The 57,671-nt window shown below is 64.2% G+C and carries 47 protein-coding genes, 3 tRNA genes and 1 pseudogene (2 of these 51 running past the window's edge); 15 read left to right on the forward strand and 36 right to left on the reverse strand.

Translation table 11 applies throughout. The features are described 5' to 3' along the window. From KH389_RS18875 to KH389_RS18900, 6 genes are all read left to right on the forward strand, one after another. A protein-coding gene (locus tag KH389_RS18875) for a vWA domain-containing protein (protein ID WP_054916214.1) crosses the window boundary here: on the forward strand, positions 1-800 show its 3' portion. Its footprint begins 277 nt before the window's first position; the window shows 800 of its 1,077 coding nt (coding positions 278-1,077); its start codon lies off the left edge, out of view; its stop codon occupies positions 798-800. Then, entirely contained in the window at positions 797-2,515 is a 1,719-nt protein-coding gene (locus KH389_RS18880; RefSeq protein WP_078479579.1) for a vWA domain-containing protein, read from the forward strand. The genes KH389_RS18875 and KH389_RS18880 overlap by 4 nt, the downstream gene beginning before the upstream one ends. Further along, positions 2,512-4,134, forward strand: a complete 1,623-nt coding sequence (locus KH389_RS18885; protein WP_088514246.1) for a BatD family protein — start codon at positions 2,512-2,514, stop codon at positions 4,132-4,134. The genes KH389_RS18880 and KH389_RS18885 overlap by 4 nt, the downstream gene beginning before the upstream one ends. A gap of 92 nt (positions 4,135-4,226) precedes the next feature. After that, positions 4,227-5,468, forward strand: coding sequence for an exonuclease SbcCD subunit D C-terminal domain-containing protein (locus KH389_RS18890; RefSeq protein WP_078479577.1), 1,242 nt, complete (start codon positions 4,227-4,229; stop codon positions 5,466-5,468). Then, a complete protein-coding gene (locus KH389_RS18895) occupies positions 5,465-9,112 on the forward strand; it encodes an AAA family ATPase (RefSeq protein WP_213606022.1) in 3,648 nt (1,215 codons plus the stop codon). Before KH389_RS18890 ends, KH389_RS18895 begins: the two co-directional genes overlap by 4 nt. Continuing rightward, positions 9,109-9,702 carry a glutathione S-transferase gene (locus KH389_RS18900; RefSeq protein ID WP_058541345.1) on the forward strand — a complete coding sequence of 198 codons (594 nt, stop codon included), beginning with the start codon at positions 9,109-9,111 and terminating at the stop codon, positions 9,700-9,702. Before KH389_RS18895 ends, KH389_RS18900 begins: the two co-directional genes overlap by 4 nt. A gap of 48 nt (positions 9,703-9,750) precedes the next feature. On the opposite strand, the gene KH389_RS18905 is transcribed toward KH389_RS18900, so the two are convergent. From KH389_RS18905 to KH389_RS18955, 11 genes are all read right to left on the reverse strand, one after another. Beyond that, entirely contained in the window at positions 9,751-9,930 is a 180-nt protein-coding gene (locus tag KH389_RS18905; protein ID WP_043864631.1) for a hypothetical protein, read from the reverse strand. A gap of 121 nt (positions 9,931-10,051) precedes the next feature. Then, positions 10,052-11,170 (reverse strand): lactonase family protein, encoded by a 1,119-nt coding sequence (locus tag KH389_RS18910; RefSeq protein ID WP_213606023.1) that lies wholly within the window; start codon positions 11,168-11,170, stop codon positions 10,052-10,054. Next, the gene (locus tag KH389_RS18915; protein WP_058541348.1) at positions 11,136-11,426 is read right to left on the reverse strand and encodes a DUF5629 family protein; all 291 of its coding nucleotides are present in this window, start codon (positions 11,424-11,426) and stop codon (positions 11,136-11,138) included. The genes KH389_RS18910 and KH389_RS18915 overlap by 35 nt, the downstream gene beginning before the upstream one ends. Before the next feature lie 132 nt (positions 11,427-11,558). Continuing rightward, on the reverse strand, positions 11,559-13,955 hold the full coding sequence (locus KH389_RS18920; protein ID WP_043864634.1) for an efflux RND transporter permease subunit: 2,397 nt from the start codon (positions 13,953-13,955) through the stop codon (positions 11,559-11,561). Next, on the reverse strand, positions 13,952-14,959 hold the full coding sequence (locus KH389_RS18925; protein WP_229590342.1) for a WD40/YVTN/BNR-like repeat-containing protein: 1,008 nt from the start codon (positions 14,957-14,959) through the stop codon (positions 13,952-13,954). The genes KH389_RS18920 and KH389_RS18925 overlap by 4 nt, the downstream gene beginning before the upstream one ends. A gap of 241 nt (positions 14,960-15,200) precedes the next feature. Next, positions 15,201-17,858, reverse strand: coding sequence for an aminopeptidase N (gene pepN, locus KH389_RS18930; RefSeq protein WP_054916680.1), 2,658 nt, complete (start codon positions 17,856-17,858; stop codon positions 15,201-15,203). A 12-nt stretch (positions 17,859-17,870) separates the two neighbouring features. After that, the gene (locus KH389_RS18935; RefSeq protein WP_043864637.1) at positions 17,871-18,701 is read right to left on the reverse strand and encodes a DUF2797 domain-containing protein; all 831 of its coding nucleotides are present in this window, start codon (positions 18,699-18,701) and stop codon (positions 17,871-17,873) included. Continuing rightward, positions 18,698-18,958 (reverse strand): YeaC family protein, encoded by a 261-nt coding sequence (locus KH389_RS18940; protein WP_054916681.1) that lies wholly within the window; start codon positions 18,956-18,958, stop codon positions 18,698-18,700. The genes KH389_RS18935 and KH389_RS18940 overlap by 4 nt, the downstream gene beginning before the upstream one ends. A 14-nt stretch (positions 18,959-18,972) precedes the next feature. Beyond that, entirely contained in the window at positions 18,973-19,845 is an 873-nt protein-coding gene (locus tag KH389_RS18945) for a rhomboid family intramembrane serine protease (RefSeq protein WP_123752325.1), read from the reverse strand. Next, the gene (locus KH389_RS18950; protein WP_173925093.1) at positions 19,842-20,816 is read right to left on the reverse strand and encodes a metallophosphoesterase; all 975 of its coding nucleotides are present in this window, start codon (positions 20,814-20,816) and stop codon (positions 19,842-19,844) included. The genes KH389_RS18945 and KH389_RS18950 overlap by 4 nt, the downstream gene beginning before the upstream one ends. After that, the gene (locus KH389_RS18955; RefSeq protein ID WP_043864641.1) at positions 20,813-21,703 is read right to left on the reverse strand and encodes an NAD(+) kinase; all 891 of its coding nucleotides are present in this window, start codon (positions 21,701-21,703) and stop codon (positions 20,813-20,815) included. Before KH389_RS18955 ends, KH389_RS18950 begins: the two co-directional genes overlap by 4 nt. Before the next feature lie 134 nt (positions 21,704-21,837). Here KH389_RS18955 and KH389_RS18960 point away from each other — a divergent pair, with 134 nt between their 5' ends. From KH389_RS18960 to cybB, 3 genes are all read left to right on the forward strand, one after another. Continuing rightward, complete coding sequence (locus KH389_RS18960; RefSeq protein WP_100633405.1) at positions 21,838-22,782, forward strand: DUF1853 family protein; 945 nt, start codon at positions 21,838-21,840, stop codon at positions 22,780-22,782. 136 nt (positions 22,783-22,918) lie between these two features. Further along, on the forward strand, positions 22,919-23,782 hold the full coding sequence (locus KH389_RS18965; RefSeq protein ID WP_213606024.1) for a hypothetical protein: 864 nt from the start codon (positions 22,919-22,921) through the stop codon (positions 23,780-23,782). Positions 23,783-23,895: 113 nt separating this feature from the next. Then, positions 23,896-24,447: a cytochrome b561 gene (gene cybB / locus KH389_RS18970; RefSeq protein ID WP_054916684.1), complete on the forward strand. Its 552-nt coding sequence runs from the start codon at positions 23,896-23,898 to the stop codon at positions 24,445-24,447. On the opposite strand, the gene KH389_RS18975 is transcribed toward cybB, so the two are convergent. From KH389_RS18975 to KH389_RS18990, 4 genes are all read right to left on the reverse strand, one after another. Then, positions 24,448-25,344 (reverse strand): 1-aminocyclopropane-1-carboxylate deaminase/D-cysteine desulfhydrase, encoded by an 897-nt coding sequence (locus KH389_RS18975; RefSeq protein WP_058541354.1) that lies wholly within the window; start codon positions 25,342-25,344, stop codon positions 24,448-24,450. A gap of 57 nt (positions 25,345-25,401) precedes the next feature. After that, positions 25,402-27,438, reverse strand: a complete 2,037-nt coding sequence (locus tag KH389_RS18980; RefSeq protein WP_213606025.1) for an NADPH-dependent 2,4-dienoyl-CoA reductase — start codon at positions 27,436-27,438, stop codon at positions 25,402-25,404. A 165-nt stretch (positions 27,439-27,603) separates the two neighbouring features. Then, positions 27,604-28,104, reverse strand: coding sequence for a DUF2199 domain-containing protein (locus KH389_RS18985; protein WP_213606027.1), 501 nt, complete (start codon positions 28,102-28,104; stop codon positions 27,604-27,606). A gap of 64 nt (positions 28,105-28,168) precedes the next feature. Then, positions 28,169-28,942, reverse strand: coding sequence for an alpha/beta fold hydrolase (locus KH389_RS18990; protein WP_213606029.1), 774 nt, complete (start codon positions 28,940-28,942; stop codon positions 28,169-28,171). Positions 28,943-29,185: 243 nt separating this feature from the next. Between KH389_RS18990 and KH389_RS18995 the strand changes: the two genes are divergently transcribed. Continuing rightward, positions 29,186-29,350, forward strand: a complete 165-nt coding sequence (locus tag KH389_RS18995) for a hypothetical protein (protein ID WP_213606031.1) — start codon at positions 29,186-29,188, stop codon at positions 29,348-29,350. 77 nt (positions 29,351-29,427) lie between these two features. Here the strand turns inward: KH389_RS18995 and KH389_RS19000 are convergent, their stop codons facing one another. The 7 genes from KH389_RS19000 to KH389_RS19030 all read right to left on the reverse strand — a co-directional run bounded on the left by KH389_RS19000 (position 29,428) and on the right by KH389_RS19030 (position 40,559). Beyond that, positions 29,428-29,712, reverse strand: a complete 285-nt coding sequence (locus KH389_RS19000; RefSeq protein WP_152644152.1) for a hypothetical protein — start codon at positions 29,710-29,712, stop codon at positions 29,428-29,430. Positions 29,713-29,936: 224 nt separating this feature from the next. Continuing rightward, on the reverse strand, positions 29,937-30,236 hold the full coding sequence (locus tag KH389_RS19005; RefSeq protein ID WP_146095027.1) for a hypothetical protein: 300 nt from the start codon (positions 30,234-30,236) through the stop codon (positions 29,937-29,939). A gap of 475 nt (positions 30,237-30,711) precedes the next feature. Beyond that, positions 30,712-31,197, reverse strand: a complete 486-nt coding sequence (locus KH389_RS19010) for a DUF6714 family protein (RefSeq protein ID WP_152644153.1) — start codon at positions 31,195-31,197, stop codon at positions 30,712-30,714. Between the two features lie 703 nt (positions 31,198-31,900). Next, a complete protein-coding gene (locus KH389_RS19015) occupies positions 31,901-32,200 on the reverse strand; it encodes a hypothetical protein (RefSeq protein ID WP_147303887.1) in 300 nt (99 codons plus the stop codon). Positions 32,201-32,207: 7 nt separating this feature from the next. Then, positions 32,208-36,971 carry an RHS repeat-associated core domain-containing protein gene (locus KH389_RS19020; protein WP_213606033.1) on the reverse strand — a complete coding sequence of 1,588 codons (4,764 nt, stop codon included), beginning with the start codon at positions 36,969-36,971 and terminating at the stop codon, positions 32,208-32,210. Then, entirely contained in the window at positions 36,968-39,925 is a 2,958-nt protein-coding gene (locus KH389_RS19025; protein ID WP_213606035.1) for a type VI secretion system Vgr family protein, read from the reverse strand. Before KH389_RS19025 ends, KH389_RS19020 begins: the two co-directional genes overlap by 4 nt. Before the next feature lie 115 nt (positions 39,926-40,040). After that, positions 40,041-40,559 carry an Hcp family type VI secretion system effector gene (locus KH389_RS19030; RefSeq protein ID WP_043859617.1) on the reverse strand — a complete coding sequence of 173 codons (519 nt, stop codon included), beginning with the start codon at positions 40,557-40,559 and terminating at the stop codon, positions 40,041-40,043. A gap of 468 nt (positions 40,560-41,027) precedes the next feature. Here KH389_RS19030 and KH389_RS19035 point away from each other — a divergent pair, with 468 nt between their 5' ends. Next, entirely contained in the window at positions 41,028-41,408 is a 381-nt protein-coding gene (locus KH389_RS19035) for a RidA family protein (protein ID WP_043862834.1), read from the forward strand. Positions 41,409-41,433: 25 nt separating this feature from the next. On the opposite strand, the gene KH389_RS19040 is transcribed toward KH389_RS19035, so the two are convergent. Together KH389_RS19040 and KH389_RS19045 are read right to left on the reverse strand one after the other, a co-directional pair. Further along, positions 41,434-42,486 (reverse strand): hypothetical protein, encoded by a 1,053-nt coding sequence (locus KH389_RS19040; RefSeq protein WP_213606036.1) that lies wholly within the window; start codon positions 42,484-42,486, stop codon positions 41,434-41,436. Positions 42,487-42,503: 17 nt separating this feature from the next. After that, the gene (locus tag KH389_RS19045) at positions 42,504-43,640 is read right to left on the reverse strand and encodes a hypothetical protein (protein ID WP_213606037.1); all 1,137 of its coding nucleotides are present in this window, start codon (positions 43,638-43,640) and stop codon (positions 42,504-42,506) included. A gap of 188 nt (positions 43,641-43,828) precedes the next feature. On the opposite strand from KH389_RS19045, the gene KH389_RS19050 reads away from it, so the two are divergent. Both KH389_RS19050 and KH389_RS19055 read left to right on the forward strand, forming a co-directional pair. Next, positions 43,829-44,950 (forward strand): carbon-nitrogen hydrolase family protein, encoded by a 1,122-nt coding sequence (locus KH389_RS19050; protein ID WP_213606038.1) that lies wholly within the window; start codon positions 43,829-43,831, stop codon positions 44,948-44,950. Positions 44,951-44,953: 3 nt separating this feature from the next. Beyond that, positions 44,954-45,994, forward strand: coding sequence for an AraC family transcriptional regulator (locus KH389_RS19055; protein WP_043862838.1), 1,041 nt, complete (start codon positions 44,954-44,956; stop codon positions 45,992-45,994). Positions 45,995-46,281: 287 nt separating this feature from the next. On the opposite strand, the gene KH389_RS19060 is transcribed toward KH389_RS19055, so the two are convergent. Further along, on the reverse strand, positions 46,282-47,160 hold the full coding sequence (locus KH389_RS19060) for a DUF2242 domain-containing protein (protein ID WP_058541085.1): 879 nt from the start codon (positions 47,158-47,160) through the stop codon (positions 46,282-46,284). Positions 47,161-47,523: 363 nt separating this feature from the next. Between KH389_RS19060 and KH389_RS27865 the strand changes: the two are divergent. Together KH389_RS27865 and KH389_RS27870 are read left to right on the forward strand one after the other, a co-directional pair. After that, positions 47,524-48,435 (forward strand): annotated as a pseudogene (locus tag KH389_RS27865) (methyl-accepting chemotaxis protein); the annotation flags it as partial. Positions 48,436-48,636: 201 nt separating this feature from the next. After that, positions 48,637-49,341, forward strand: a complete 705-nt coding sequence (locus KH389_RS27870; protein WP_420831974.1) for a methyl-accepting chemotaxis protein — start codon at positions 48,637-48,639, stop codon at positions 49,339-49,341. 158 nt (positions 49,342-49,499) lie between these two features. Here the strand turns inward: KH389_RS27870 and KH389_RS19070 are convergent. The 11 genes from KH389_RS19070 to KH389_RS19120 all read right to left on the reverse strand — a co-directional run. Beyond that, positions 49,500-49,576 (reverse strand) — tRNA-Asp (locus KH389_RS19070). Positions 49,577-49,671: 95 nt separating this feature from the next. Beyond that, positions 49,672-49,748: transfer RNA gene (locus KH389_RS19075), tRNA-Asp, on the reverse strand. Positions 49,749-49,825: 77 nt separating this feature from the next. After that, a tRNA-Val gene (locus tag KH389_RS19080) sits at positions 49,826-49,901 on the reverse strand. A gap of 181 nt (positions 49,902-50,082) precedes the next feature. Beyond that, positions 50,083-50,841 carry an SDR family oxidoreductase gene (locus KH389_RS19085; protein WP_167400232.1) on the reverse strand — a complete coding sequence of 253 codons (759 nt, stop codon included), beginning with the start codon at positions 50,839-50,841 and terminating at the stop codon, positions 50,083-50,085. A gap of 11 nt (positions 50,842-50,852) precedes the next feature. Next, positions 50,853-52,064 (reverse strand): O-succinylhomoserine sulfhydrylase, encoded by a 1,212-nt coding sequence (locus tag KH389_RS19090; protein WP_043862841.1) that lies wholly within the window; start codon positions 52,062-52,064, stop codon positions 50,853-50,855. A 16-nt stretch (positions 52,065-52,080) separates the two neighbouring features. Next, positions 52,081-53,586 (reverse strand): amidophosphoribosyltransferase, encoded by a 1,506-nt coding sequence (gene purF / locus KH389_RS19095; RefSeq protein WP_043862842.1) that lies wholly within the window; start codon positions 53,584-53,586, stop codon positions 52,081-52,083. A 41-nt stretch (positions 53,587-53,627) separates the two neighbouring features. Next, complete coding sequence (locus tag KH389_RS19100) at positions 53,628-54,182, reverse strand: CvpA family protein (protein ID WP_043862843.1); 555 nt, start codon at positions 54,180-54,182, stop codon at positions 53,628-53,630. 101 nt (positions 54,183-54,283) lie between these two features. After that, the gene (locus KH389_RS19105) at positions 54,284-54,928 is read right to left on the reverse strand and encodes an SPOR domain-containing protein (RefSeq protein ID WP_058541082.1); all 645 of its coding nucleotides are present in this window, start codon (positions 54,926-54,928) and stop codon (positions 54,284-54,286) included. Continuing rightward, the gene (folC, locus tag KH389_RS19110) at positions 54,912-56,219 is read right to left on the reverse strand and encodes a bifunctional tetrahydrofolate synthase/dihydrofolate synthase (RefSeq protein ID WP_213606041.1); all 1,308 of its coding nucleotides are present in this window, start codon (positions 56,217-56,219) and stop codon (positions 54,912-54,914) included. The genes KH389_RS19105 and folC overlap by 17 nt, the downstream gene beginning before the upstream one ends. Further along, entirely contained in the window at positions 56,216-57,136 is a 921-nt protein-coding gene (gene accD / locus KH389_RS19115; protein WP_043862846.1) for an acetyl-CoA carboxylase, carboxyltransferase subunit beta, read from the reverse strand. The genes folC and accD overlap by 4 nt, the downstream gene beginning before the upstream one ends. Before the next feature lie 283 nt (positions 57,137-57,419). Next, a protein-coding gene (locus KH389_RS19120; RefSeq protein WP_054916652.1) for a phosphoribosylanthranilate isomerase crosses the window boundary here: on the reverse strand, positions 57,420-57,671 show its end. Its footprint extends 369 nt past the window's final position; the window shows 252 of its 621 coding nt (coding positions 370-621); the start codon falls outside the window, past its right edge; it ends in the stop codon at positions 57,420-57,422.

The raw sequence follows: 57,671 nt of genomic DNA on the forward strand, positions 1-57,671 counted from the left end.
TGGTGGCGGTGGATGTATCCGGCTCGATGGACTTCCCCGACATGCGCTGGGACGACGAGGACGTCAGCCGCCTGACCCTGGTCAAGCAACTGATGGGCGACTTTCTGCAAGCGCGTGAAGGCGACCGCGTGGGGCTCATCCTGTTCGGCAGCCAGGCCTACCTGCAGGCCCCGCTGACGTTCGACCGACGAACCGTGCGCAGCTTTCTCGACGAGGCGCAGATCGGTATCGCCGGCAAGAACACCGCCATTGGCGATGCCATCGGCCTGGCGGTCAAGCGCCTGCGCATGCGCCCTGCGCAAAGCCGCGTGCTGATTCTGCTGACCGATGGCGCCAACAACGGCGGGCAGATCCATCCGCTGACCGCCGCGCGCCTGGCCGCCCAGGAAAGCATCAGGATCTACACCATCGGCATCGGCGCCGACCCGGACGAAACCGGCACCGCCGGCATGCTCGGGCTCAACCCGAGCCTGGACCTGGACGAAGCCTCGCTCAGGGAGATCGCCGAGGTCACCCACGGCGCCTACTTCCGCGCCCGCGACGGCAACGAACTCAACGCCATCGGCCAGACCCTCGACCGCCTCGAGCCGGTAGCCCAGCAACCGACCCAGGCGCGTACCGCGCATGCCCTGTACAGCTGGCCGCTGGCCCTGGCGCTGGGCCTGAGCGTACTGCTGGTGGTGCGCGATCGCTGGCCCGACAACCTGCTGCAACGCCTGCTGCGCCGGCCGCACTTTCTGCAGCCGCACCCCGAATGGCGCGAGCGCCTCAAGCGCCTGCGCCTGCGGAGGCGTCGATGATCGAGCTCTGGCCCCAATGGTTGCGCCCGGCCTGGCTGTTGCTGCTGCCGCTGCTCGGCTGGCTGCTGTGGAAGCTGTGGCACCGACAAAAGCGCGCCGGACGCTGGCAGATGATCCTGCCCGCGGCGTTCCATGCCGTGCTGCTGGGCGGCGGCAATGGCCGCGACAGCAAGCTGCCGTGGATCGCCCTGGGCCTGGCCTGGCTGCTGGCCGTGCTGGCCCTGGTCGGCCCCAGCTGGGAGCGCCTGGAAGAGACCCGCCAGCGCGCCGCCGACCCGCTGGTGGTCATGCTCGAACTGACCCCGCAGATGCTCGCCGACGACACCCCGCCCAACCGCCTGCAGCAGGCCAGGCGCAAGCTGCTCGACCTGCTCGAACACCGCCGCGACAGCCAGACCGCGATCATCGTGTATGCCGGCAGCGCACACACCCTGGTGCCGCTGTCCGACGACCTGGCCACCAGCCGCAACCTGCTCGACGCCCTGGACCCCGCCATCATGCCGCAACCTGGTCAGCGCGCCGACCTGGCGGTACGCAAGGCGCTGGCACTGCTGGCCCAGGGCGCGCTGGGCCAGGGGCGCCTGCTGCTGATCGGCTCCTCGCTCAGCCCGCAGGAACGTCAGGGCATCACCCAGGCACTGGGGCGTCATGGTCCCAAGCTGCTGATGCTGGGCGTGGGCACCCCCGAAGGCGCGCCGGTCAGGCAGACCAACGGCGAATACCTCAAGGACGTGGACGGGGCAATCCTGGTTCCGCGCCTGGACAGCGCCGAGCTCAAGGCCTTCATCAACAGTACCGGCGGGCGTTACCGCAAGGCGCGCATCGACGACCTCGACCTGCGCGGCCTGGGCCTGTTCGACAATCCCCAGGCGCTGCGCGCCGACGGCCAGACCCTGCAACTGGACAGCTGGGCCGACCAGGGCTACTGGCTGCTGATCCCGCTACTGCTGCTGGCCGCGTGCGCTGGCCGGCGTGGCTGGCTGTTCTGCCTGCCGCTGCTGCTCGGCCTGCTGCCGCAACCGAGCTACGCCTTCACCTTCAACGACCTGTGGCTGCGTCCCGACCAGCAGGGCCAGCGCCTGCTCGAACAGCAGCGTCCGGCCGAGGCCGCCCGCCACTTCGAAGACCCTCAATGGAAAGGCATGGCGCTGTACCAGGCTGGCGACTATGCTGGCGCCGCCCGTGAATTCGCACGGGCCAGCAGCGCCAGCGCCCATTACAATCGCGGCAATGCCCTGGCCCGCAGCGGCGAACTGGAGGCGGCCGTGGATGCCTGGGAGCAGGCCCTGGAGCTGGAGCCCGAGCTGGAAGCGGCCCAGGCCAACAAGGATCTGGTCGAGCAACTGCTGCGCCGCCAGCCCGAACAGCCCCAGCAACCGCCGGCCACCGAAGACCCGCCTCAGGGCCGGCCCGACCTGCCGACCGATTCGGCCAGCAACGGCCAGCAATCGAACAGCAGCGACAGCAGCCAGGGCGATGCCAAGGCCGGCGCCGGCGAAGACACCGCCACCGCGCCAGAGCACGCGCACAACGCCAGCGAGCCGCCGGACGAAGACACCACCCGGCCACCGCAGCGCCCCGTCGACAGCAGCCTGGATGCCGAGCAGCGCCAGGCCCTGGAACAATGGCTGCGCCAGATCCCGGACAACCCGTCCGAGCTGTTGCGCCGCAAGTTCTGGTACGAACAGCAACTGCATCAGGAAAGCCCCAAATGATCCGCGTCTGCGCCCTGGTTTTCAGCTTCTTGTTCGCCCTGCAGGTGCAGGCGGCGACGCTGCTCGCCAGCGTCGACCGCAGCCGCCTGATCGCGGGCGAAACCCTGGAGCTGACCCTGGAAATCGAAGACGTGACCCAGTTCGGCAAGCCCGACCTGACCCCGCTGCAGGCCGACTTCGAAGTGCGCGACACGCGCCAGGTCAACAGCCTCAAGAGCCTCGACGGCCAGACCCAGGCCAATACCCGCTGGATCATCACCCTGCGCCCGCGCCAGAGCGGCACGGTCCAGGTGCCGGTGCTGCACCTGGGCGAGGCGCAGAGCCAGCCGGTGACGTTGCAGGTACTGCCGGCCGAGGCGGCCAGCGACATCAGCCAGGCGCCGGTGAGCATCGATGCCAGCCTGGACGCAGACAGCGTGTACGTGCAGGCCCAGGCCGTACTGACCCTGCGCATCTACCACTCGGTGTCGCTTTACGATGACAGCAGCCTCAGCCCGCTGGTGATCGCCAATGCCCGGGTCGAACCGCTGGGCGAGTCGCGCACCTATGAAAAACTGATCAACGGCGTGCGCTTTGGCGTGATCGAGATGCGCTACGCGATCTTCCCCCAGCAAAGCGGCGCACTGAGCATACCCGCCCTGACCTTCAGCGCCACCAGCGCCGACGAGCCGGCCCAGGGCGACAGCGGCGCGGCACGTGGCAAGCAGGTACGGGTCAGTTCCACGCCGCTGCCCTTGCAGGTGCTGCCGATACCGGCCGAGTACCCCGCCGACCAGCCGTGGCTGCCGGCACGCAGCCTGAGCCTTGAGGAACGCTGGAGCCCGGACCCGGCGCAGACCCCGACCCAGATCGGCGACTCGCTGACGCGCAGCGTGATCCTCAGCGCCGACGGGCTGTCCAGTGCGCAACTGCCACCGCTGCCCGCCACCGAAGTCAACGGCCTGCGCCGTTACCCGGATCAGCCGCAACTGCGTGAAGAGGTCAGCGAACGCGGGCTGGTAGGCCTGCGCGAGGAACGCGAGGCGCTGGTGCCGACCCACAGTGGCGCACTGGAACTGCCGAGCCTCGAGGTGGTGTGGTGGAACACCCGCGAACAGCACGTGGAGCGCACCAGCCTGCCGGCGCGCGGGTTGAAGATCGAAGACAACCCCGCCCTCACGGCAGACACCCCGGCCAGCGTCGTCAACCTCGAGAACCGGCCGCTATGGCCGTGGCAACTGAGCACGCTGCTGCTGGCCCTGACCACCCTGCTCGGCTTCGCCCTGTGGTGGCGCGCACGCTCGCAGCCGGCGGTAATGCGTGCGGCGCAGAGCGGGCCGAGCCCGCGCACCCTGCTCGACGACCTCAAGCGTGCCTGTCAGGCCAACGACCCGCAGGCCACCCGCCAGGCGCTGGATGCCTGGGCCCGCCAGCAGCCCGAGACCCTGGCCGAGATGGCGGCGCGCTTCGTGCCGCTGTCGGATGCGCTGGACGGGCTCAACGGCGCGCTGTACAGCGAGAGCGGGCAATACTGGCAGGGCGATGAACTGTGGCGGGCGATCGGCACCATTCCCGCAGCCGAGCAGGCGCAGCCGAGCGCCGCCGAGAACGGCAGCCTGCCGCCGCTCTATCCCAAATAACGCGGCGCCTGCGCAGGGGCTATCGCAGCCCCCAAAACCTGCCACCCGCGTTACCATAGCCGGCTACCGGCTCGACCTTCACGGGACTTCCAATGCGTCTGTTTCACACCTCCGACTGGCACCTGGGGCAAACCCTGCATGGCCAGGAGCGCGACTTCGAACATGCCTGCTTTCTCGACTGGCTGCTCGGCCAGCTCAAGCTGCGCCAGCCTGACGCGCTGCTGATTGCCGGCGACATCTTCGACACCGTCAACCCGCCGGTCAAAGCCCAGGAGCGCCTCTACGACTTCATCGTCCAGGCCCACGAACAGCAGCCCAGGCTGAACATCGTGATGATCGCCGGCAACCACGACTCCGGCTCGCGCATCGAATTGCCCGCACCGCTGATGCGCCGTCTCAGGACCTACGCCCTGGGTCGCGTGCACTGGCTCGACGACGGCCAGCTCGACAGCGAGCGCCTGCTGGTGCCGCTGACCAACGCCAAGGGCAAGGTGACCGCCTGGTGCCTGGCCCTGCCCTTCCTGCGCCCGGCCGAAGTCACCGGCGCGCACCTGGGTGACGACTACCTGCGCGGCATCGGCCAGGTGCACGAATGGCTGATCGAGGCCGCCCTCAAGCAACGCAAGCCTGGCCAGGCGCTGATCGCCGTGAGCCACGCACACATGGCCGGCGGCTCGGTATCGGAAGACTCCGAGCGCAGCCTGATCATCGGCAATGCCGAGGCCCTGCCCGCCAGCCTGTTCGGCAGCCAGATCAGCTACGTTGCCCTGGGCCACCTGCACAAGCCGCAGAAGGTCAACCGCGAAGACCGCATCCGCTACAGCGGCTCGCCGATTCCGCTGTCGTTCTCCGAAATCGGCTATCAGCACCAGATCCTCGAAGTCGAACTCGACGGCGCCACCCTGACCAGTGTCGAACCACGCCTGATACCGCGTGCCGTGCCCCTGCAACGCCTGGGCCCGGCGCCGCTGGTGGAGATTCTCGAACAACTCGGGCAACTGCCCCAGGTCGACCTGCTCGACGACCCGCAGCGCCAGCCCTGGCTGGAGGTGCGGGTGCGCCTGGACGAACCGCAGCCCGACCTGCGCCAGCAGCTCGAAGCCTGCCTGCAAGGCAAGGCCGTGCGCCTGGTACGCATCGCCGCCGAATACGCCGGCACCGGCGCCAGCGACGGCGAGGATGACACCCGCCTGATCGAGCTGGGCCAGCTCAGCCCCCACGACCTGTTCAGCCGTGCCTGGGAACAGGCCTACGGCACCAGCGTCGACGAACAGACCCTGGCCGACTTCGCCCTGCTGTTGCAGGACGTGCAGCAGGAGGAGGAACAGCCATGAAGATTCTTGCCATTCGCCTGAAGAACCTCGCCTCCCTGGCCGGCCCGTTCGAGATCGACTTCACCTGCGAGCCGCTGGCCAGCGCCGGCCTGTTCGCCATCACCGGGCCGACCGGGGCCGGCAAGAGCACCCTGCTCGACGCCTTGTGCCTGGCGCTGTTCGGCGCGGTGCCGCGGCTGAACAACATCGGCCGCGAGACCAAGCTGCCCGAGGTCGACAGCGAAATACTCACCAGCGACCCGCGCACCCTGCTGCGCCGCGGCACCGGCAGCGGCTTTGCCGAAGTCGACTTCGTCGGCATCGACGGGCGCCATTACCGCGCGCGCTGGGAAGCCAACCGCGCCCGTGACAAACCCACCGGCAAGTTGCAGGGCAGCCGCCAGAGCCTGCACGACCTGGACAGCAACCAGTTGCTGAGCAACCAGAGCAAGCGCGAATACGAGCAGATGATCGAGGCCCGCCTGGGCCTGAACTTCGAACAGTTCACCCGCGCCGTGATGCTGGCGCAGAGCGAATTCAGCGCGTTCCTCAAGGCCGACGACAAGGAACGCAGCGAACTGCTCGAAAAGCTCACCAACACCGCCATCTACAGCCAGCTGGGCCGGCGCGCCTACAGCAAGAGCAAGGAGGCCGAAGAGGCGCACAAGGCGCTCACCGACCAGGCCCAGGGCGTGATGCCGATGGCCGACGAGGCACGCGCCGAGCTCGACCAGCGCCTCGCCGAGGCGCAGCGCCAGCTCAAGGCCGAACAGGCCCGCCTGCGCCTGCTCGAACAGCAGCGCAGCTGGTTCGCCGAACTCAAGCAGCTGCAGGACCAGCAGGCCGCCGCCAGCGAGCAGTTGCACAGCGCGCAGCAGCAGTGGGCGCAGTTGCAGGGCGAACGCCTGAACCTGAGCCGCCTCGAACAACTCGCCCCGCAGCGCCATCAGTTCGCCCGCCAGCGGGAACTGGCCAGCCAGCTCAGCCCACTGGCAGCGAGCATCCAGCAGCAACGCCAGCAGCAGGCCGAGTTGCAGCAACGCCTACAGCAGCTTGAACAGGCGCAGCAAGCCGCCGGTGAGCACCTGGCCACGGCCCTGGCCCGGCAGACCGAGTGCGCGCCGCTGCTGCGCCAGGCCTTCGCCGAGCAGCAGACGCTGGCGCGCCTGGAGCAGGAGCTTGACCAGCGCAACGTTCAATGCCAGCACGCCGAACAAGCCAGTCGCCAAGGCCAGCAGCAGATCCAGGCGCTGATCGAGCGCCAGCAGCTCACCCACCAGCGCCTGGCCCAGGTCGACGAGCAGTTGAGCCAGAGCGCTCACCTGGCCAGCATCGGTGATGCCTGGAACGCCTACCGCGCCCAGTTGCAGCAACTGATGCTGGTCGGCAACCGCCTCAGCCAGGGCCGCGAGGAGCTGCCCGGCCTGCAGCAGCGCGCCGATGAGTGCGCACGCCAGTTGCAGGCACACCGTGAAAGCCTGGCCCTGCTCTACCACGAGGCCGGCGCCGAGCCCGAGGCGCTGGCCGAACAGATCGACCTGCTCGGCACCCTGCTGCAGGACAACCGCAAGCAGCAGCGCGCCGTCGAAGAGCTGTCCCGCCTGTGGGCCAGCCAGCAGGAGCTGACGCAACGCGCCCAGGCCCTGCGCGAGCGCCAGCAGGCAGCCCAGCAACAGCGTGAAGGCCTGATCGCCGAAGGCCTGCAGGGCAAGACCGAGCTGACCGCCGCCGAACAGGCCCTGCAGGTCACCCGCCAGGTGCTCGAACGTCAGCGCCTGGCCCGCAGCGCCAGCGTCGAGGAACTGCGCGCGCAGTTGCAGGACGACCAGCCCTGCCCGGTGTGTGGCAGCCAGGAGCACCCCTATCACCAGCCCGAAGCCCTGCTGCAAAGCCTCGGCCGGCACGACCAGACTGAAGAGGCCGGCGCCCTGCAGGCGGTGGAGGCGCTCAAGCTCAAGCTCGACGAACTGCGCAGCACCCTGGGCGGCGTGAATGGCCAGATCAAGGAGTACCTGCACCAGCAGGAACAACTGGCCGTCCAGCAGCAGGCACTGGCTCCTGGCCTGGAGGCGCACGCGCTGTATGCGCAACTCTCGGCACAGGATGTGGGCGAGCGCTCGGCCTGGCTGGAGCATCAGCTACGCCGCCTGAACGACGACATCGCCCGCGACGAGCAACGCCTCGCTACCCTGCTGACCCTGCAGAAAGACGCCGCCCGTGTGCAGCAGCAGGTGCAGGCGAGCGTCGAGGCGAACCAGCAGGCCGCGCAGCACCTCAGCCAGCAACAGCATGCGCTGCAGGCCGACGACGAACACCTGGAGCAGGCGCTGGCCGGCTTCGCCACGCTGCTGCCAGGCGACATTCTCGACGCCTTGCGCCAGGAGCCCGCCGCGACCTTCCTGCAACTGGACCAGCAACTGGCCCAGCGCCTGGAGCTGCTGGACCGGCAAAAGGACGAGCAGCAGGAGCACGCCGAGCGTCAACAGCAGCTTGAAAAGACCCAGGTGCAGCAACAGGCGCTCGAACTCAGCCATCAGGCCGTGCAGCAGCAGGTCGATGCACTGCGCACCCAGCAGCAACAGGCCCGCGACGCCCTGACCGCGCTGATTGGCGAGCATGCCGGTGCCGAGCATTGGCAGCAGCACCTGGAACAGCAGGTGGAGGCAGCGCGCAGCGCGCAGGCAACGACCGGCCAGCAGTTGCAGCAGGCCCAGGCCCAGGCCATCGAGCGGGCTGCCGAACTCAAGGCAGACGAACAGCGTCTGGGCGCCCTGGAGCAGGAAAACCAGCAGCTCGACCACGCCATCGGGCAATGGCGCCAGGGTCACCCGGAACTCGACGATGCCGGGCTGGACCAACTGCTGGCGGTGGATGACGAGCAGGTCAGTCAACTGCGCCAGCGCCTGCAACAGGCAGAAAAAGCCATCGAGCAGGCCGGCGTGCTCGTCGCAGAGCGCGAACAGCGCCTGCAGCAGCATCAGGCCCAGGCCAGCGGCGAGGTACCCGCCGAGCAGCTGGAGCAGGCGCTGAGCGAGCTGCAGCAACACCTGGTGATCAGCGAACAGCAGTGCGCCGAACTGCGCGCCGAGCAGGCCGACGACCAGCGCCGGCAACTGGCCAACCAGGCCCTGGCCGAGCGCATCGCCCAGGCCTATGCCCAATGGCAGCGCTGGGCACGCCTGAACGCGCTGATCGGCTCGGCCACCGGCGACGTGTTCCGCAAGATCGCCCAGGGCTACAACCTCGATCTGTTGGTGCACCACGCCAACGCCCAGTTGCGCCAGCTGGCGCGGCGCTACCGGCTCAAGCGTGGCGGCAGCGCGCTGGGGCTGCTGGTACTGGATACCGAGATGGGCGACGAACTGCGTTCGGTGCACTCGCTGTCCGGCGGCGAGACCTTCCTGGTGTCGCTGGCGCTGGCGCTGGGCCTGGCCTCGATGGCCTCGAGCACCTTGCGCATCGAGTCGCTGTTCATCGACGAAGGCTTCGGCAGCCTCGACCCGGAGTCGCTGCAACTGGCCATGGACGCGCTGGACGGCCTGCAGGCCCAGGGCCGCAAGGTGGCGGTGATCTCCCACGTGCAGGAAATGCATGAGCGGATCCCGGTGCAGATCCAGGTGCGGCGCCAGGGCAATGGGTTGAGCACGGTGGAGGTCAGCGGATGATCCTGTATTCGTTCCGCCGCTGCCCCTACGCGATGCGTGCGCGCATGGCCTTGCGCTACGCCGGTTGCCCGGTGCAGATCTGCGAAGTGAGCCTGAAGGCCAAGCCGGCCGACATGCTGGCGCTGTCGCCCAAGGGCACGGTGCCGGTGTTGAGCGTGGACGGTGAGGTACTGGAGGAAAGCCTGCAGATCATGCACTGGGCGCTGGCCCGGCATGATCCGCAAAACTGGGCGCTGCGGGACGACCCGAACGCAGCGCAGCAGGCCACGCAACTGATCGAGCGCAATGACACGCTGTTCAAGCAGCAGCTCAATCACTACAAGTATGCCGAGCGTTACCCGGAGCAGTCGCGCGAGACGTATCGTGCGCTGGCCGAGGCGGTACTGCTGGACCTGGAACAGCGCCTCGAGCGGCAGGCCTACCTGGTGGCGGCGCACCCGAGCATTGCGGATGTGGCGCTGATGCCATTCGTTCGCCAGTTTGCCGGGGTCGAGCCTGACTGGTTTGCCACAGCGCCCTACCCGCGCTTGCGCTTGTGGTTGCAGGGGTGGCTGGAGTCGGCGCTGTTCAAGGCGATCATGGCACGCTGACCAGCGAAGGGGCCGGTACTGACGCTACAAGGTCAGCACCGGAAACGATCAGTGCTGGACCTTGTGATCCAGCGCCGCATAGAAATTCGCGCTTTGCTGCAGGTACTTCTGGGTGTAGCTCGGGGTGGAGGATTTTTTCTCGCGGATCTCGACCTGGGCGCCGGCAGGCAGCACCACGGAGGCAGAAATGGCCGAGGCCGCGATAACCGAAAAAAGATTGAAGTTCATGGCAATGCCCTCGAAAGCGTCAGGTTGAAGTGGCCGGTTGGGCCGTGGTTCAAACCTACGCCGCTGCCGGCGCACTGAAAAATTCATTGCGCCAGTAGCGAATATCAAGGCGATTGATAGTTCAGTCGACGAACTTGAGGTCCGAAGGCGATTGCAGTGCCAGCGTCTGCACCACCTCGCCCAGCAGGCCGGTCTGCGCATCGCGCCGGATCACCACGATCTGGTTGCTCTGCTGGTTGCCGACCAGCACGTAGCCCCCGGTCGGGTCCAGGGTGAACTCGCGCGGGTGATCACCCTCCACCGAACGGCGCTGCACCTGGCGCAGGCTGCCATCCTGACGGTCGATGGCGAACACGATCAGTTCGTTGCGGGTGCCGCGGTTGCTCACGTACACGAAGCGCCCGTCGGCGGACACATGCACCGCGCTGGCCGCCTTGGCCGCGGCATCGGCCTGTTCGGTCAACGGCAGGATCTGGCGCTGGCTCAGGGTGCCGTCTTGGTAGTCGAACACCACCAGCTGTGCACTCATTTCCAGGGTCAGGTAGGCATGCTTGCCGTTTGGACCGAACGCCAGGTGACGCGGCCCGCTGCCCGGCGGCAGGACGACCGGGGTTGCCGCGCCCAGTGGCCGGGTCGGGGTCTGGGGCTGGTAGCGGTAGCCGATCACCTGGTCGGCGCCAAGGTCGCTGGCAAACAGGTATCGCCCGTCCGGGGACGGCACCACCGAATGCACATGCGGCCCGGCCTGGCGCTCGGGGTTCACCCCGCTGGCCACATGGCGCACCTGCTGCACCGACGCCGACAAACGGCCATCGGCAGCGACCGGCAACACGCTGAGGCTGCCGCCCGGCTCAGACTTGACGCCGTAGTTGGCCACGAACAGATAACGCCCATCCAGGCTCAGGCTCGAGTGGGTCGGTTCGTCACCGTCGCTGGACACCTGGCTCGACAGGCTCAGTTCACCGCTGTCATGCGCCCGGGCAAAGCTGCTGACCTGGCCCTGGCCGTCACCGTTCTCGTTGACCGCGAACACGTTGCGCCGGTCCGGCGACAGCGTCAGCCAGGACGGGTTGCTGCTTCTGAGCACTTGCAGGGGCGTGGGGTCGAGCTGGCCGCGCTGGCTGTCGAAGCGGTAGCGGTAGATCCCGTCATGGGTGCCCACCAGCAGTTCATGGCCGTGGGCGTTGAGCGTCAGTGCCATGGCACTAGCGGTCAGCAGGGACATCAGCTGGCGTTTCATCGTCGTCCTCTTCAGAAGCGCGCAAGGCACTCATGCAGACTAGTTGATGCTCGCCCGTGTCGTCGCTGAGCTGCCAGTGCTCGCCGGCAAGCGTCGCGTTGCCGATCTGCTCGGGGCTGAACTGCCATTTCTTCAACGCACGGCCGTCCATCAATTCGATGCGCAGGCCCGTATCGTCGAAGGTGAAGTCGAATGCGTGCAGGCCATCGATCAACAGCATGTCGCAGGATTCAAGGGCTTGGGCAAGGGTGGTCATGGGGGGGTATCCCTGATTAAACACGCATGATACCCCAACCTTAAAAGCATCGCGGGTCAAGCCCGCTCCCACAAGGACCGCGGTAGTCATTGTGGGAGCGGGCTTGACCCGCGATGAAAACGACGCAGTGTGTCAGTGCGCGAAAATCGACTTGCTCTGGGTGCCCGCCATCTTCTCCGGCTTGATCAGGAAGCGTGCCAGCGCCGGCAACAGCCACAGCGCGCCGAACATGTTCCACAGCAGCATGAAGGTCAGCATCAGGCCCATGTCGGCCTGGAACTTGATGGCCGAGAAAATCCAGGTGCACACCCCGATCGCCAGGCACAACCCGGTGAACAGCACCGCCTTGCCGGTGGAGCGCAGCGTCTGGTAGTAGGCCTCCTGCAACGGCAGGCCGGCGCGCAGGAAGCTCTCCAGGCGGCTGTAGATGTAGATCCCGTAGTCCACGCCGATGCCCACGCCCAGCGCCACCACCGGCAAGGTCGCGACCTTGACGCCGATGCCCATGAACGCCATCAGCGCGTTGCCCAGCACCGAGGTCAGCACCAGCGGCAGCACGATGCACAGGGTGGCAGCAAACGAGCGGAAGGTGATCATGCACATCACCGCCACGCACAGGTACACCAGGATCAGGATGGTCAGCTCGGCCGACCGGATCACCTCGTTGGTGGCCGCCTCGATCCCTGCGTTGCCCGCCGCCAGCAGGAACTCCAGGCCCTCCTGGTCATGCTCGGCAGCGAATGCCTTGACCGCATCCACCACGCGGTCGAGGGTCTCGGCCTTGTGGTCGTTGAGGAACACCAGCACCGGCGCCAGCGAACAGTCGGCGTTGTACAGGCCCTCGGCACGCGACACCGAGGTGTTGAGGATGTCCGGGTTGCGCGACAGGCTTTCCCATTTCAGGTTGCCCTCGTTCATGCCCTTGATCATCTGCTTGGACACGGTCACCAGCGAGATCGCCGACTGCACCCCGGGGGTGTTCTCCATCTTCCACATCAGCTCGTCGACCGGCGCCATGGTCTTGTACACCGAGCAGCCTTCGGTCGGGGTCTTGACCATCACCACCAGCACGTCGGAGCTGGTGGAGTAGTTGTCGATGATGAAGGCGTTGTCCTTGTTGTAGCGCGAATCCGGACGCAGCTCCGGCGCACCCTGGTCGAGGTCGCCGATCTTCAGGTTCTGGCTGTACCACAGGCCGCCACCGAACATCGCCAGCGCCAGCAGCACCGACACCGGCGCCACCTTGGGGCTGGCGAAGCTGGACAGCAGGCGCCAGAACGGATGCTCGCGGGTCGCATCCTTCTTGCTGCGTTCGATGGCCTTCTTGCTGATGCCCACATAGGAGATCGCCACCGGCAGCAGGATCAGGTTGGTGAACACGATCACCGCCACGCCGATCGAGGCACCGATGGCCAGTTCACGGATGACCCCGATGTCGATGATCAGCAAGGTGATGAAGCCCACCGCATCGGCCAGGATGGCGATCATGCCCGGCAGGAACAGCTGGCGGAAGGTACGCCGCGCCGCAGTCAGCGCGTTCTCGGCCTCGCTGGACTGCAAGGCGATGCCGTTGATCTTCTGCACCCCGTGGGAGATACCGATGGCGAAGATCAGGAACGGCACCAGCATCGAATACGGGTCGAGCCCGAAGCCCACCGCGTGCATCAGCCCCAGTTGCCACACCACCGCCACCAGGGTGGTGATGAGCACGGCAATGGTGCTGCGGATGCACCAGGTGAACCAGTACAGCAGCACCCAGGTGATCACCAGGGCGATGCCGAAGAACATCACCACCATCATCAGGCCGTCGATCAGGTCGCCGACCTTCTTGGCAAAGCCCACGATGTGGATCTTGACGTTGGGGTTCTGCGCCTCGAACTTGTTGCGGATCAGGTCTTCGAGCTGGTGCGAGAACGCCTGGTAGTCGAGCTTGATCTGGCGCCCCGGGTCGTTGGGGTCGGGGTAGGATTCGAGCAGCGGCACATCGACGATGCTCGACTTGAAGTTGTTGGCCACCAGCCGGCCGACCTGACCGGACTTGAGCACGTTGTTGCGCAGTTGCTCCAGGCTGTCGGGCGAACCGTCGTAGGTCTGCGGGATCACCTCGCCACCGGCGAAGCCCTCCTCGGTCACCTCGGTCCAGCGCACGCTGGGGCTCCACAGCGACTTGAGCGCCGAACGATCGACGCCAGGAATGTAGAACACCTCGTCGTGGATCTGGCGCAGTGTCTCCATGTACGCCTTGCTGAAGATGTCACCGTCCTTGGCCTCCACCGAGATCCGCACGGTGTTGCCCAGGTTGGCCAGGTCGTTGCGGTGCTCGATCATGTTCTGGATGAACGGATGCTCCAGCGGAATCATCTTCTCGAAGCTGGTGGACGGGCGAATCAGCATGGCCTGCCAGAACAGGAACAGGCTCACCAGCACACAGATGCCGATCACCGCCGGGCGGTTGTTGAATATCAGGCGCTCGAGCAGGCTCGCCTTGTCCTGGTTGTGCTGCATGTTGAACGACTCCTGACTGCTCATGGTTGCGCCCTCGCGGCGCCGGTGGCGGTAGCCAGGCGTGCCCCGCCCTGGCCGACCAGGATCAGCTGCCCATCGGCCTGGCCGCTCACGCCCGAAAGGGCGATACGGTCGGGCCGGTTGAACACGCTGAAGCTCTGGCCGTCATCGGTGCTGCGCAACACGCTGCCGCCGTTGCCCACCAGCACCAGGCTGCCGTCTTCGAGTAGCGTAGCGCTTGCCAGGCCGAATTCGAGCGCACCGCGCTCGCCCTGGAGCGCGATGGCCTGCCAGGTGCTGCCGAAATCGCTGGAACGGTACAGGTTGCCGCGCAGGCCGTAGACCAGCAAGGTATCGGCGCGGGCGGTACCGATCGCTCCGAACAGCGAGCCCTCGTAGGGGCCGTCGAGGTGTTCCCAGGTCTGCCCGGCATCGCGGGAGCGGAACATGCTGCCCTGCTCGCCCACGATGAACAGGCCCGCGTCCTTCACGGCAGCGATGCCGTTGAGGTGATACTGATCGGGGTTGTCGAGGCGCTCTGCGACGTCCTGCCAGTGCGCGCCGCCGTCGGTGGTTTCGAACAGGCTGCCATAGGCCCCCACGGCCAGCCCGTGCCGGGTGTCCTGGAACCAGACATCCAGCAGCGGGGATTCGCGGGACGGGTCTTCGAACTGTTTGCTCCAGGTGGCGCCGCCGTCGCTGCTGGCGAGGATCTGCGCATCATGGCCCACTGCCCAGCCGTGCTTGGCATCGGCGAAGTACACGGCAGTGAGCAGTTGGCGGCTGGGGACGCGGGCCTGGGTCCAGCTCTGGCCCTGGTCGTCGGAGAAGAGGATATGCCCGCGTTCGCCCACCGCCACCAGGCGTGGCCCGGCCTTGGCGATGTCGATCAGCAGGCTGTGGGAGGCCTTGTTCGAGGTCTGTGAATACACCGTCTGCGGTGTCGGGCCGTCATCGGCAGCCCCGGCGGTTGCGGCGAACAGCCCCAGGCCCAGGCTCAGCAAGACGCTGGCCGTGAATACATTCATAGTCCTCTCCCACATTATTGTTATTCGGTGCTACTGGCGGGGCTGGAAGCGGCAATCTAGAGCCCCGCGAATGCTGGCCTCAAGCTAGCAGGCTTTGGAAATGGATGACAACGTACAACGCGTTATGTTTTGTTAAGCGCGGCCTCTGGATCGTGGATGTCGCGTTGTCCGCCCGCACCTTCATCATAAAAAAGGGGGCTGCCCCGAAAAGGCCAGCCCCCTGTTCAACCTGCCCTCAACCTCAGGCCAGGCTCTTGCTCACCACCTCGAACACATCGCTGGACAGCCCGCCCGAGCCGCGGATGCGCTCCAGCTCGGCCTTCATCAGCGCCTGGCGCGCGGCATCGTACTTGCGCCAGCGGGTCAGCGGCGCCAGCTGGCGCGAGGCGATCTGCGGGTTGAAGCCGTTCAGTTCGATCACCAGGTCCGCCAGGAAGCGATAACCCGAGCCATCGGCCGCATGGAAGTTGACCAGGTTCTGCCCGGCGAACGCACCGATCAACGCGCGCACCTTGTTCGGGTTCTTCAGGGTGAACGCCGGGTGCTCCATCAACGCCCGCACTCGCGCCAGGCCGCCCGGCAACGGGCTGCCCGCCTGCACGCTGAACCACTGGTCCATCACCAGCGGGTTGTCCTTGAAGTGCTCGGCAAAACTTTGCAGTGCCCTGGCGCGCTCGTCCTGGAACGGCGAATTGACCAGCACGGCCAGTGCGGTCAGGCGTTCGGTCATGTTGTCGCACGCCTCGAACTGCTCGAGCGTCGCCTCCAGCACCTGCGCCCGGCCCGTGAGCATCAGGTACGACAGCGCGATGTTCTGCAGGCTGCGCCGGGCAAAGTGCTCGGCCTCGGCCACATAGGCGGTTTCGCGCGAGACCGCACGGTTGGCCTGGTAGCGCGCCCACAGCCCGTCGAACAGTTGCTCGGCCAGTTGCTGGCGGGCAAAGTCGCGGGCCGCGTGAATCGCGTCCACATCGGCCACTTCGCTGATTTCGGTGAGGTAGGCCTCACTCGGCAGCGAGAGCATTTCGGCGACCATGGCCTGGTCGAGTGCCTCGTTGGCCAGCACGCTGCCCAGGGCAGTGACCAGGCGCTGATCGAGCACCAGGGCTTCACCGCGCTGATGCTGCGCGATCAGTTCCTGCAAGACCTGAACCGACAGTTGCTGGCCGGCTTCCCAGCGATTGAAGCCATCGCTGTCGTGCTGCATCAGGAACATGAGTTGGTCGCGGTCGTACGGGAAGCTCAGCTTGACCGGCGCACTGAAGCCGCGCAGCAGCGACGGCAACGGCCTGGCGGCCACGTCGACGAAGGTGAATGTCTGCTCGGCCTCGGTCACCGACAGCACCCGCGTGGTCGCGCCCGCCTGCGTTTCGCCTTGCAGGCGCAGGGCAATGTCGTTGCCCTGGGCATCGAGCAGGCCCAGTTCGACCGGGATCACGAATGGCTGCTTCTCGACCTTGTCCGGGGTTGCCGGGCAGCTCTGGCTGAAGGTCAGGCTGTAGGTCTGGGCAGCGGCGTCGTACGCCTCGCTGACGTTCAGGCGCGGCGTACCAGCCTGGCTGTACCAGCGCTTGAACTGGGTCAGGTCGACGCCGTTGGCGTCTTCCATGGCCTTGATGAAGTCGTCGCAGGTCACGGCCTGGCCGTCATGGCGTTCGAAGTACAGGTCGCTGCCCTTGCGAAAGCCCTCGGCACCCAGCAGCGTGTGCACCATGCGCACCACTTCCGAGCCCTTCTCGTACACGGTCAGGGTGTAGAAGTTGGAAATCTCGATGAAGCTGTCCGGGCGCACGGCGTGGGCCATGGGGCCGGCGTCTTCGGCGAACTGGTGGGTACGCAGGTAGGCCACGTCCTCGATGCGCTTGACCGTGCGCGAGTTCATGTCGGCGCTGAACTCGGAATCGCGGAACACCGTGAAGCCTTCCTTGAGCGACAGCTGGAACCAGTCGCGGCAGGTCACGCGGTTGCCCGACCAGTTGTGGAAGTACTCGTGGGCCACCACCGCCTCGACCCGCTGGTGCGCGGCATCGGTGGCGGTCTCGGCACGCGCCAGCACGCAGCTGGAGTTGAAGATGTTGAGGCCCTTGTTCTCCATGGCGCCCATGTTGAAGTCGTTGACCGCCACGATCATGAAGATGTCCAGGTCGTATTCGCGGCCATACACCTCTTCGTCCCAGCGCATGGACTTCTTCAGGCTGACCATGGCGTGCTGGCACTTGTCGATGTTCTCCGGCTCGACATAGATGCGCAGGGTCACGTCGCGCCCCGACTGGCGGGTGAAGGTGTCTTCGACGCACCACAGGTCGCCGGCCACCAGTGCGAACAGGTAGGCCGGTTTCTTGAACGGGTCTTCCCAGGTGGCCCAGTGCCGACCGTCCTGCTGCGGCCCGCTGCCGATGGGGTTGCCGTTGGACAGCAGGACCGGGTAGCGATGCTGCTCGGCGATCACCGTGGTGGTGAAGGTGCTCATCACGTCCGGGCGGTCGAGGTAGTAGGTGATCTTGCGAAAGCCCTCGGCCTCGCACTGGGTGCAGAACATGCCGCCGGACTTGTACAGGCCCTCGAGCGCGGTGTTGGTCTCGGGGTGGATCTTCACGCTGGTGTCCAGGGTGAAGCGCTCGGCAGTGGGCTGCAGGGTAAGGTGGCTGTCGTCGAGCTGGTAGTCGTCAGCGCCCAGCGGCTGGTCGTCCAGCGCCACGCTGAGCAGTTCCAACTGCTGGCCGTCGAGCACCAGCGCCGGCAGGCCGGCACCGCGCGCCGGGTTGCGGCGCATGACCAGCTGCGCGTGGACCAGGCTGTGGTCCTCGAACAGTTCGAAGGTCAGGTGCGTCTCGTCGATCAGGTACTCGGGTGCCTGATAGTCCTTGAGGTAGATCACTTGCGGCTGTTCGGTACGCATGTGGCGGTCCTTTTACTGATGCACGGCCAGCTGGTAGGCCGTGTACTTGCGAATATTGATCACGCCGGTATCGAAAATCAGGTACTGGCCCTTGATCCCCAGCAGGGTGCCTTCGGCGACAGGGTTCTTGTCCAGGTTGAAGCTCACGATCTTGCTCGGGTACGCCTCTACCGGGTAGCTGATTTCAATCGGCTCGACGTCGGTCAGCGGCTGGATCGCCTGCAGGCCGAAGCGGTCCTGCAGGCCCTTGAAACCTTCACTGCAGCTGTCGAACAACTGCTCGCGCACGGCCACCAGGTCGACCGCCTCGGCGTTGCCCTTGAGCAGTGCGCGCCAGTTGGTGCGGTCGGCCACCTGGCTGCGGAACAGGTCCTCGACCAGCCCGGACTGCTGCCGGGTGGCCACCCGCACGATCGGCAGGGCCTGGCTGGCGCCCTGGTCGAGCCAGCGCGTGGGCAGCTGGGTGGCGCGGGTGATGCCGACCTTGATACCCGACGAGTTGGCCAGGTACACCACGTGGTCGGTCATGCAGAACTGCTCGCCCCAGGCCGGGTCACGGCAGGTGCCGTGCTCGTAGTGGCAGCGCTCGGGGCTCATGATGCAGGTGTCGCATTGCGCCAGCCTGGTCATGCACGGGTAGCAGTAACCCTGGCTGAAGCTGGTCTTGGTCTTGCGCCCGCAGTGAGTACAGTGGATCGCGCCCAGGTATTCGAGACGCACGGTCTTGCCCAGCAGGGGGTTGACCGGCACTTCGACGTCGCCCAGGCGAAACGCGTATTGCACGACCGGCTGCTCGAGGCGCGCCGTCATCTTGCTGATGGAACCACGGCCGAGTTCGATCAATGGATCGCGTCCGACTTGAACAGGATGTTGGGCACCGGCGCGGACTTGGAGGCGCATTCCTGCGGGCCCATGTAGCCGGTACGCTGGTCTTCGGGCAGGTTCTGCATCTCCCAGGCGATCACGGCCTGCAACGACAGCTCCTTCTGCTCGGCGGTGAGCTTGCGCCCGTCGGACCATTTGCCGATTTCCACGGCCAGTTTCAGGCTGGCGTAGATCTCCGGGGTGATGTTTTCGATCATTTGCGCAAAAGTGGACATAGCGTCTCCAAAAATCAAGCTGACAGTTTACGCCGGGCCAGTGCCCCGCCCAAGAGCCCGCTGAGGCAGCCGACCAACAGCCCACCCACGTGGGCGGCGTTGGCGATCGCGCCGAAGCCGAGCAGGGTGATCAACCCCGACAGGCACAGCAGCAGCCATACCAGCATCATCACCAGCACGCCACGCGGCATGCGATACACCGGGTTCGGCGCCAGCCACTGGTACAGCCAGATGTGCCCGAGCAGGCCGTACAGCACCCCGGACAAGCCGCCGAACAGGCTGGGCCCGCCGAACACGAACTGCGCCACGTTCGACACCAGGCTGAACAGCAGGGTCAGCGACAGCAAGGCCAGGGTGCCCTGACGCAGCTCGATGCGCCGCCCCAGCTCCCAGTACCACAGGCCGTTCATGGCCAGGTGCAGGATGCCGAAGTGCACCAGCATCGGGCTGAACAAGCGCCACCACTGGCCTGCATCGAGGCTGGTCAGCAACGGGGTGAAATACAGGTAGTCGCCCTGCACGCGAAAATCCAGGAAGGTCAGCCAGCTCAAGGTGGCGAAGTTGTCGCCCAGGCCGGTCAGTGCCGCCACCACCACGCACAGCAGCAACACCGCTGCAGTGGCCTTGCTGGCCTTCGCCTGCGCGGCCAGGCTCGGGCGCTGCGGGGCCGGGGGCTGCGCCAGGGGCGGCAGTTGCACATCGGCATTGCCCTCCGGAAAGCGCTGGTACAGCTGGCGAACATCTTCCACCAGGTAGTCGGCGGTCCACAGTACCTGCTCCTCGCCCTCCTCCGAGACCCGGTGCGGCACCTGCAGGCGCTTGAGCAGCTCGACAAAGCCGCTGAGGTCGACGCTCAGGGGCAGGCGCATCACCATTGCCGCACTCATTGACTGGCCTCCGGCCGTTCGACATCCACCCATACGAACTTGTGCGGGTCGATGCGGGTTTCATCATCCAGCCGATAGGCCACCAGCTTCCCGTAGAGCACCGCACTGTAGTCCAGGCACGCCAGGTTGGCGCGGATGGGTGCGGGCCGGCCGCTGCGCCAGTAATGGCCGACGAACAGCAGCGGCTCGTCGTCACCGTAGCGCAGCAGCGCGTTCTTCTGGCTGCGACTGAGCGGCGCATTGGCCACTTCGGCCGGCAGCGCATCGGGCTGGAACACGATATCGCCGTAGGTCTGCGGGTCTTCCTCCCAGAACTTGGTGCGAAAGAATGCGCGGGTCAGGCCGTCGCCGCCGGTCAGGGTGAGGCCGTCGGGCAGGCGCATGTCGGTGCCGCGCAGCAGCCGGTTGCACACGGTATGGGCAAAGCTGCCGGCCACGGCCGAGGCCTGCACGAAATGCTCGTCGATGCGCCCGTCCGGATGCTGCTGGCGCAGCGGCTCGATCAGGCGCGCGTCCCAGCAGGCATGTACCACGCGAAAGCGTCCGGCATCGATGAACAGCGGCAGCTCGTAGAACCAGCCGAGAAAGTCGTGCCAGTCGTGGGGGTGGTCGGCGAACTGGGTCAGTGTCTCTTCGATCAGCCGCGCATGGCGCGGGTTGTGCTCGCGCACGAACTGTTTGCCGCTGCCCGGCAGCGCCGGCGTGGTCCAGCCCAGTGCGCTGAATTCGTGGTTGCCCATGATGCAGTGGGCCTGACCGGCTTCGACCATGTCGTGCACGATGTGCAGGGCCTCGCGAATGCGCGGGCCGCGGTCGATGATGTCGCCAAGGAAGATCGCCTGACGCTGCGCATGCCGCCACACCCCGCCCTGACGCTTGTACCCCATGGCGTCGAGCAGACGCTCCAGGGTGTGGGCACAGCCGTGGACATCGCCGATCAGGTCGTAACTGCGCGCGGGATCAAGCATCAGTCGCCTCCACCACCCAGACGGCTGCCCCAGCCGAGCTTGGTCCGGCAGACCTCGTAGTAGTTGTGGTCCAGCGGGTGGATCAGGCGCAGCTTCTGCGGCTTCTTGTTCACCGTGATGGTGTCGCCGGGGGCACAGGTGAAATGGTTCTGGCCATCGCACGAGACTTGCGGGTACAGCTGCAGGTCACGCGATACCACGATCTTCAGCTCGCTGTTGCCATCGACCACGATCGGGCGTCCCGACAGCGTGTGCGGGTACATGGGCACGATCACGATGGCGTCGAGCTTGGGGTGCATGATCGGTCCGCCGGCCGACAGCGCGTAGGCGGTCGAGCCGGTCGGTGTGGCGACGATCAGGCCGTCGGCCTTCTGGCTGCACACGAACTGGCCGTCGATGTAGATCTCGAACTCGATCATGCGGTTGGACTTGCCAGGGTGCAGCACCACGTCGTTGAGCGCGTCGCCCTGGCCGATGGCCTCGCCGTGGCGGCGGACTTCGGCCTGCAGCAGGAAGCGGTTTTCCACCAGGTAGTGGCCGTCGAGCACTTCGGCCACCTTGACCTCGAGCTCGTCGGGGCGAATGTCGGTGAGAAACCCCAGGCTGCCGCGGTTGATGCCCAGTACCGGGATGTTGTGGCGCGCCAGTGCGCGGGCGGCGCCGAGCAGGCTGCCGTCGCCGCCGACCACGATGACCATGTCGCACACCTCGCCCAGCAGCTTGCGCGAAGAGGTCTGCAGGCCGTGGCCGGGCAGCACGTCGGCGATGGTGTCCTCGAGGATCACGTGCAGGTGCCGCTCGAGCAGGAATTTTTTCAGTCGGCGAATGGTATCGAGCACCTGCGAACTGCCAAGGCGGCCGATGATACCGATATTGCGAAATTGCTCCATGGGGCTCCTGCGGGGCACTGCGGCGTTGAATGGGCCGGTTGGCCAAAGCGTTGATTATGGGCGAAAGCGCCGGGCAGCGGCAAACGCCGCAGTTTTTTGCACAAGGCGCCGGGGCGGGCGGCTATGCTCGCAGGATGATGCCCTTTACCGACCTTTGCGACCTGCCCAACCGCCTGCGCCAGCCCCCGGTGCGGGACCTGGCGTGGGTAATCCTTGCGCCCCCCATGCTCGCAGTGACGCCCTGGCCGCAACGCCACCCGTTGGCCGGCAGCGACTGGGTGGCCGCACCGGCGCTGCTGCGCGACTGGCTGCTGGCGCTGGACCACGACAGCCGTGACCTGCAGGCCTGGCTGGCACAGGCCGCCAGCCGGCGCCTGGGGTTGTACTACGAGCGGCTGTGGCAGTTCGCGTTGCGCCATGCTCCGGGGGTGGAGCTGCTGGCGGCCAACCTGCCGATCCGCGACGGCGGGCACACCCTGGGCGAGCTGGACATCCTGCTGCGTGACCGCGACGGGGTGCATCACCTGGAGCTGGCCATCAAGCTGTACCTGGGCCCGCAGCACGGTGATGGGCGTAACCCGGCGCAGTGGCTTGGGCCGGGCTGCCATGACCGGCTGGACCGCAAGCTGGCGCACCTGAACGACCATCAACTGCCGATTTCGGCGCGGGCCGAGGGGCGCGAGGCGCTGGCGGCGCTGCACATAGACAGCTTCACGGCTCAGCTTTGGCTGGGCGGGTATCTGCTGTATCCATGGCCGGGGCCGGCGCAGCCTCCGGCGGGTGCGCACCCACAACACTTGCGCGGGCGCTGGCTGCATCAGCGCGACTGGGCCCGGTTTGCGGCGCAGGCCGACCCCGGGCGCTGGCAGCCGTTGCCGCGCCAGGCATGGCTGGCGCCGGCGCGGTACACGCAGGAACAGGCCTGGGGCACGGAACAGTTCCAGGCCTGGCTGCAAGCGCTGGACCCGATGGCCCCCGCGCAGTTGCTGGTGCGGCTGGTGCCTGGGGATAGCGGGGATTGGGTAGAGGCTCAACGCTTGTTTCTGGTGGCCGATGCCTGGCCGAACCTGGCGGGTTAGCATGCACTCGCTGGGCCGGCCCCCACATGAACGTACGCCCCCATGGGAGCCGGCCTTGCCGGCGAAGGGGCCAGCGCTGACAACATTCTGCTAACCTCGCCCCCCCTCACCCAGCACCCGCACAAGGAACCCACCCGTGCCCGGCAATCTTCTCGCCCTGGCGCTCGCCGTCACCCTGGCCTGGCCCGCAAGTGCCAGCGCAGCGCCTGCCCCAGGTCTGGACCAGGACAACGACCTCGCCCTGCTGAGCGACAGCTTCTGGCGCCAGGCGACGCCCACCGACCTGGACACGTGGCTGGCCCCGCGCAGCCAACCCGGCGAGTATCCACCCGGTGTGGTCACCCGCAATACCACGGCCTTTCACCTCGCACTCGAAAACAACGCCTCGCTGGCCATGCTGCAACACCTGCGTGCCGCGCTACCGGCCATGGTCGGGCTCGGCGACTACCCCGAATCGCTGCTGTCCACGGCCATCAAGCACAACCACCCCACTGCCACCATCGAATGGCTGTTGGCCCAGGGCGCGCCGGTGGAAGCCGGCGACTACCACAACCCACGCCCGCTGCTGCTGGCCATCGCCCAGGGCGCCGATGCCTCGCTGATCGACGCCCTGGTCAAGGCCGGCGCCGACACCTCCTACTTCACGCGCAGCGACAGCAACATGGACGCCTTCGACGCCGCAGTGCTGACCGAGCACAGCACCACGCGCCGGGCCGTCGCCCGCCATCTGCCACTGCCCGAGGCCGGCAGCGAAACCATGGAAGCGATCCTGGTCGAGCTTTCGCGCCAGGGTCGCGACGGGCCCGACGCCCCGCACGTGAGCTACGACATCCTCAGCGTGCTGCTCGAGCGCGGCATGAGCAGCACCGGCACCTACTGCGACCCGCACAAACCCTACTGCCTGGCCGACGACAGGAGCGACCTGATGGACCTGGCCATCCGTATCGAGGACCCGCAACTGGTCGACTACCTGCTCGGCAAGGGTCTGAAGGCCCGCTAGCACACTTTTTTGCCCCAGCGCAGGTGCAGGGCACGCGCAAGCGATTAGAGTTATCCGCACAGCGCCATCAAGAGCGCGGCCATTGACCTGATTGACCGATATGAGGAACCACCATGACCCTGACCAATACGCAGGCACGCTACGGCAGCCTGTCGATCGCCCTGCACTGGCTGATGCTGATTCTGCTGGCGGTGGTATACGCCTGCATCGAACTGCGCGGCATCTTCCCCAAGGACAGCGCCGAGCGCGACCTGATGAAAAGCCTGCACTTCATGCTCGGCCTGAGCGTGTTCGTGCTGGTATGGCTGCGCCTGGTACTGAAGGTCACCCACCCCACCCCGCGCATCGAACCCAAGCCGCCGGCCTGGCAGACGGGTCTTGCGCACCTGATGCACTGGGCGCTGTACGCCCTGATGATCGGCCTGCCGCTGGCCGGCTGGGTGATCCTCAGCGCGGCTGGCAAGCCGATCCCGTTCTTCGGCCTGGAGTTGCCCGCCCTGGTAGCACCGGACACCGACCTGGCCAAGTTCGTCAAGGGCTGGCACGAGTGGTTCGGCGCACTGGGCTACTGGCTGATCGGCCTGCACGCACTGGCCGGCCTCTACCATCACTACGTGGTCCGCGATAACACCCTGCTGCGCATGCTGCCGCAAAAAGGTGACTGACTAGGCGAACCCGCGGCGGCCCTGCAAGCCGCCGGTGTGAACGAAGATCAGCCGCGTGCCGGCCACGAACGCGCCAGCCAGCACACGCTCCTGCAGGGCCAACAACGCCTTGCCGGTGTACAGCGGTTCCAGTGGCAGGCCCGATTCGGCCTCGCTGGCCTGGATGAATGCCAGCAAGGCCGGGTCGACCTTGGCAAAGCCGCCCCGGCTGGCGTCGTGCAGGCGGTAAGTGCCCGGCGCCAGCACCTCGACCTCGCCTTCCACCCCATGCCCCGGCGGCACGGCCAGCGCGCCGTGCACCGGGTGGGCGCCCGCTTCGGCCTGGGCCAGCCCCACCAGCGTGGTACCGCTGCCCACCGCCAGCCACCAGGCGTCGTAATCGGCCCAGCCCACGGCCGCCAGCTGCGCCCGCGCCTGGGTCACGATCTGTGCGCAGCCTTCGGTGCCCAGTGGCCCCGCGCCGCCTTCGGGCACGCAATGCCATGCCGGGTAGAGGGCTTGCCAGGGCCGCCAGAAATCCGCCTGATGCCGCGCCCTGTATCCGGCGTACCCCAGCCAGTGCAGGTGCATGCCCAGTGCTTGCAGGTCGTGCACGGTGGGGTTGCTGTGCGGGTGCCCACGCAACAGCCCGGCCGTGGCAAAGCCGAAGCGCTTGCCGGCCGCCGCCAGGGCATGCAGGTGGTTGGAATAGGCGCCGCCCAGGCTGATCACCCCCGGGGCACCACGGGCATGGGCAAGGCGCAGGTGCCCCTGCAGCTTGAACCATTTGTTGCCGCTGATCAGCGGGTCGATGAGGTCCAGACGCAGCACTGCCACCTCGACCCCGGCGCGCGCCAGCCAGCCTAGGGCCAGCGGTTGCAGGGGTGCCAGTGGCAGGTCATCGAAAGCGGCAGACATCGAACAGGCTCGGCAGAACGGGAGCGCGCAGTCTACCAGCGCGCCCCCGCCACCGCTTTACAGCTCGGCCGCCAGGCGTGAACCCTGGTTGATCGCGCGCTTGGCGTCCAGCTCGGCGGCGACGTCCGCGCCGCCGATCAGGTGTACCGACTGCCCGGCGGCCAGCAGGCCATCCTGCAGCTCGCGCAGCGGGTCCTGGCCGGCGCAGATCACCACGTTGTCCACCGCCAGTACCTGCGGCTCGCCTTCGGCGATACGGATATGCAGGCCGGCGTCGTCGATCTTCAGGTAGTCGACGCTGTTGAGCATCTGCACCCGCTTGTTCTTCAGGCCTGTGCGGTGGATCCAGCCGGTGGTCTTGCCCAGCCCGTCGCCAACCTTGGTCTTCTTGCGCTGCAACAGGTACACCTGGCGCGCCGGAGCATGGGGCTCGGCCTGGATGCCCGCCACGCCGCCGCGCGCTTCGAGCCGGGTGTCGATGCCCCACTCCCTCCAGAACGCCTCGCGGTCCTGGCTGGTGGCAACGCCCTGGTGCACCAGGAACTTCGACACATCGAAGCCGATGCCGCCGGCACCGATCACCGCGACCTTCTGCCCCACCGGCTTGCGCGCCAGCAGCACGTCCAGGTAGCTCAGCACCTTGGCGTGATCGATACCGTCGATGGCCGGCAGGCGAGGCGCGATGCCGGTCGCAAGGATGATCTCGTCGTAGCCGCCCTCCACCAGTTGCTCGACATTGACGCGGGTGTTCAGACACAGCTCCACGCCGGTGGTCTGCAGCTTGCGCTTGAAGTAGCGCAGGGTCTCGAAGAACTCCTCCTTGCCCGGCACGCGCTTGGCCACGTTGAACTGCCCGCCGATCTCGCTGGCCGAGTCGAACAGGGTCACCTGGTGGCCACGCTCGGCGGCCACGGTAGCGGCGGCCAGGCCGGCCGGGCCGGCGCCGACCACGGCAATGCGCTTGGGCTGGGCCACCGGCAGGTAGTTGAGTTCGGTTTCATGGCAGGCCCGCGGGTTGACCAGGCAACTGGTCAGCTTGCCGCCGAAGGTGTGGTCCAGGCAGGCCTGGTTGCAGCCGATGCAGGTGTTGATCTCGTCGCCGCGCCCGGCGGCGGCCTTGTTGACGAAGTCCGGGTCGGCCAGGAACGGGCGTGCCATCGACACCATGTCGGCGTCGCCTTCGGCAAGGATCTGCTCGGCGACTTCCGGGGTGTTGATGCGGTTGGTGGTGATCAGCGGGATCTGCACCGCGCCGCGCAACTTGGCGGTGACCTTGCTGAACGCGGCACGCGGCACCTTGGTGGCGATGGTCGGGATACGCGCCTCGTGCCAACCGATGCCGGTGTTGATCAGCGTGGCGCCGGCCTGCTCGATGGCCTGGGCCAGCTGCACGATCTCCTGCCAGTTGCTGCCGCCTTCCACCAGGTCGAGCATCGACAGGCGGAAGATGATGATGAAGTTCGGGCCGACCGCTTCGCGCACCCGGCGCACGATCTCCACGGCCAGGCGCATGCGGTTCTCGTAGCTGCCCCCCCAGCGGTCGGTGCGATGGTTGGTGTGGGCGGCCAGGAACTGGTTGATGAAGTAGCCTTCGGACCCCATGATCTCGACGCCGTCGTACTCGGCGCTCTGGGCCAGCGTGGCGCAGGTGACGAAGTCCTGGATCTGCTTCTCGATGCCCTCTTCGTCCAGCTCGCGGGGCTTGAACGGGTTGATCGGCGCCTGGATCGCGCTGGGGGCCACCTGCTTGGGGCTGTAGGCGTAGCGCCCGGCGTGGAGGATCTGCATGCAGATCTTGCCCCCGGCCTCGTGTACCGCCTGGGTAACGATACGGTGCTTCTGCGCTTCTTCGGCCGTTGTCAGCTTGGCCGCGCCGGAGTATACCCCGCCCTCTTCGTTGGGCCCGATGCCGCCGGTGACCATCAGGCCGACGCCACCACGGGCGCGCTCGGCAAAGTATGCCGCCATGCGCTCGAAACCGCCGGGTTTCTCCTCCAGGCCGGTGTGCATCGAGCCCATCAGGGTGCGGTTGCGCAGGGTGGTGAAGCCCAGGTCCAGCGGGGCAAGCAGGTGCGGGTATTGAGCGGCGGTCATGGTGAACTCCACAGCGAACTGATCACGGAATGCGGGCGCCTCGCTGCGTGCAGCGGGGCCCGTCGGTTATCTGTGAGGGACAGTAATGCGCCTGGAAGTGAGGCTCAATGACCGAAAGTTACAAGTTAATGACCGTAACTGACAGTGCGTGAGGCGCTGGCCTGTTCATGGATGCAGGCAGCGTTCGGCCAGTTGCCGAGCCTGATCGAGGGTGATGCCGGCGTTTTGCTGCAGGGCGAGCGGGTGATCCCCCGCGTCCACGAACACCAGCGGGCGGTCGCCCAGGGCCTGGGTCTGCAGCGTAGCCTTGAGGTTGAGGGTCGAAACCTCATAGGGGAACTCGCTTTGCACACGTGCCGCATAAGGTGGTTCGCGCTCGCGACCTGGGGTTTCCCACAGTTCGCTGGTGCGGTAGAAATCCGCCTCGCTGACCGTCACCCAGGTCAGCCACACGAACGGCTCGGGTGAGCCGATGATCGGGATTTCCAGGCGTCCGAGCACGAAGTGGTGGGTGTCATCGATGATGCACTGATCGCTGGACAGTGGCGCACGCTGCTCGCGCTCTGCCTCCGGCAGGTCATACCAGGCGGCAGGGGCTGGCGCGCCGAAGGTGGTGGGCAACTCGTCGTGATACTCGCCACAGGTGGCGCAATGGAAGCCTTGCATGGTGGGTACTCCTTGACACTTAAGGCCGGATCAAGCCGCGCGGCGCGCAAACGGCAGCGTCATGTTACAGGCCTAGCAGTGCCTTGAGCGCAGGCATTACCCACTGGGGGTGATCCTCGTGCGGCGAATGCCCGGTAAACGGGATGTTCAGCAGTTGCGCATTCGCCACCCGATCGGCCAGCTCGCAGGCGTTGGCCCGCGTTACCAGGCGGTCTTGATCGCCATGAATCACCAGCAAATCGGCGGTGATGCCGCACACCGTTTCATTCGGGTAGCCCTGCTCGCCTGAATCCAGCCACAGCTCGCGCAACGCCACGGCCAGTCGGTCGAAATCGGGTTCGGGGTTCAACTGCAGGTAGCGCTCGTAGCTGTGCGGGAACAGCTCACGCCAGCGCGCGCCGGTCACGCGGCTGTACATGCCGCGCACGGGATCATCCGCTTTCAGTTGCCAGTGGGCACCGATCGTCACCAGTTTGTCGATGCCAGCACTCCCGGCAGCCGCGATGCGCAGCGCTGCAATGCCGCCATCGCTGTGGCCGACGAGGCTGAAGCGCTCAAGCCCCAACTGCCGGGCAACCGCCTCCACATCCAGTTGCAAGCGCTGGTAGGTCAGCGGCAGGTGCCCCAGGGTCGATTTGCCCTGGCCTCGGCTGTCGATGCCGATCAGGCGATAATGTTCGGCCAGGGCCGGCGTGATGGCATTGAAGGTTTCGATATCGCCAAAGCCACCGTGCAGAAAAACCAGTGCCGGGCCCTGTGGGTTGCCTTGCTGTTCACAATAGAGGCGTGCCCCGGCAACTTCGACGTACTGGCCGTCCTGGTGATTGAATGTCGTCATTTGAGGGTCCCTTGTTTGTGTCGCGGTGGCGGTTGTCGGCGGCAGTTTAATGCGTTGCGCCTTCGACGCGGTACCCCTGATGCCCTCATTGCCATGTATGAAGTCCTTTGCTTAACGCATCGTCCTGTCATTGATCGGAAAGACACAACCCTTACTCTGCCCCCAAAGGGTCAGTACGAAAATAGCGACAATCATGAGTGCCCCGCCATAGGTTGCAGTCAACATGATGAATGACAGCTTTTTATGCTCAAACTTGAAAACCATCGCCCACATTTCAAACATGCCAGAAAAAGTGTTCATATTGATGCCTTTTTTCTTGCAGCATTGGTTTGCGTAAATCACCGCATGGCACTGCTGAAATATGGCCCACCCACCAAACCAACCATCAACTACAAAGCACAGACTTAAAGCACAGTTCTCGGCGCCAAACACGCACCAGTAAAAGCACTTGCCGAGCCAACTTCAGCTCTTGTTTCCCCTTTCACTCACCCTAAATGAACCACTACATCAAGCGCACACCCCTGAGATCGTGCGTAAAACACCAGAGAAGCCAGCCCGACTCCTGCGGCTGCTCCGCCGTAAACAGTTGTAAGAACCACACACGAAAGCATCTTATTTTTAAATGAAAAAGCATGCCTATACATTTCCAAAAGCCCTGCAAAGGTATTCATATTTATGCCATTACGCTTGCAGTATGCATTTGCATAAAAAACCGTTACAAAAACCACCCCAAACAAAAACCAGAAAATTATTTCTATCAATAGAGCCATCCAAAAGCACACAATACGCCCTCCATCTTTCAGTGGAATAATTACGGTAGAAAACAGAGGTGCGCTCCGGCAACTTCGACGTACTGGCATTCTTGGTGAGTGAATGTCGTCGTTTGAGGATCCCTTGTTTGTGTCGCGGTGGTAATTGTCGGCGGCAGTTTAATGCGTTGCGCCTTCGACGCGGTACCCCTGATGCCCTCATTGCCATGTATGAAGTCCTTTGCTTAACGCATCGTCCTGTCATTGATCGGAAAGACACATCCCTTACTCTGCCCCCAAAGGGTCAGTACGAAAATAGCGACAATCATGAGTGCCCCGCCATAGGTTGCAGTCAACATGATGAATGACAGCTTTTTATGCTCAAACTTGAAAACCATCGCCCACATTTCAAACATGCCAGAAAAAGTGTTCATATTGACGCCTCTCTTTTTGCAAAATTGATTTGCATAAATCACCGCCGCCGCCATTGAAACACCACAAAAAGCAAACAAGGAAATTCTGAAAAACTGAATCGTGTCGCACATAATTCACCTAGAATAATGGGGCTGGTACATCACGACAGACAAAACATTCTCGTTTTTCGCCTTACACTGCGCCCCCACGACAGTGCGAACTCGCCAAGCTGGGGCCCCAGTATGAAAAGCCATCCTAGTGGGCTGATACTGCAAAAAGCACGAAGTGATACAACGTGATAGTCATCACGAGCGGAAACATTTTCATCACCTTTGACGCTTAGCACAAAAAATAACCCGCAACCAAGCACACAGTGGAACCAAGCCCGTCACAAAAATAGCATGCCGAATTACTTCAATAGGTGTGGGTGAATCCAGACCCGCGAGCAGTGCAAGTAAACAGAAAGCAAGATAGGCAATTACTACCATGGCAGCGACAGCGAGCTTCACACCTAACAAAACGCGCGACTGACTCACCGCGACCTCATAATCAACTAAACAAACTGAATCATAAACCACCAGCCTTCACCAATGGCATGCTCAACTATCATAGAAACTTACCCCAAAAAAACTCTAACGCTTCGTAAGCATCCTCATCGTCATAGGCCTGAACCAGAAACTCAAGCACCTGCGCAACCGCCGCCTGCTTCGCGTCATCCATGCATTTTATCTTATAAAGATCATCATCTCTGGCATACATCAGCAGCCTTGATGGCAGTTCCTTGGAAATTACATCACCTTCATCATATTGCTCACATGCGATAAAAAGGTAAGCTGGCAAATAATACCTCATCCCGACGGGGGCCATAAATGACAAACATGCAGATGCATCTCCAACATATTCATTTACCAATATATCTAGCGTAACATCCCACCAATTCCGACCCTTGAAAAAATCCCTGATCTGAAGGGGCTCAGGATAAGAAGACGCTACAATCTGAGAGGCCTCCGGCGGCGCTGTACACTTAAAAGCGAGTTTTATTTGTTCTCGAATTCTGCGCCGTTCCATTTTCATCGAATCTTCTTCTCGCATAGCGCTACACTCTCCCACGCTTTGATTGCTTCATCTCGGTGCTGTTTATCCCCAACAGCGAAATATCGATTATTTACAGCATTACGAGCTAACGCACACTCCAGATTCACCTCACGCTGAATTGAAGCTTGCACAGGATCGGTAACTCCCTTGCAAGTACGATGCCCCTTTACAGGCCCTGTCAATATCTCGCACCCTGCTTACCGTATTTATCTATAATTAATTTTAAAATCACACCCATGGCTCTGCCCCCATATTGTCAACGCAAGAATAACGATACCTGTAGCTGCCCCCCCATAGGCCGCAGTCAGCAGGAGGATGGACAGCTTCCTGCTCTCAAACTTAAAAACCTTGCCCCACACCTCTAACATACCTGAGAACGTATTCATGTTGATGCCATTTTTTTTACTGTACGCGCTTGCATACAACACAGCAGAAACCAACAAAACCCAACAAATAACAAACAAAAAAATCCGAACGAACTGTATTACATCGCACATAACCTACTACCTAAAAAACGTAACACCTGGGCCGGCAGGAGCTTTAACTTCAGGGCCACCCCTATAAACATAAAGCTCGGACTGGTTGAGGGTTGCCTAAAACAACCCTGAATCAACGCCATTCCTACTCCCACACCTACGTTGACTCCTTTGCATCAGGATCAGAAAACTCCAAACCACATGATGGCTTCCGGTCCATATGTTTAACGCATTGATCTGTCATTGATTGGAAAAACGCACCCCTGGCTCTGCCCCCACAAAGTTAACACGAGAATAATGACTGCTACGCACAGCCCCCCAAAGGCGGCTGTCAGCATCAATATCGACAGTTTTTTGTTTTCAAACCTGAAGACCATGCCCCACATTTCAAAAAGGCCCGAAAAGGTATTCATATTGATACCTTTTTTCTTGCAACAATGATTGGCATAAATGACGGATGCCGCCACAAACACCCCACCGAGGACAAATAAAAAAATACGGAAGAACTGCAATACATCACACATAAACCACCTAGAACAATGGAATTGAAACAGCGGGGCTGGCAGGCGTCTTGATCTCAGGCCCCACTCCTGCCCCGAAACCTACATACAGTTCTGGCCACGTCGAGGTCTGCGTGACATCAATCTGGATGATACCTAGCGCTACCCCAACTCCCGCTGCCGCCGGCAACGACTTCGAGTCAGGATCAGAGAATTTGAAACCGCAACTAGCAGTCGCACGAGCACCTACACTCATAACGGGTATAGCCACCTGCCCCGCCGCACCGGTTTTTTCGTTTGCACTCATACCGAACGAGACGCCCGTGCCTACCGCAGCAGTAGCAGAAGCCCTACACTCCCCCGTCATAATAGGTTTGGCCGGCGGCGGCGCCATCGCTCGGGAAACCTCATCCGGTGTCGCACCATTCTGCAACATCCAACTTCCCAGTGAAGCGCGCTCCGCGACGCCTGGCATGTTCAGGTCGAACAGCCCCAACGGGTCAGCCCGCATAACAGGCTTGTTGCTCACATAGCTGTACACGTTCAACCCACCCAGCATCCCGATCGGGTCTCTCGACACATAGCGCGCCATGCGGGGTTCGTAGTAACGGAATCGGTTGTAATGCAGCCCCGTTTCAGGGTCGTGGTATTGCCCCTGAAAACGAATCGGATTGCCCACGCCATGCTGCGCGGCCCACGACGAGCGCTCTTCACGAACCTCACCCCACACCTTGTACTGCCCCGTCCAGGCAACATTGCCGTTGTGGTCGGTGATTTCCATCGGCGTGCCCAGGTGGTCGCAGTGGTACCAGGCAATGACGTCGAACGCTGGCGCAGTGGGCAGTGCCTGCCAGAGTGGGTCCTGGTCGATGTCGTATTGACGGCCCTGCCAGTCGGGTTGCCTGAGCAGGCGTATCGAGCGCTTGTGCAACGCTTGAGCCACCGGCACGAAGCGGCCCGGTTCGTAGAGGTAGTGTACGGTACGGCCTGTGTCGCCCTCGTCGAGGGGCAATGCGCTTTCCCAGGCCAGGGTTTCGCCGTCCCATCCGTACAGCGTGAAACCGCAGTGCAGCTCGCGCTGACGCTTGCTGCGCTGCATTGCATTCCAGCCGGTGCCGGCCTCGGGCTTGTCCTTGTAATGGGCGGCGGCATGCTTGTGCAACCGCCGACCAAGGGCGTCATAGCTGTATTCCACACTGAGCCTGTCGTCGCTGTAGCGCACCAGGCGATTGAACAAGTCCCAGCTGAAGTGGGCAGGCACACCGTTGTGCAAGCGTTGCACCAGGTTACCGCGCTCGTCATACGTGTAGTGGCTGCCCGCGTATTCGCGCAGCACGTTGTCCATCACCTTGTGGGAGCTGGCATCGTTATCCAGCGGGCGATGCAGTTGCCGCGCCTTGTCCGTCAGGTTGCCGGCCGGGTCGAAGGCAAAGGTTTCTTCACCCAGGCGGCTGTTGGCCTGCAGCAGGCGGCCTAGCGGATCGTACTGGTAGGCCAGGTGACCACGACGGGTATCGAGGATGTCTGTCAGTTGACCGGACGGGTCGTATTGATACTCGCGCTTGCACAGAATGGATTGGCCGTCATGACTGGTGAGCAACTGTTCTTGCGGACGCCCCAGCGCGTCCCATACCTGTGTTTGCGTCAGTTTGTTACCCTGATGGCGGGCGACTTCGCGATGCAGATCGTCGCGCTCGTAAGCCAGTATTTCGTGCTGGTCAAGTCGCATGCCCAAGAGATGGCCGCTGCCGTAAGTCAGCCAGCTGACCTTGTGGCCATCCGGGCGCGTGGTGGCGATTCGCTGGTTGAGTGCGTCGTACTCGTGCAGCCACACCGCTACCATCGGCGTACCCGTTGCCAGGTAATGCTGGTGCTCACGGGTCAGGTTGCCCGCGTCGTCATAGAACCATTGCAGTGTGCTGGAGTCGTTGATCGCCTGCAGCACCTTGCCATTGCCGTCGTAGGCAAAGCGCTCTGTTTGGCGCTGATCGCCAAGGCGCGCTGTGCGCTTGATCAACCGACCCATGCGGTCGTGGTGCAAATCGATGCGGCGCTGCCCCACCTGGCTGCTCGCCAGGCGCCCAGTGCAGGGGTCGTACCGATAACGGACGGTCACACCATCGAAGCCGGTTTCTGCCACTCGACGTCCCATGGGATCGTACTGGTAAAACGCGCACTGCTCGTTCTGGTTCTCCAGGCTGAGCAACCGCCCCAGCCTGTCCCACTGGTAGCGCAACGTGTGCTCCTTCGCATCCACCCGTTCAGCCAACAGACCGGCAGCCGTATAGGACCAGGTAGTACAGCGATCCAGCGCATCCAGGTGCGCGAGCAAGCGCCCTTCGGCGTCACGCTCGAAGCGCTCTTCGGTTTTGTCTGGATGAATCACCTTGGCCAACTGCCCCGCCTTGTATTCGTACTGCGTCTTGTCGCCCGCCGCATTGGCGGTTTCCACCAGTTGCCCGAATTCGTTGTAGTGCCACTGGCTGGTCTTGCCCGAACAGTCGGTGTATTCGAGCATCTGCCCGGCCTCGTTGTACCCGAGTTTTTTCTCGTTGCCGTGAGCATCCTTGATTGCCTTGACCTGGCCTGTGGCGGTGTAGGCAAACTCGGTCTTGTTGCCCAGCGGGTCGACCGTCTCTACCAGGTTGCCGCGCTCGTCGTAGCCCCGTCGCCACAGCCCACCTTCAGCATCCCGAACCTTGATCAGCTGATCATCGTCGCTGTACGCGTAATGCACCACGCTATGGTCGGCACGAATGTGTTGCAGCCGGTTGCTTCGCTCGTCGTAGGCAAAACGATCCTGGCTGCCGTCGGCATGAAGGTGGCGAATCAGGTTCTTGCGCTGGTCGCGAAACAGCCACTCCGAGCGCCCATCCGGGTACTCGATACGATAGGTGTAGCCCTGCGCATCGTAATAGTGACGGGTCTGCTGGCCATACGCGTCAGTCACCGTTGTCAGGCGAATGTGTTCATCCCAGGTGAGACGAGTCTCGAAGCTGCCGTCGTCTGCCCATTCGTGCACGGCCCTGGCGCGAGGGCCGCTGCCGTCCCAGCGCAAGTTGAGACCACGACCGGTACGGTCGGTATAGCGCGTGATCAGGTGGTGCTGGTACGCGTACTGCCAGGCAGCGCCATGCTCGTCCTGGGCGGTTACCAGGTCGCCAAGCCGATCGTGGTGATAAGCGCAGAGCTGGCGCAGCGGCTTGCCATCGACCACCTGCCAGAGCCCCTGGATACGGCCATGCCCGTCAAGCACGGTGCCGAGTTGCAGGTGTACCTTGGCAGGGTCATTCTCCTGGTAGGTGTTGATGTCCGAGAGTACCGGACACCCCTGATGACGGTGCTCGTAATGCAGCATGGCTCCTGCGCCACTGCGCAGCACGATATGCGTGAGGAGGAAGCGCCCCCCTGCCCGCTCATAGGTTTCCTTGCGCCCCAGCCCGCGCATGAGAATCAGCTGACTGTCGGTGGTGCGCACCAGGGCGTTGTACTCCACCGGGTCATAGTGCGACATACCGATCTTGGGCAGCGGGTAGGCATGGCTGCGGCCATCCACGTCGTGGAACAGCACGCCGTCATCCAGCATATCGATGCACGTGGTGAATTCGGTGATCCAGCGTGCGCCCAGGCTGGTGCTGTCGAGGGCATCGAGGCGCGAATGATAGGTACGCGTCCACACGATCGGAAACGGCCCCGGCAGGCTGAAGTCGGTGTGCTGAAGCGTCTCGCTACCCGAGGCGAAGTTGATGCGGTTGCACGTGCTGGTGGGCGCGCCATTCTTGCACTGGTTGGCCTCCAGGCTCGCCGGGCTCTGCATCTTCTGCGTTTCGACCTTACCGTCGGCAGCCTGGTGCTGGGCCGTGCTGATGGCCGCGGTCTTGACGTTGGCCACCACAACCTGGGGGTTGCGCGTGCGCCATTGCTCTACGCTGCTGGCCAGCTTCATGCGCAGGCCTTCAATGGAGCAAGGGCGGCCGGGATCGGAAAGTTCAAGGATTTCAGCACGCACCTGTGGCGCCAGTTCCCGCAGGCGCGCAATCTGCGCCAGTAGGCCAGCTTTGCCCTCGTCCCCCAGTGCAACGCTGACAGCAGCACTGGTCATGCCTTTGCCGGCCGCCTTGTAGGCATCAAAGGCTGCCCGGAGATAGTTGTCGATGCTCGCCGTCGGGTCGTGGACAAGCCGGCTTCCAGCTGGCGCCGAGACCGGGCTGGCCACACCCACAGCAGTGCCGGCAACCAAAGCACCGAGGCCTGAGGCGATGTCGAGAATGATCTGTTCGCCCAGGATTGCTGCCTGGGCCAACGCCTCCTTGAGATTGCCCTGGGACTGCTCGACGAAGTCATCCAGGCTACCGACGATGTCAGCATTCAAGTGGCCCGCCATCAGCTCCATCAGCGCATCACCCAGCGCCCGCTTGCCCTCCTGGCGCACGATGAACAACATCGGGCGCAAGGCCATGCGTGCTGCGGTCATGCTCGCAGGGGAAGCCACCAGACCGATCAGGTTGAGCCCGAAGCTCGCGCAATCAAAGGGCTCAGGTACGTTGCTGCGCGCCAGCGCGACAACATCACCCAGCGCGTCGACCAAGGCAATGATATTGCCTGCCATGGGCACACTGCCGGCGACACCGCTGATGCGCTCGAGGGTGGCAAAACTGGCACTGACCTCACGTAGCCAGGCATCGAAGACCACGGCGCCACGACCAACGTCCTCTATCTGGATTTCGCGAAGCGGGGTGATGGCTACCTGCGAGGCGCGGGAGTGGTCGTCGCAAGCGTAGGTATGTTCAGTCATGAGATCAGTTCACCTGGCAGCAAATCGGTAACAGTGTTCAAGCTGTGAGCCTTGAGTTCAGCCAGCTTGGGTACTGGCAACCTTGGCAGGCCGGCCAGGCCCGCCGCACTCAGCGCGGCCGAGGCGGCAGGCAGCGTAGAACCGACGGCACTGGAAGCGCTGACCCGCTGTGCCAGCCCACCCATGCCGCCCTGCATTGCGCCCCGCATCTGCTGCATGCCTTGGAGCGCGCTTTGGCCGGTGTTGAGCAAGTCACTGCCGGCCTTTGCTGCATGCATGCCCTTGCCGGCGAGTTGCTTGGCCTCTTCGATCAGGCTGCCGCCAACATCAGGCTTGAGCTTGTCGAGCATCGCACCGAGCATCGACGGCGTGCCCTCTTCGAGGGCCGACAGGCTCGGCCAGGGCAGGCCCTTGGTAAAACTGCCAAGGCTCCAGGTGTTGACCGTATCGAGACCAAACCTGACCCACGCCGGCCCCGGCGCAACCCCCGACACGGCATTGAACCCCTGGCCATCGAGGCTGCCCTTGAGCACCGTGCCCAGCGCATCGGTCACTTCGTAATCGCCGGCCTGGATGCCCTTGGCATTGGCGTACAGGTTGAACAGCTCCAGGCTGCCCTTGCCCGGCTTGGGCGGCTCGGGGAAGGTCCCGGCCAGGCTCTTGGGCCCCATATGGGCGAAGTTCGCCGCGTGCGCGGTGTACGGCCCGGTGGTCACGTGGGTGATGCCGCTGGCGTTGTAGGTGGTGGCACTGCCGCCGCCCTGTACCACCAGTTCGGTCTTGGCTGTCAGCGTGATGCGGTCGGCATTGGCAGTGATGTCGAGCTTGGCCAGCAGGTTGATGTTGTCTTTCAGCGCTTTGATATCGATGTCGCCCGACGCCGCCACCAACCGCCAGCCCATGTTCTGCACGAACAGCCGCATGCCCTGGCTGGCACTGGCCAGCAGCCGCTTGCCGATCGACAGGCTCGTATGCCCGGTGCTGCTCAACGCCAGGTGTTCACCGGTCGCGACATGGGTCGAGCGCGGCGTGGTCAGGGCGATGCCCGCCGGGCTGGCCAGCACCAGGTGCGGTTCGCTGAACTCGGGAAATTCGTTGGCGCTCTGGTTGGTCGGGCCGCTGCCGACGATGCCCTGGTGCTGCGCATGCAGGGCCTTGGCCACCTCGTCCTGGTCGCCCGCCTCCTGCGCCTGTACCTCGCGCGCCTGCTGGCCAAAGCCGTCCTGCTGCTCGCTGGCGGTGGCCAGGCGTTCGGCGGTCTCGGGCAGGTCCTTGTGGTGCTTGGCTTCGTGATGGCGCGGCTCGGTGGTCAGCAGCAGGCCCGCCGCCGCACGCACGGCGCCATGCCGGTCGGTGCGCAGTTCAAAACCCTCACCGCGCGGCTGGCCGCCCGAGGGGCGCGGGTGGGTCAGGTAGCCGAGGTTGATCGCGCTGGCGCCGTGGTCGCTGCGCAACGCGATGCTGATCTCGCTGGTGGTGTCGTCGATGCGCAGCTCGTTGCTGCGGCTGCCCTTGTATTCCTTGCTCTTGACCGTGGCCAGGGTCTTGAAGTCCGGCAACCGGTACGGCGGCAGGTTGGCGCCGTGGTACAGGCAACCGGTGATCAGCGGCTGGTCGGGGTCGCCTTCCAGAAAGGTGATCAGCACCTCCATGCCGATACGCGGCAGCGAGATGGCGCCGAAGCTGCTCTGGCTGGCCCAGTTGGAGGCCACGCGCATCCAGCAGGTGGTCTTGTCGTCCGATTGGCCTTCGCGGTCCCAGAAGAACTGCACCTTGACCCGGCCGTACTCGTCGCAATAGATCTCTTCGCCTTCGGGGCCGGTCACCACGGCGCGCTGGGAGCCCAGCACCCGTGGCTTGGGATACCTCAGCGGCGGTCGATACGGCACGTCCCACGGCGTGGCGCAGAAGCGGTTGCGATAGCCCTGGTGGAAGTCGTCCTTGAGGTCGGTGACGTCGCTGCTGATCACCTCCTCGAGCACCTGCGGCTGCTTGCCTTCGTGGATGATTTCGGTGAGCAGCCACAGGTCGTTCCACGCCGGGTTGGCATGCTCGGTCAGGCTCAGAAAATGCCCGCTGACCAGGCTCGGCTGGTCGCTGCGGCCCTCGGCCAGGCGGTAGTCGCTGCGGTGGCGCTCCAGCGCGCGGGTGGCCAGGTGCTTGCCGCGCGCGCGGTCGCTGAAGCGCGCCGGGTAGTCGTAGTCTTCCAGGTCCGGCGCAGCACCGCTGTCGGCGTCGCTTTCGAGCTGGATGCGCGGTTTGGTGAAGTCGTAGTCGCGCCGCGTGGTGCGGCTGGTGCGCGTGGCCAGGCGCAGGCCGAAGCGCTTGATCACCGGCACGTCGGCCACCAGCCCGGTGTCCTGCTGGTAGGCCACCGGGGCCAGTGTGGGGAATACGGTCTGGTCGTCGCCGAACACCAGCGCATGGCCCTGCGGGCTGTGCTGGAAGTGGTAGTGGATGCCCTCCTCCTCGCACAGGCGCTGGATGAAGTGCAGGTCGGACTCGTCGTACTGCACGCAGTACACCCGCTCGGGGTACACCGCGCCAAGCACGAAGCGGTGGTCGCTGGCGAGGATGCCGTGCTCTTCGAGCACCTGGGCGATGATCTGCGGCACCGTCTTGTGCTGGAAGATGCGCTGGTTGATGCGGTGTGCCAGGTACGCCAGCTGCGGGCGCAGCACCAGCCGGTAGCGCGACAGGCGCCGCCCGGCTTCACCCTGCGCGGCGCTGTAGACCAGCCCGTGAATGCCGCTGCCGCTGGGCGACAGCTGCAGGAAGGCGAGCGTGTGCAGGAGGGATTCGAGGTTCAGCGACGCCCGTTCACTGACCAGCTCCAGTTCGAATTCGAACGGCTGGCTGAGCGCTTCGCGCCCGCTGAACGACAGCACCTGAAAGTCGCTGTCGACCCCGTCCAGGGTCAGGGTGAAATGGGGCTGGTTGGCCGCTGAGAACATCCGATGTTCCTCCCGCTGCAAAAACTGGGGTGACAGGCTGCCCCGGCCGGCCATGCTGGCTGGCTGGCTGGCTGGCTGGCTGGCTGGCTGGCCGGGGCAGTGAACTAACGCAGGCTTAGCCGGCGACCGGGGTACGCCAGTCGTCCGAGCCGGAGGTACCGGACACTTCGTGGGTCCAGGTGATCTTGCGGTAGGTGAAGTGCACGTCTTCGAGGTGGGTGAAGTGCGCGTTGGCCGGGTCCTGGCAGTTGTGCATGTAGTCCTTGATGTCGACGATGATCGCGTCTTCGAGCTTGGTGGTGAAATAGTGCTCCTGGGTGCCGGCCGCCGAGGTGCGGTACCAGTGGATGACGATTTCGGTCAGGCGCTCGCCGGAGGTCAGCGCGGCCAGCAGCAGGGGCGAGGCCTTGTCGAAGACCTTGGTGATGACCACCGGCTTGTGCACGCGCTGGCCGGTCGGCTGACCGGACTGCGGGTCGCGCGGGATGATCACTTCGTGGTTGAAGCCCTGGACCATGACCTGGTCTTCGTGGCCTTCCTGGTAGGTGTTGCCGACCGAATCGGCGGTGAAGGCACCGGCGGTGATCAGGCCTTGTTTGGTGCCGGTAACGGACATGTAGGCAGGTGTTGCCATGGGGGTTTGCTCCTTGCAAAAAGTGAAGCCGGACAGGCGAAAAATGCCGTGTGGCTGCAAGGAGACAGTTCAAGACGCGTGCCAACTGAAATTTAGTTGTTGTTAATCAGTAGCTTGTGTTTTTGCTGTACGTTTTTTGAGCACTTTTACGCGAGAAAACCCGAAAAAGTGCGCAACTTCTTGCGCAGTACTGTGCAAGAAGTTGCGCAGTTGGCTGCAGGCCACGTTGAGTATGGCCTGCAGCAATGTATGCACAGGGTTATCCACATTTGAGTGCGCAAGAAGTTGCGCAGTTGGGGAAATCGGCCAGGAGCATTTCAAGAGGCAAAACGAGCGTCGACTGACCGATCGATCGTCGCCGACAGGCACCCACTCACTGACGACTGAATGCGCTCGTCATCGCACCTCATGTGCCATGACCCTGTAAACTGTCGGCCAACTTGTTCCCCCCTCAAACGAGAGCTGCCCATGGCCAACCACGACCTCACCTTCGTTCCCGATCTCGATGCCGACTCCATCTCCTCCGACGTTGTCGGTTTCGGCGGCGTGCTGGTCTCCACCCAGATCCCGACCCGGGCAGACGGCAGCCTGGAACTGGGCGATATCACCCTGCAGAGCGAATGCACCCTGCAAGCCCTGAAGGTGGCACTGGAGCGCGCCGGCAGCTCGATGGACAGGGTCATGCACCTGACCATCTACCTCACCGACATGGCCGACCGCGCCGCCTTCAATGCGGTGTACCAGCGCTTTTTCGCCAAGCCATGGCCAGTGCGGGCCGCAGTTGGCGTGGCCGCCCTTGCGGTTGAAGGCATGCGCGTGGAAGTGACCGCCATGGCGGCCAAGGGCTGAGACCAGCCGTAGGCGGCCACCTGGCTCAGGACCGCGGCAGGCAGGCCAGCATCTGACGGATACGCTGCTGGGTATAGCCGGCTCGCGCAGCCGCCTCATCGATCGCCTGCCGGGTCACTGTCTGCTCGATCAACCCGCCTTTGCGGGAAAATCCGGCCTGGCCAAGCACGACGAAATCGACCGGCTCGCTGATACCGTTGTAGGCACGGATATCGCTGGCGCTGCTGGCTGCTCGCCCTCTCCGGCAGCCGTCCCCTGGTTTGTCCGGGGACGACCGAAAAGGGGGCGTCAGGCCTGACTCGACAGCGCTGCAGCGCTGCCCCACAGGGATAGGGCCGGATGCCTGCGCGGTGATTGCATTGGTGTGCAACAACTGGTGCAGCGCGATTGAGCCTTCGCCAAAAGCCGGCCCGCTTTCGCCCACAAGCGCGAACGTGCCGTGCAGGCCCTTGCCTGCGACCCAGACGATCGATCCCAGCATGCTCGCCTTGGCGGCCACCGCTATGGGCAGTGTCTCGGAGTCCAGAGGCTGCACCTGGCCATCCACCTTGTGGCGCAATGAGGTGGTGGAAACATAGCTCTGCACCGTGGCGCCGCTCACGGTGTCAAGCAGCGGCCCCTTGCGCAGGCGGCCCTTGCCATTTCCGATGAGGTAGCGCCCATTGCCGCAGGATGTTCTGGCCTGCCCTGGCGCAAAGGGCTCGACTTCTATCGCATACACGCAGAACTCCGGCGTGTGCTCGGCAAACCCTTTGAGTTCCGCCTTCAGAAAAGCGTTTCGGCAATCAAGGTCGCATCGATAGCGGACACCTTTGCGCATGATCGAAAGGCCGTTGGCGATATAGGTGAACCCATGATCGCCAACGGTGTAGGCGCCCTTGCCACCATCCGGATTCACTGCCAGCCGCGCACGCACGGCGATCGAGCCATCCTTGAACACTCGCGTCACCAACACTCGGGAATCACCCTTGCTGCTGGTCAGTGTGCCAGGCGTACCGCAATCCTCGGCGCCTGAAGCCATTGACGCGGCGAGCAGAAAGCCCGCAGCAAGCCCGGACAGTACCGTTGCGCCAGACATTCTCGATCCCCCCCAGCTCAAGGACCAGCCGCAGGAGCGGCGGAGATACTGATGTAGAAGTCGATGGTGACTTCGCCCTTCTGGCTATCCGTCAGATAGGCCTTCAGCGGTTTCTGGGTCTGCCTGAGCGCCTTGACCTCCACCCAGTAGCTTCTGTTTTCAGTAATCACTCTGATTTCGGCAGCGCCCTGATCGGCTGAGTCCTGGGTTGCGTAGGTGATGCGCAGGTCGCCGGAGGAGTTCAGGATCAGAAAGCGCTCCTGCCCGCCTGCCACCATGTCCAGTGTGGATCCGGATGGCAGCCCTTTGATCGAGGGCACTTGCCCCTGAAACGGGTTGCAACCGGGAGCATCACTGTCAAAGCCCGGTGCAGTGGTGTAGATGCGCGCAATCCATTCATTGGCCTCATCGGCCAGCAAGGCCGCCTGGAGCTGCTGCTGGGCGTTGAAACGTCCATTGATGGAAATAGGCGCCAGGCCGGCTGACCACGCGTTCTTCGTGCCGTCCGGCGGGGGAACCGGCCGTGACCCGATCGCGTCGGAGATTATCCGGTACGTCACCTCAGGGGCAGGCTGCAATGCAGCCAGGTAGTTGTTGAGCGCCGCGACGATTTCGACCAGTTTCTCCTTGTACACCCTGTCGAATGCCTTCGCCCTGGAAATCGCGCCATACAACGAGTAGGCATTGGTAATCGACACGGCTCCAGAGCCAGCCTTCAGCTGGGCGATGCGCCTTATCAGCTCGTTACCCTCCTCCAGGCTGGCCCGCTCGTATATCGACTCGACACACATCACCGCTTGCACGCCACGGTGATAAAGCTGCTCTCTGGTGGGTTTGTACTGCGCAGCGGAAAAACCATAGAGCGATGCACTGCCAGCCGCAAGCGCTGCCACCTGGTGACCGTTGCCTGCAGTGACGGCCTTGTAGCCCCCAAGACCCAGCGCACCTGCCAGCGCCAATGACGATCCCGACTGCCAGTAGGCCAATCCGTTGGTCTTGCCCTGGAGCTCCATGCGGATCTTGCTGGCCAGTTGCGAGCCAGTGGCAGTCTTTGTTTCAGGCGCGATACTCTGCACATAAGGGTTGAACAGCGCACAGGATGCGAGCAGCGCGGCCCCGCCCATGACCAGCAGTCTGACCAGCCGTATCGTCATGATGCCAATCCTTTGGAAGGCTGTAACAACGACGATAGATCCGCCATGGCAAATAGCAAGTGCGCCAGTATTTAAGACGCCTGCAGCTGTCCTATGCTTCGGCTCAGGGCCCAGTGCGAGCAGGATATGTTTCACCAACCCCCTGTTTCCAGTACCCTCGACGCAACTGCGGACATACATCTGATTCCATGCGAAAACTTCTGCTTGGCGCCCTGGCGCTTGTTCTGACTGCCATGCTCCTGGGCTATGGCCTGTGGACCGAACAACGCCCGGCCGGCCACTACCTGTCCGACCTTCGCGTTGAAGTGGCGCTGAACCAGGGCGTGCCCGCCGACAAGGGCAATCTGCTGGGCATCGAGCCACTGCTGTATCCGGGCGACTACCAGAACCTGGCCCTGCTGCACCGCAAGCTCGCCGCCTACCTTGAACACGCTCGCACCCAGGGCCTGGTCGGCCCGCGCACGATCGTGGTCCTGCCCGAGCATATCGGCACCTGGCTGTGGGCCCGCGGCGAAAAGAAAGAGCTGTACCAGGTCACCCGCCTGCAGGAGGCCTGGCAATGGCTGGAGCTGAGCAACCCGCTGCGCTACGGGCTGGCGATGCTCAACGCCGAGGGCGACGACCGCCGCGCCGATGCGCACCTGCGCATGAAGGCCACGCAGATGGCAGCCGACTACCAGCAACTGTTCGGCGGCCTGGCCAGGGAGTTCGGCGTGACCCTGGTGGCCGGTTCCATCGTGCTGCCCACCCCGTATGCAGAGCAAGGCATCCTTCACAGCGGCAGCGGCGCGCTGTACAACAACGGCGTGGTATTCGCCAGCGACGGCAAGGTGATCGGCCAGCCGCAACGCCAGCAATACCCCGACAGTGAAGTGCGCCGCTTCATCCGCAGCGGCGATGCCTATCCGCTGCAAGTATTCGATACACCCGCAGGCCGCCTCGGCGTATTGGTGGGCAGCGACAGCTGGTACCCGGCCAACTACCAGCAACTGGCCGCGCAGTCGGCACAACTGATCGCGGTACCCGCCTTCATCAGCGGCCGAGACAGCTGGACCGCCCCCTGGCGCGGCAACCGCCACCAGCCGATGGCCGTGAGCCTGCCGCTCAAGGCCGGCCAGGTCGAGGAAGGCCAGGCCTGGCAGCGCCTGATCGGCCACGGCCAAAGCGCCGATACCGCCCTGCTGAGCGTGTTCCTGCGCGGCCAGTTCTGGGAAATTGCCGGCGACGGCCTGGGCTTCACCAGCCGCGACGGGCACTACGTCAGTGCCAGCAGTCATCCCGGCGCGCGCCTGCTCAACCTCTGGCTGTAACCGATGAACCGACCACGGGTACGCCTGGGGGATCTGTCGGTGGGGTTCATCCAGAGCCTTGCGCAGGCGCTGCAGCAACTGGGGCATGATCCGGCCCCCCTTCTGCAACGCTACGGGCTTGTGCCTGCACGGCTGGCCGAAGCCGGTGCGCGCCTGTCGATTCCGCGCTACATGCACCTGGGGCATGCCGCCATTGCACTCAGCAACGAACCGGCGCTGGGCTTGCACATGGGCCGCCTGAGCCGCCTGAACCAGGCCGGCCTGGCCGGTGTAGCCGCCGCCCAGGCCCCTACCCTGGGCGAGGCCGCGCGTACGCTGGTGCGTTTCGAGCCGCTGTACGCCGCCAACTACCGTGGCCAGTCCAGCCTCCATGAGGACAATCAGGGCGCCTGGCTGCGCTTCTATTCGATCAGCCCGTACAACGACTACAACCGCTTCGTGGTCGACTCGGTACTGGCCGGCTGGCTGGCACAACTGTCGGGGCTGGTGGGGGTGGCAGTGCAGGCAGAGCGTATGGAGATCGAGTTTTGCGCGCCCGCCTATGCCGACCGTTACCAGGCCCTGTGCAGCAGCCCGGTGCAGTTCGGGGCCACACATAATCAGTTGCGCCTGGACCGCGCCAGCCTGGCGCTGCGCAACCCGGCCCATTGCCCCAGCACCTGGCAGCACCTGTTGCAGCTATGCGAGCAGGAACTGGCGGAGCGCACGCGCATGCGCAGCCTGGCTGAGCGTATCGCCCATCTGCTGGGGCCGTTGCTCAACGGCGGACGTGAACCGGACCTGGGTGAAGTGGCGGCGCAGCTGCAACTGCCCACTTGGACCTTACGGCGCAAGCTGGCCGAGGAAGGCACGCAGTTTCGGGCGATTCTGAACGACACGCGCCGCGATCTGGCTGTGACCTACATCCGCGACACGGAGCTGGCCTTTGGCGAAATAGCCTACCTGCTGGGGTTTGCGTCGGCAGAGGCCTTTCAGCGCGCATTCAAGCGCTGGAACGGCGTGACGCCGGGGGACTTTCGCCGCAGCCAGCGGCGGGGCGCATGAGCCCGATCAGAGCTCGGTAGCGTCTTCGGCCGGCTCTGGCGGGTCGAGTTCGAATGCGCGGTATTCCAGCAGTTCTTCTTGATAGTCGTCCATTGCCTGCTCCTTGGTTTTCTCGATCATGTCATTGAGTCGTGCTTCACCCTAAAGTGCCCAGATGAAGAAAAAATGACCGTGACGTGACAGGCTGGCGCAAGGTGGCTAGCCCTTCGCTGGCAAGCCAGCGAAAAGCACAAGCGCTCAGCCCATTGAGATAAACGTAGCAGGCAATCGATGATTTATCCGATGCGTCACAGCGGCGCAGGCGCGTCGGGCGTCGGGGCCGCTGGAGGCTGCGCCGGTGCGGCGGCAGGCTCGGTGGGCGGTGCAGTCTGTTCGACCGTGATCGGCGCCGCATCCTGGGGCGGCGCCACAGGCTGCGAGCTCTTGCTGTCGTCGACCAGCGGTGCAGCCGGCGCTTGCGCTGCCGGTACCGCCACCACCGGCGCTGCGACCTCGGCAGGTGCCGCAGGGGCCGGAGCCTGCGCCGGCGCGGCCTCGACGGCCGGAGCGCTTGGCGCAGCAGGCGCAGGTTCGGGCACTCCCAGGTCGAGAGCCGGCTTGGCGGGTTCGGCCTTGGGCTCGACCTTGGCCTTCTTGCTCGGCTTGGGCAGGAAACTCTCGACCAACGCAAAGTAGCGCTCGTAGAACTTGGGCGAGGTCACCGTTTCGCTGGCCACTTTGACCATGGAGTCGTCCGACGAGCCGATCGGCATCGACACCGACCCCAGCACACCCACCCCGAGGCTGGCCGAAGTGTTGGATTTTTTCAGCGCATAACGGTCCTGCAGGGCATTGGCGAACATGGTCGAGCGCTGACCGGAACCGGTGTCGTTGGCACAGACCACGTTGAAGCTGATCTGCAGGTGCGAGTCGCCCGTCTGCTGGAAGCTCTTGTTGCCATTGACCTGGCCCGGTTCGCTGGTGGTGATGATGTAGCCCTGGCTGAGCAGCGCGCGCCGGGCAGCCTCGCAGGTACCTGCTTCGCTGACCGGAAAGCTGCGCGAGAAGGTGCCCGAGTCGTCGAAGTTCTCGTGTTCGTAGATGGCGGCTTTCTTCGAGGAACAGCCGGCAACGCCCGCCAGCACAAGGGCCAGCCCGAGCGCAGTGAAGACGGTTGACTTTGACATTGAAAATCCTGCGAAAAACGGTCGGCGCCTATTGTGCATCACATCCGCAGATGACTGAAACCGCAACCGGGCGATCCGGCACTAAATTTCACCTGCACAGCGGCTGGCCTGCACTACACAGCCGTCCTGAACCATTGGTCGCGATTTTTTTCGTTCACTATTTAACCAGCTTTCCCACGTCATACCGGGAAATGTCTGACTCCCCGCTACACCTTGAGCCCATCGATACTGGCCCGGCATGCGACAGAAAATGGCAATACGCCACTACGTCAGCGACTGACCATCGACCCAGGAGCATTCAAGGTGAAAAACATATCGGTGAAAGTGAAGCTGGCCCTCGGTTTCGCGAGTATCGTGCTGCTGATGGCGCTCCTCGCCGTGATCGGCATTCGCAGCCTCAACACCCTGACCACCCGTGCCGATCGGCTGGTGTCGGTCAATCACGTGCTCGACCACACCAATGACATTCGCGCCGCGCGCCTGTCGTATGAACACCACGGCGACGAAAACCTTGCGGCGCAATTGAACACCTCTTACAGCACCCTGGTGGCGCTGATCGAGGAGAACCTCCAGCGCCTGGACGACGCAGTGTCCAGGCAGCAGTTGCAACACGTGCTGGAAAACATGCAGGGCTACATGCAGCAGTTTCGCCAGCTGCAAACCGCCCAGCAGGACATAGGCCGCATCCAGGCCGATTCCGAGCGCCTGGGCAGCAGCCTGCAGAACGATGTCCGTACGCTGACCCAGGCGCTGTACCAGGACGACGCCGGCAACGTCCGTCGCGACCTTGCCACCCTCAACGACGCCCTGAGCGACCTGCGCCAGAACAGCCTGGCCATGATGCGCGAGGGCAGCACCAAACGCCTGGACACGGTGCGTGAGGCCCACACACGCGCCAATGACAGCGTGAAGCGCCTGGGCAGCGGTCACCCGCAACTGGGTAGACTGCCCTCCGACCTGGACCAGTACCTGCAACTGGCCGAGCGCTTTGCCCGCGATGTCGAGCAGCAGGCCCGCAGCCGTACGGTGCTGGTGAGCAATATCGAAACCAGCCTGGAAGCGATCAATACGCTGATCGCACGCCAGAATCAGCTCAGCGTCGACGAATCCAGCCACAGCCGTGCATTGATGCTCGGGCTGCTGGTTGGCGCCATGCTGCTGGGCGGTGCGATCGGCTGGGTGATCATCCGCCAGATCACCCAGCCGTTGCAGCAGGCCGTAGTGATCGCGCGTCGTATCGGTGCCGGCGACCTGAGGGATAACAGCAGCGAGCTGCGCCGTGACGAGTTTGGCCAGTTGCTCCAAGCCCTCTCCCAAAGCGGCGACAACCTGCGCGGTGTGCTGGGCCAGGTGGGCACCGTTACCGCTCAGTTGTCAGCGGCGGCCGAGCAGCTCTCGGCCATCACCGAACAGACCCGTGCCGGCGTCGACAGCCAGAAACTGGAGACCGACCAGGTCGCCACGGCCATGAGCGAAATGGTAGCCACGGTGCAGGAAGTGGCGCGCAATGCCGAGCAGGCCAGTACCGCCACCCGCCAGGCCAACAGCCAGGCCAGCCAGGGCAATCTGGTGGTACAGCGCGCACTGACCCAGATCGACCAGTTGGCCGACGACATCGGCACCTCCGCCGACGCCGTCGGCAGGTTGTCCGAAGAGAGCGAACGCATCGGCAGTGTGATGACGGTGATCAATGCCATCGCCGAGCAGACCAACCTGCTGGCGCTCAACGCCGCCATCGAGGCGGCACGTGCCGGCGAGGCCGGGCGTGGCTTCGCCGTGGTGGCCGATGAGGTGCGCGGGCTGGCCCAACGCACCCAGCAGTCCACCGCAGAGATCGAGACATTGATCGGGTCATTGCAGCAGGGTGCGCAGAGGGCTGCAGAACGCATGCACACCAGCCAGGGCATGGTCGGTACGACAGTCGGGCTGGCCAATGAGGCAGGCGTGGAGCTGCAGGCCATCACACACACGGTCACGCACATCCAGGCCATGAACGTGCAGATCGCGACCGCCGCCGAACAGCAGAGCGCGGTAGCCGAAGAGATCGGTCGCAGCGTGATCAGTGTGCGTGATGTGGCCGAACAGACGTCCACCGCCTCGGCGCACACTGCCACCTCGGCGGCAGAGCTGGCGCGCCTGGGCACTGAGCTGCAAGGGCTGCTTTCGCGCTTCAAGGTTTGAGGGGCATATTCTTTCGCCAGCAAGGCCGGCACCTGCAGGCAATACGTCGCCAGCAGGTGCCAGCCTTGGCGGCCAGGCTTTTCTGCAGGCACAAAAAAAGCGACCCTAAGGTCGCTTTTTTTGTTGCTTCGAGGAGTTCAAGGGCCTCGAGGCGGATATGGCGCAGCGGACGGGACTCGAACCCGCGACCCCCGGCGTGACAGGCCGGTATTCTAACCGACTGAACTACCGCTGCGTATCGCACAGGCTTTCACCTGTTTGAAACTGGGATCTGGCCTGAAGCCTTGGCTTCGGACCTCAAACCGGTTGTTGAACCGATCTGGAGAAAAGTGGCGCAGCGGACGGGACTCGAACCCGCGACCCCCGGCGTGACAGGCCGGTATTCTAACCGACTGAACTACCGCTGCGCATAGTGGACTTGCGTCCTGTTCCTCTCTGGTAACACCGTCTTTCGAAAGTGTCGGGCCAGGAACATCTCAGGAAGTGGTGGGTGATGACGGGATCGAACCGCCGACCCTCTGCTTGTAAGGCAGATGCTCTCCCGGCTGAGCTAATCACCCGTGTGCTTCGCTGAGGTGGTGAAATTTACGCAGGTATCGAACCTAAGTCAATACCAGTGTTGAAGTTTTTTTCACTTTCGTAAAAAAACAGCTGCAGGCTTCAAGCAACAAGCTGCAAGTAAAAGCAGAATCAAAAGCCGATTGCACAGGTTCTTGCAGCGTGTCGCGTGAAGCCTGCCGCTTACGTGTAAATCATCTTCTTGGTCATGCCACCGTCCACCACGAACTCCTGGCCGGTGACAAAACCCGCGTTGCGCGACAACAGCCATGCCACCATCGCCGCCACATCTTCCACGGTCCCTACCCTGCCCGCCGGGTGCTGCGCATGGTCGGCCTCGCTCAAGGGCTCGGCACGGCGCAGCGAAGGGTCCCGCGCATCGATCCAGCCAGGGCTGACAGCGTTGACGCGGATCTCCGGGCCCAGGCTCATGGCCAGTGCGTGGGTCAGGGCCAGCAGCCCGCCCTTGCTCGCAGCATAGGCCTCGGTATCGGGTTCGGACTGTGCCGCACGGGTGGACACCAGGTTGACGATGGCGCCGCAATGCGCGCGCAGGTAAGGCGCACAGTGCTTGGCCAGCAGCATCGGGCCACCCAGGTTGACCGCCAGCACGCGGTTCCAGTGGTTCAGGCTGAGGCTTTCGAGGGTGGTATTGTGCGGGTCGGCAATCGCCGCGTTGCACACCAGCGCATCCAGGCGCCCGAACTGCCCCAGCACCTCGGCCACGCCCACCGTCACCTGGGCCTCGTCGGCCACGTCCATGCCGACAAACCAGGCGTTGTCACCGAGCACCTTGGCCACCTTCGCGCCACGGGCCCGATCCAGGTCGGTGAGCACCACTTGCCAGCCCTCGCTGATCAGCCAGGCCGCGATGCCCAGGCCGATCCCGCGTGCAGCGCCGGTTACCAGCGCCACACGCCCGTTGTGGCTGCTCTCGCTCACCGACCAGTCGATCACAGCGCCGCCAGACCGCGCGCCAGGTCGGCCTGCAGGTCGCCCACGTCTTCCAGGCCCACGGCAACCCTGATCAGGCTGTCGCGAATCCCGGCGGCCTCACGCTCCTGCGGCGCCAGACGGCCGTGGGAGGTGGTGGCCGGGTGGGTGATGGTGGTCTTGCTGTCACCCAGGTTGGCGGTGATCGAAATCAGCCGCGTGGCGTCGATGAAGCGCCATGCGCCCTCCTTGCCACCCTTGACCTCGAAGCTCACCACCGCACCGAAGCCGCGCATCTGGCGCTTGGCCAGCTCGTGCTGCGGGTGGCTTGGCAGGCCCGCGTAATGCACCTTCTCGACACCGTCCTGCTGCTCCAGCCACTCGGCCAGGGCCTGGGCATTGGCGCAGTGGGCGCGCATGCGCAGGTTCAGCGTTTCCAGGCCCTTGAGGAACACCCAGGCGTTGAACGGGCTCAGCGTCGGCCCCGCAGTACGCAGAAAGCCCACCACTTCCTTCATGTGCTCGTTGCGTCCGGCGACCACGCCGCCCATGCAGCGGCCCTGGCCGTCGATGAACTTGGTCGCCGAATGCATGACGATGTCCGCGCCCAGCTTCAATGGCTGTTGCAGGGCCGGAGTGCTGAAGCAATTGTCCACCACCAGCAGCGCGCCCCGGGCATGGGCGATCTCGGCCAGCGCGCCGATGTCCACCAGCTCGGCCAGCGGATTGGACGGCGACTCGACGAACAGCAGCCTGGTATTGGGCTTGATCGCCTGTTCCCAGCCAGCCAGGTTGGCCAGCGGCACGTAGTCGACCTGCACGCCGAAGCGCTTGAAGTACTTCTCGAACAGGCTGATGGTCGAACCGAACACGCTCTGCGAGACCAGCACGTGGTCGCCAGCGCTGCACAAGGCCATCACCAGCGACAGGATCGCGGACATGCCTGTGGAGGTGGCGACCGCCTGCTCGGCGCCTTCCAGGGCGGCGATGCGCTCCTCGAAGGCCCTTACGGTCGGGTTGGTGTAGCGCGAATAGACGTTGCCTGGAACCTCGCCGGCGAACCGCGCAGCGGCGTCGGCCGCCGTACGGAACACGTAGCTGGAAGTGAAGAACAGCGGGTCGCTGTGCTCACCTTCCGGCGTGCGATGCTGGCCGGCGCGTACCGCCAGCGTATCGAAAGCGACCCCGTCGAGGTCGCTGTCCAGGCGCCCGGCATCCCATTGCTGTGTCATGCCGTTGCTCCCCTTGTCAGTTGTTGTAAAGGTCGATGATCGCGCTGACCGCCTGGTTCTTGACCTTGGAGGCGTCGTTGCGCGCCTGCTCGATCTTGTCCAGGTAGGCGGCGTCGATGTCGCCAGTCACGTACTGGCCATCGAATACCGCGCAATCGAAATGCTCGATCTTGATCTTGCCACCACCTACAGCCTCGATCAGGTCCGGCAGGTCCTGGTAGACCAGCCAGTCGGCGCCGATCAGTTCGGCCACGTCCTGGGTGCTGCGGTTGTGCGCGATCAGTTCATGAGCGCTCGGCATGTCGATGCCGTAGACGTTGGGGAAACGCACCGCTGGCGCGGCGGAGCAGAAGTAAACGTTCTTCGCGCCGGCTTCGCGGGCCATCTGGATGATCTGCTTGCAGGTGGTGCCGCGCACGATCGAGTCGTCGACCAGCATCACGTTCTTGCCGCGGAACTCCAGCTCGATGGCATTGAGCTTCTGGCGTACCGACTTCTTGCGCGCGGCCTGGCCGGGCATGATGAAGGTACGGCCGATGTAGCGGTTCTTGACGAAGCCTTCACGGAACTTCACGCCCAGGTGGTTGGCCAGTTCCAGCGCCGCGGTACGGCTGGTGTCGGGAATCGGGATGACCACGTCGATGTCGTGCTCGGGACGCTCGCGCAGGATCTTCTCGGCAAGCTTCTCGCCCATGCGCAGGCGCGCCTTGTACACCGACACACCGTCGATGATCGAATCCGGGCGGGCCAGGTAAACGTGCTCGAAGATGCAGGGGGAAAGCTTGGGCGCGATGGCGCACTGGCGGGTGTGCAGCTTGCCTTCTTCGGTGATGTACACCGCTTCGCCCGGCGCCAGGTCGCGGATCAGGGTGAAGCCGAGCACGTCCAGCGAGACGCTTTCGGAGGCGATCATGTATTCGACGCCTTCGTCGGTGTGACGCTGGCCGAACACGATCGGGCGGATGCCGTTCGGATCGCGGAAGCCGACGATGCCGTAGCCGGTGATCATCGCCACCACCGCGTAGCCACCCACGCAACGGTTGTGCACGTCGGTCACGGCGGCGAACACGTCTTCCTCGGTCGGTTGCAGCTTGCCGCGCACCGCCAGCTCATGGGCGAATACGTTGAGCAGCACTTCGGAGTCGGAGTTGGTGTTGACGTGGCGCAGGTCGGACTCGTAGATCTCCTTGGCCAGTTGCTCCACATTGGTCAGGTTGCCGTTGTGCGCCAGGGTGATGCCATACGGCGAGTTGACGTAGAACGGCTGGGCCTCGGCCGAGGTCGAGCTGCCCGCGGTCGGGTAGCGCACATGACCGATGCCCATGTGGCCCACCAGACGCTGCATGTGACGCTGCTGGAACACGTCACGTACCAGGCCGTTGTCCTTGCGCAGGAATAGTCGGCCATCATGGCTTGTAACGATACCGGCAGCATCCTGGCCGCGGTGCTGGAGCACGGTTAGCGCGTCATACAGCGCCTGATTGACGTTCGACTTACCGACGATACCGACGATGCCACACATGCGACGCAACCCCTACATTATGAAACTTGACGGATCAGCACTCAGGGCGCTTTGGGCCCAAGCAACTGTTCTTGAAACGGGAGATCAGCCGGTGCGCTGATTCCGCTGGCTAGCCACTGGCTGGTCAGCCCCAGAATGAGGTTTTTCGACCAGTCAGCCACCAATAGAAATTGTGGCAGCAGGCGAGACTCCTGCCACCACGGGTCCTGTTGTACCGGCCCCAGGCTCAGCAGCCCGACCGCCACCACGACGAGCAGGGCCCCGCGAGCGGCGCCGAACGCCATGCCCAGGAAGCGATCGGTCCCGGACAACCCGGTGACGCGAATCAGCTCGCCGATCAGAAAATTGATCATTGCCCCCACCAGCAAGGTGGCGACGAAAAGAATGGCACATCCGGCTATCACCCGCGCCGACGGCGTCTGGATGTAGCCTTCAAGGTACTGCGAGATACCGCCACCGAACATCCAGGCGACCGCACCGGCGATGATCCAGGTAAGCAGCGACAAGGCTTCCTTGACGAAACCGCGCTTGAGACTGATCAGCGAAGAAACGGCGATGATCGCGAGAATCGCCCAGTCGACCCAGGTAAATGCCACAGTGCTGCCTGCAAACGGATAAGGCGGCGCATTTTACCAGAGCGGTGGGCTATCGGTAAGCGGTGATTTGCCGTCCGGCGGCGGCCGGACGGCGGGGAGGGTCAGCTACGTTCGGGCTGGAAGCGCACCACAAAACCCTTGAGGTTCTGCTGGCGGTTGATCACATCGCGCAAGCGCTCGGCTTCGGCACGCTCGATCAGCGGCCCGACGAACACCCGGTTGGTACCTTCGGCCGAGCGGATATAGGCGTTGTAGCCCTGGCTGCGCAGGGTTTTCTGCAGGTTCTCGGCATTGGCGCGGTTGGACAGGCTGGCCAGTTGCACCGACCAGCTCACCGGCAGGCCATTGCCATCGACCTTGGCAGGTGCACTGGCAACCGGCTTGGCCGGGGCCGCCGCAGGCTTGCTGACCGGCGCAGGCGTGGCCGGCTTGGCCTCCGCCACCGGCGCGGCGGGCGCTGGGGTGGGTGCAGTCACCACCGGTGCCGGGGCAATGGGCGTGCTCGGTGCGCTGGGTTCCTGGGCGGTGAGCGCCTCATCCTGGATCACCTGCGGCTCGGGCACCTCCACCGGCTCCACCTGCACCTGCGGCAAGGCCGGCACAGCCGGGGCGGCGGGCGCCTCGACATGCACCTGGCGCAGCTCGTCCTCACGGGTGAACAGCATCGGCAGGAAGATCACCGCCAGTGCCACCAGCACCAGCGCGCCCACCATCCGCTGCTTGACGACTTTATCCAGCAACGCCATTTGCCCCGTCCTCCATGGTCTGCCGGCTCAGCCACTGCAGGGCCTCGCCGACACAGAAAAATGATCCGAACAGCAGGATCTGGTCGCCTGCCGTCGCTTGCGCGCACTGCCCGTCAAGGGCGTCGGCGACGCTTGCATACGACTTCACGTCGGCGCCAAGGTTCTGCAACGCGGCCTGCAACTCGCTTGCAGGCCGGCTGCGGGCGGTATCCAGTGGCGCGACCGCCCAGTGGGCCACTTGCGCATGCAGCGGTTCGATCACCCCGGCCAGGTCCTTGTCGGCCAGCAGGCCGAACACCGCCAGGCGCCTGCCGGCCACCGGGCGCGAAGCCAGGCGCTGAGCGAGGTACTGGGCCGCATGTGGATTATGGCCGACGTCGAGCAGAATGCTCAGGTGCTTGCCCTGCCAGATGAACTGGCGACGGTCGAGGCGCCCGACGATACGGGTGTCGCGCAGTGCCTGGGCGATCTGCGCGGCACTCCAGGGCAGGCCGGTCAGCAGGTAGGTCTGCAACGCCAGCGCCGCGTTTTCCATGGGCAGATCAAGCAACGGCAGGTCGTGCAGCTCGACGGCATTGCCGTGCGCATCCACGCCCCGCCACTGCCAGTACTGGTCGGTGCTGGACAGGTCGAAGTCGCGTCCGCGCAGCAGGAACCGGCAGCCTAGTTCGCGTGCCTTGTCCAGCAACGGCTGCGGCGGGTCGAGGTCGCCACACAGCGCCGGCTTGCCGGCACGGAAAATCCCGGCCTTCTCGAAGGCCACCGACTCACGGGTATCGCCAAGGAAATCGCAATGGTCGACACCGATACTGGTGACCACGGCAAGGTCGGCGTCCACCAGGTTGACGGTATCGAGCCGCCCGCCCAGGCCCACTTCAAGCACCACGGCGTCCAGCGCCGACTGCTGGAACAGCCAGAACGCCGCCAGGGTACCGGCCTCGAAGTAGGTCAGGGAGGTCTCGCCACGCGCCGCTTCGACGGCGGCGAATGCCTGGCACAGCTGCGCATCGCTGGCCTGCTGGCCGTCGATCTGCACCCGCTCGTTGTAGCGCAGCAGGTGCGGCGAGCTGTAGACCCCGACCTTCAGGCCCTGGGCCTGCAGCAGGCTGGCCACGAAGGCACAGGTAGAGCCCTTGCCATTGGTGCCGGTAACGGTAATCACCCGAGGCGCGGGCTGGCCCAGCCCGAGGCGCGTTGCGACCTGCCGCGAACGCTCCAGGCCCATGTCGATTGTCGACGGGTGCAACTGCTCGAGGTAGGCGAGCCACTCGCCCAGGGTGCGCTGGGTCATACGTTGGCAGGCACCGGTGGTACCACGATCGGCTCGATCACGGGGGCGACGAACTTCGGCGTCGGCAGGCCCATCATCTGTGCCAGCAGATTGCCCAGGCGCGGGCGCAGTTCGGATCGGGCGATGATCATGTCGATGGCACCGTGCTCCAGCAGGAACTCGCTGCGCTGGAAGCCTTCAGGCAGTTTTTCGCGCACGGTCTGTTCGATAACCCGAGGGCCGGCAAAGCCGATCAGCGCCTTGGGCTCGCCTACGATCACGTCGCCGAGCATTGCCAGGCTGGCCGAAACGCCGCCGTAAACAGGGTCGGTGAGAACCGAGATGAACGGGATGCCTTCTTCGCGCAGGCGCGCCAGCACGGCGGAGGTCTTGGCCATCTGCATCAGCGAGATCAGCGCTTCCTGCATGCGCGCGCCGCCCGAGGCCGAGAAGCAGACCATCGGACAACGGTTTTCCAGGGCATAGTTGGCGGCACGCACGAAACGCTCGCCGACGATGGCACCCATCGAACCGCCCATGAAGGAGAACTCGAACGCACTGACCACCACCGGCATGCCCAGCAGGGTACCGCTCATGGAAACCAGGGCGTCCTTTTCGCCGGTCTGCTTCTGCGCAGCAACCAGGCGGTCCTTGTACTTCTTGCCGTCGCGGAACTTCAGGCGGTCGACCGGCTCCAGGTCGGCACCCAGCTCATTGCGGCCTTCGGCGTCGAGGAAGATGTCGATGCGTGCACGTGCGCCGATGCGCATGTGGTGATTGCACTTGGGGCACACATCCAGGGTCTTTTCCAGCTCCGGACGATACAGCACGGCCTCGCAGGACGGGCATTTGTGCCACAGCCCTTCGGGTACCGAGCTCTTCTTCACCTCGGAACGCATGATCGAAGGGATCAGTTTGTCTACCAACCAGTTGCTCATGCTTTCTTTCTCCAGTAGCGGCGACCGGCAGGCAAAAGTTGCCGGGTCACGCGTATGCCCTTGAGCTCAATTCGTGTATGACGCGATGATGAACCGTGGCCGGCGGTGCGCGTTCAGCGCGGTACCACCCTGCCCCAGCTTCATCGTCAACCTGTAAAGGCGACGCCGGTGGCGCCGCCCGGTAATTTTGATCGGCCCGTGGGCGCGATCCGGCAGCAACGGGCTGCGAAAGCTATGGACGATGGCGCACCGCCAGCCGTCACATCGAGCATTCGCCCGCCCCTCACGCCTGGCGCACCGCGCGCATGAACGCCTCGATGCGGGCCGGGTCCTTGATGCCCTTGGCCTGCTCCACCCCACCACTGACGTCCACTGCATAAGGACGCACCTGGGCGATGGCCGCCCCGACATTGTCGGCCGAGAGGCCGCCAGCCAGGATGATCGGCTTGCTCAGGTGCTCGGGTATCAGGGACCAGTCGAACGCCTCGCCGGTTCCGCCCGGAACGCCGGCCACGAAAGTGTCGAGGAGGATGCC

Source organism: Pseudomonas qingdaonensis, assembly GCF_018398475.1.
GTDB lineage: Bacteria > Pseudomonadota > Gammaproteobacteria > Pseudomonadales > Pseudomonadaceae > Aquipseudomonas > Aquipseudomonas palmensis.

Excerpts from the sequence above, each read along its gene's own strand:
- KH389_RS19060 (WP_058541085.1), bottom strand. The coding sequence starts at position 47,160 with ATGTCAAAGTCAACCGTCTTCACTGCGCTCGGGCTGGCCCTTGTGCTG.
- KH389_RS18940 (WP_054916681.1), bottom strand. The coding sequence starts at position 18,958 with ATGTCCACTTTTGCGCAAATGATCGAAAACATCACCCCGGAGATCTAC.
- pepN (WP_054916680.1), bottom strand. The coding sequence starts at position 17,858 with ATGCGTACCGAACAGCCGCAAGTGATCTACCTCAAGGACTATCAGGCA.
- KH389_RS27870 (WP_420831974.1), top strand. The coding sequence starts at position 48,637 with ATGGTAGCCACGGTGCAGGAAGTGGCGCGCAATGCCGAGCAGGCCAGT.
- KH389_RS18890 (WP_078479577.1), top strand. The coding sequence starts at position 4,227 with ATGCGTCTGTTTCACACCTCCGACTGGCACCTGGGGCAAACCCTGCAT.
- KH389_RS19045 (WP_213606037.1), bottom strand. The coding sequence starts at position 43,640 with ATGACGATACGGCTGGTCAGACTGCTGGTCATGGGCGGGGCCGCGCTG.
- KH389_RS19105 (WP_058541082.1), bottom strand. The coding sequence starts at position 54,928 with ATGGCGTTGCTGGATAAAGTCGTCAAGCAGCGGATGGTGGGCGCGCTG.
- KH389_RS19030 (WP_043859617.1), bottom strand. The coding sequence starts at position 40,559 with ATGGCAACACCTGCCTACATGTCCGTTACCGGCACCAAACAAGGCCTG.
- KH389_RS18990 (WP_213606029.1), bottom strand. The coding sequence starts at position 28,942 with ATGACGACATTCAATCACCAGGACGGCCAGTACGTCGAAGTTGCCGGG.
- purF (WP_043862842.1), bottom strand. The coding sequence starts at position 53,586 with ATGTGTGGCATCGTCGGTATCGTCGGTAAGTCGAACGTCAATCAGGCG.
- KH389_RS19040 (WP_213606036.1), bottom strand. The coding sequence starts at position 42,486 with ATGTCTGGCGCAACGGTACTGTCCGGGCTTGCTGCGGGCTTTCTGCTC.
- KH389_RS19055 (WP_043862838.1), top strand. The coding sequence starts at position 44,954 with ATGAACCGACCACGGGTACGCCTGGGGGATCTGTCGGTGGGGTTCATC.
- KH389_RS18925 (WP_229590342.1), bottom strand. The coding sequence starts at position 14,959 with ATGAATGTATTCACGGCCAGCGTCTTGCTGAGCCTGGGCCTGGGGCTG.
- KH389_RS19050 (WP_213606038.1), top strand. The coding sequence starts at position 43,829 with ATGCGAAAACTTCTGCTTGGCGCCCTGGCGCTTGTTCTGACTGCCATG.
- accD (WP_043862846.1), bottom strand. The coding sequence starts at position 57,136 with ATGAGCAACTGGTTGGTAGACAAACTGATCCCTTCGATCATGCGTTCC.
- KH389_RS18910 (WP_213606023.1), bottom strand. The coding sequence starts at position 11,170 with ATGAAACGCCAGCTGATGTCCCTGCTGACCGCTAGTGCCATGGCACTG.
- KH389_RS19015 (WP_147303887.1), bottom strand. The coding sequence starts at position 32,200 with ATGTGTGATGTATTGCAGTTCTTCCGTATTTTTTTATTTGTCCTCGGT.
- KH389_RS18955 (WP_043864641.1), bottom strand. The coding sequence starts at position 21,703 with ATGGAGCAATTTCGCAATATCGGTATCATCGGCCGCCTTGGCAGTTCG.
- KH389_RS19020 (WP_213606033.1), bottom strand. The coding sequence starts at position 36,971 with ATGACTGAACATACCTACGCTTGCGACGACCACTCCCGCGCCTCGCAG.
- KH389_RS18985 (WP_213606027.1), bottom strand. The coding sequence starts at position 28,104 with ATGCAAGGCTTCCATTGCGCCACCTGTGGCGAGTATCACGACGAGTTG.
- KH389_RS19090 (WP_043862841.1), bottom strand. The coding sequence starts at position 52,064 with ATGACACAGCAATGGGATGCCGGGCGCCTGGACAGCGACCTCGACGGG.
- cybB (WP_054916684.1), top strand. The coding sequence starts at position 23,896 with ATGACCCTGACCAATACGCAGGCACGCTACGGCAGCCTGTCGATCGCC.
- KH389_RS18975 (WP_058541354.1), bottom strand. The coding sequence starts at position 25,344 with ATGTCTGCCGCTTTCGATGACCTGCCACTGGCACCCCTGCAACCGCTG.
- KH389_RS18905 (WP_043864631.1), bottom strand. The coding sequence starts at position 9,930 with ATGAACTTCAATCTTTTTTCGGTTATCGCGGCCTCGGCCATTTCTGCC.
- KH389_RS18880 (WP_078479579.1), top strand. The coding sequence starts at position 797 with ATGATCGAGCTCTGGCCCCAATGGTTGCGCCCGGCCTGGCTGTTGCTG.
- KH389_RS19000 (WP_152644152.1), bottom strand. The coding sequence starts at position 29,712 with ATGGCTCTATTGATAGAAATAATTTTCTGGTTTTTGTTTGGGGTGGTT.
- KH389_RS18995 (WP_213606031.1), top strand. The coding sequence starts at position 29,186 with ATGCTCAAACTTGAAAACCATCGCCCACATTTCAAACATGCCAGAAAA.
- KH389_RS18885 (WP_088514246.1), top strand. The coding sequence starts at position 2,512 with ATGATCCGCGTCTGCGCCCTGGTTTTCAGCTTCTTGTTCGCCCTGCAG.
- KH389_RS18945 (WP_123752325.1), bottom strand. The coding sequence starts at position 19,845 with ATGAGTGCGGCAATGGTGATGCGCCTGCCCCTGAGCGTCGACCTCAGC.
- KH389_RS18980 (WP_213606025.1), bottom strand. The coding sequence starts at position 27,438 with ATGACCGCCGCTCAATACCCGCACCTGCTTGCCCCGCTGGACCTGGGC.
- KH389_RS18900 (WP_058541345.1), top strand. The coding sequence starts at position 9,109 with ATGATCCTGTATTCGTTCCGCCGCTGCCCCTACGCGATGCGTGCGCGC.
- KH389_RS18915 (WP_058541348.1), bottom strand. The coding sequence starts at position 11,426 with ATGACCACCCTTGCCCAAGCCCTTGAATCCTGCGACATGCTGTTGATC.
- KH389_RS18960 (WP_100633405.1), top strand. The coding sequence starts at position 21,838 with ATGATGCCCTTTACCGACCTTTGCGACCTGCCCAACCGCCTGCGCCAG.
- folC (WP_213606041.1), bottom strand. The coding sequence starts at position 56,219 with ATGACCCAGCGCACCCTGGGCGAGTGGCTCGCCTACCTCGAGCAGTTG.
- KH389_RS19010 (WP_152644153.1), bottom strand. The coding sequence starts at position 31,197 with ATGCGAGAAGAAGATTCGATGAAAATGGAACGGCGCAGAATTCGAGAA.
- KH389_RS19005 (WP_146095027.1), bottom strand. The coding sequence starts at position 30,236 with ATGTGCGACACGATTCAGTTTTTCAGAATTTCCTTGTTTGCTTTTTGT.
- KH389_RS18920 (WP_043864634.1), bottom strand. The coding sequence starts at position 13,955 with ATGAGCAGTCAGGAGTCGTTCAACATGCAGCACAACCAGGACAAGGCG.
- KH389_RS19035 (WP_043862834.1), top strand. The coding sequence starts at position 41,028 with ATGGCCAACCACGACCTCACCTTCGTTCCCGATCTCGATGCCGACTCC.
- KH389_RS19025 (WP_213606035.1), bottom strand. The coding sequence starts at position 39,925 with ATGTTCTCAGCGGCCAACCAGCCCCATTTCACCCTGACCCTGGACGGG.
- KH389_RS18895 (WP_213606022.1), top strand. The coding sequence starts at position 5,465 with ATGAAGATTCTTGCCATTCGCCTGAAGAACCTCGCCTCCCTGGCCGGC.